The 57,485-nt window shown below is 75.4% G+C and carries 50 protein-coding genes and 1 tRNA gene (1 of these 51 running past the window's edge); 37 read left to right on the top strand and 14 right to left on the bottom strand.

All coding sequences use genetic code 11. The features are described 5' to 3' along the window. The 4 genes from cobN to ACWIX6_RS21265 all read left to right on the top strand — a co-directional run. A protein-coding gene (cobN, locus tag ACWIX6_RS21280; protein ID WP_448614435.1) for a cobaltochelatase subunit CobN crosses the window boundary here: on the top strand, positions 1–178 show its 3' portion. 3,461 nt of this gene lie to the left of the window's left edge; only the last 178 of its 3,639 coding nucleotides appear in the window; the start codon falls outside the window, past its left edge; its stop codon occupies positions 176–178. A 161-nt stretch (positions 179–339) separates the two neighbouring features. Then, positions 340–1,422, top strand: a complete 1,083-nt coding sequence (locus ACWIX6_RS21275; RefSeq protein WP_448614434.1) for a WD40/YVTN/BNR-like repeat-containing protein — start codon at positions 340–342, stop codon at positions 1,420–1,422. Continuing rightward, positions 1,419–1,700, top strand: coding sequence for a MoaD/ThiS family protein (locus ACWIX6_RS21270; RefSeq protein WP_448614433.1), 282 nt, complete (start codon positions 1,419–1,421; stop codon positions 1,698–1,700). Before ACWIX6_RS21275 ends, ACWIX6_RS21270 begins: the two co-directional genes overlap by 4 nt. Before the next feature lie 78 nt (positions 1,701–1,778). Beyond that, positions 1,779–2,030: a hypothetical protein gene (locus ACWIX6_RS21265; protein ID WP_448614432.1), complete on the top strand. Its 252-nt coding sequence runs from the start codon at positions 1,779–1,781 to the stop codon at positions 2,028–2,030. 84 nt (positions 2,031–2,114) lie between these two features. Here the strand turns inward: ACWIX6_RS21265 and ACWIX6_RS21260 are convergent, their stop codons facing one another. The 3 genes from ACWIX6_RS21260 to ACWIX6_RS21250 are packed head-to-tail and all read right to left on the bottom strand — an operon-like array spanning position 2,115 to position 4,022. Continuing rightward, positions 2,115–2,918, bottom strand: coding sequence for an adenosylcobinamide-GDP ribazoletransferase (locus ACWIX6_RS21260; protein WP_448614431.1), 804 nt, complete (start codon positions 2,916–2,918; stop codon positions 2,115–2,117). Continuing rightward, the gene (gene cobU, locus ACWIX6_RS21255) at positions 2,915–3,439 is read right to left on the bottom strand and encodes a bifunctional adenosylcobinamide kinase/adenosylcobinamide-phosphate guanylyltransferase (RefSeq protein ID WP_448614430.1); all 525 of its coding nucleotides are present in this window, start codon (positions 3,437–3,439) and stop codon (positions 2,915–2,917) included. Before cobU ends, ACWIX6_RS21260 begins: the two co-directional genes overlap by 4 nt. Before the next feature lie 7 nt (positions 3,440–3,446). Next, complete coding sequence (locus ACWIX6_RS21250) at positions 3,447–4,022, bottom strand: histidine phosphatase family protein (protein ID WP_448614429.1); 576 nt, start codon at positions 4,020–4,022, stop codon at positions 3,447–3,449. A 96-nt stretch (positions 4,023–4,118) separates the two neighbouring features. Between ACWIX6_RS21250 and ACWIX6_RS21245 the strand changes: the two genes are divergently transcribed. Together ACWIX6_RS21245 and ACWIX6_RS21240 are read left to right on the top strand one after the other, a co-directional pair. Then, positions 4,119–4,919 (top strand): oxidoreductase, encoded by an 801-nt coding sequence (locus ACWIX6_RS21245; RefSeq protein ID WP_448614428.1) that lies wholly within the window; start codon positions 4,119–4,121, stop codon positions 4,917–4,919. 99 nt (positions 4,920–5,018) lie between these two features. Beyond that, a complete protein-coding gene (locus tag ACWIX6_RS21240) occupies positions 5,019–5,987 on the top strand; it encodes an aldo/keto reductase (protein WP_448614427.1) in 969 nt (322 codons plus the stop codon). An 8-nt stretch (positions 5,988–5,995) separates the two neighbouring features. Here ACWIX6_RS21240 and ACWIX6_RS21235 read toward each other — a convergent pair whose 3' ends face one another. Together ACWIX6_RS21235 and ACWIX6_RS21230 are read right to left on the bottom strand one after the other, a co-directional pair. Beyond that, a complete protein-coding gene (locus ACWIX6_RS21235) occupies positions 5,996–6,262 on the bottom strand; it encodes a hypothetical protein (RefSeq protein WP_448614426.1) in 267 nt (88 codons plus the stop codon). 84 nt (positions 6,263–6,346) lie between these two features. Next, the gene (locus tag ACWIX6_RS21230) at positions 6,347–7,225 is read right to left on the bottom strand and encodes an HAD family hydrolase (RefSeq protein WP_448614425.1); all 879 of its coding nucleotides are present in this window, start codon (positions 7,223–7,225) and stop codon (positions 6,347–6,349) included. 126 nt (positions 7,226–7,351) lie between these two features. On the opposite strand from ACWIX6_RS21230, the gene ssd reads away from it, so the two are divergent. From ssd to ACWIX6_RS21190, 8 genes are all read left to right on the top strand, one after another. Next, entirely contained in the window at positions 7,352–8,458 is a 1,107-nt protein-coding gene (ssd, locus tag ACWIX6_RS21225; protein WP_448614424.1) for a septum site-determining protein Ssd, read from the top strand. Beyond that, positions 8,455–9,615 carry a TadA family conjugal transfer-associated ATPase gene (locus tag ACWIX6_RS21220; protein ID WP_448614423.1) on the top strand — a complete coding sequence of 387 codons (1,161 nt, stop codon included), beginning with the start codon at positions 8,455–8,457 and terminating at the stop codon, positions 9,613–9,615. Before ssd ends, ACWIX6_RS21220 begins: the two co-directional genes overlap by 4 nt. Next, a complete protein-coding gene (locus ACWIX6_RS21215) occupies positions 9,612–10,424 on the top strand; it encodes a type II secretion system F family protein (RefSeq protein ID WP_448614422.1) in 813 nt (270 codons plus the stop codon). Before ACWIX6_RS21220 ends, ACWIX6_RS21215 begins: the two co-directional genes overlap by 4 nt. Continuing rightward, entirely contained in the window at positions 10,421–11,152 is a 732-nt protein-coding gene (locus tag ACWIX6_RS21210) for a type II secretion system F family protein (protein ID WP_448614421.1), read from the top strand. Before ACWIX6_RS21215 ends, ACWIX6_RS21210 begins: the two co-directional genes overlap by 4 nt. Positions 11,153–11,329: 177 nt before the next feature. Further along, entirely contained in the window at positions 11,330–11,602 is a 273-nt protein-coding gene (locus ACWIX6_RS21205) for a DUF4244 domain-containing protein (RefSeq protein ID WP_448614420.1), read from the top strand. Between the two features lie 2 nt (positions 11,603–11,604). After that, on the top strand, positions 11,605–11,976 hold the full coding sequence (locus tag ACWIX6_RS21200) for a TadE family type IV pilus minor pilin (RefSeq protein ID WP_448614419.1): 372 nt from the start codon (positions 11,605–11,607) through the stop codon (positions 11,974–11,976). After that, positions 11,973–12,581 carry an Rv3654c family TadE-like protein gene (locus ACWIX6_RS21195; protein ID WP_448614418.1) on the top strand — a complete coding sequence of 203 codons (609 nt, stop codon included), beginning with the start codon at positions 11,973–11,975 and terminating at the stop codon, positions 12,579–12,581. The genes ACWIX6_RS21200 and ACWIX6_RS21195 overlap by 4 nt, the downstream gene beginning before the upstream one ends. A 1-nt stretch (position 12,582) precedes the next feature. Next, positions 12,583–13,992: a hypothetical protein gene (locus ACWIX6_RS21190; protein WP_448614417.1), complete on the top strand. Its 1,410-nt coding sequence runs from the start codon at positions 12,583–12,585 to the stop codon at positions 13,990–13,992. Positions 13,993–14,058: 66 nt separating this feature from the next. Here ACWIX6_RS21190 and ACWIX6_RS21185 read toward each other — a convergent pair whose 3' ends face one another. Next, the gene (locus ACWIX6_RS21185) at positions 14,059–16,776 is read right to left on the bottom strand and encodes a DEAD/DEAH box helicase (protein ID WP_448614416.1); all 2,718 of its coding nucleotides are present in this window, start codon (positions 16,774–16,776) and stop codon (positions 14,059–14,061) included. A gap of 197 nt (positions 16,777–16,973) precedes the next feature. On the opposite strand from ACWIX6_RS21185, the gene ACWIX6_RS21180 reads away from it, so the two are divergent. The 5 genes from ACWIX6_RS21180 to ACWIX6_RS21160 all read left to right on the top strand — a co-directional run bounded on the left by ACWIX6_RS21180 (position 16,974) and on the right by ACWIX6_RS21160 (position 25,088). Next, positions 16,974–19,235, top strand: a complete 2,262-nt coding sequence (locus ACWIX6_RS21180) for a sodium-translocating pyrophosphatase (protein WP_448614415.1) — start codon at positions 16,974–16,976, stop codon at positions 19,233–19,235. 130 nt (positions 19,236–19,365) lie between these two features. After that, positions 19,366–19,689, top strand: coding sequence for a hypothetical protein (locus ACWIX6_RS21175; RefSeq protein WP_448614414.1), 324 nt, complete (start codon positions 19,366–19,368; stop codon positions 19,687–19,689). After that, positions 19,686–21,227, top strand: coding sequence for an alpha/beta hydrolase (locus ACWIX6_RS21170; protein WP_448614413.1), 1,542 nt, complete (start codon positions 19,686–19,688; stop codon positions 21,225–21,227). The genes ACWIX6_RS21175 and ACWIX6_RS21170 overlap by 4 nt, the downstream gene beginning before the upstream one ends. A gap of 242 nt (positions 21,228–21,469) precedes the next feature. Next, positions 21,470–24,316, top strand: coding sequence for a type I DNA topoisomerase (gene topA / locus ACWIX6_RS21165; RefSeq protein WP_448614412.1), 2,847 nt, complete (start codon positions 21,470–21,472; stop codon positions 24,314–24,316). A 10-nt stretch (positions 24,317–24,326) separates the two neighbouring features. Next, positions 24,327–25,088: a class I SAM-dependent methyltransferase gene (locus tag ACWIX6_RS21160; RefSeq protein ID WP_448614411.1), complete on the top strand. Its 762-nt coding sequence runs from the start codon at positions 24,327–24,329 to the stop codon at positions 25,086–25,088. 10 nt (positions 25,089–25,098) lie between these two features. On the opposite strand, the gene ACWIX6_RS21155 is transcribed toward ACWIX6_RS21160, so the two are convergent. Then, positions 25,099–25,893, bottom strand: a complete 795-nt coding sequence (locus tag ACWIX6_RS21155) for a trans-aconitate 2-methyltransferase (protein WP_448614410.1) — start codon at positions 25,891–25,893, stop codon at positions 25,099–25,101. A gap of 231 nt (positions 25,894–26,124) precedes the next feature. Between ACWIX6_RS21155 and tmk the strand changes: the two genes are divergently transcribed. The 3 genes from tmk to ACWIX6_RS21140 all read left to right on the top strand — a co-directional run bounded on the left by tmk (position 26,125) and on the right by ACWIX6_RS21140 (position 29,784). After that, a complete protein-coding gene (gene tmk, locus ACWIX6_RS21150) occupies positions 26,125–28,434 on the top strand; it encodes a dTMP kinase (protein ID WP_448614409.1) in 2,310 nt (769 codons plus the stop codon). Further along, on the top strand, positions 28,431–29,642 hold the full coding sequence (locus tag ACWIX6_RS21145) for a DNA polymerase III subunit delta' (protein ID WP_448614408.1): 1,212 nt from the start codon (positions 28,431–28,433) through the stop codon (positions 29,640–29,642). Before tmk ends, ACWIX6_RS21145 begins: the two co-directional genes overlap by 4 nt. A 69-nt stretch (positions 29,643–29,711) precedes the next feature. Further along, positions 29,712–29,784 (top strand) — tRNA-Thr (locus tag ACWIX6_RS21140). Between the two features lie 455 nt (positions 29,785–30,239). Here the strand turns inward: ACWIX6_RS21140 and ACWIX6_RS21135 are convergent. Next, the gene (locus ACWIX6_RS21135) at positions 30,240–30,512 is read right to left on the bottom strand and encodes a hypothetical protein (protein ID WP_448614407.1); all 273 of its coding nucleotides are present in this window, start codon (positions 30,510–30,512) and stop codon (positions 30,240–30,242) included. Positions 30,513–30,949: 437 nt separating this feature from the next. Further along, positions 30,950–31,357, bottom strand: coding sequence for a nuclear transport factor 2 family protein (locus ACWIX6_RS21130; protein ID WP_448614406.1), 408 nt, complete (start codon positions 31,355–31,357; stop codon positions 30,950–30,952). A gap of 611 nt (positions 31,358–31,968) precedes the next feature. Between ACWIX6_RS21130 and ACWIX6_RS21125 the strand changes: the two genes are divergently transcribed. The 7 genes from ACWIX6_RS21125 to ACWIX6_RS21095 all read left to right on the top strand — a co-directional run bounded on the left by ACWIX6_RS21125 (position 31,969) and on the right by ACWIX6_RS21095 (position 41,773). Next, positions 31,969–34,353, top strand: coding sequence for an ATP-binding cassette domain-containing protein (locus ACWIX6_RS21125; RefSeq protein WP_448614405.1), 2,385 nt, complete (start codon positions 31,969–31,971; stop codon positions 34,351–34,353). A 190-nt stretch (positions 34,354–34,543) separates the two neighbouring features. Beyond that, positions 34,544–35,380 carry a glycosyltransferase family 2 protein gene (locus ACWIX6_RS21120; RefSeq protein ID WP_448614404.1) on the top strand — a complete coding sequence of 279 codons (837 nt, stop codon included), beginning with the start codon at positions 34,544–34,546 and terminating at the stop codon, positions 35,378–35,380. Next, positions 35,380–36,711, top strand: coding sequence for an NAD(P)/FAD-dependent oxidoreductase (locus tag ACWIX6_RS21115; protein WP_448614403.1), 1,332 nt, complete (start codon positions 35,380–35,382; stop codon positions 36,709–36,711). The genes ACWIX6_RS21120 and ACWIX6_RS21115 overlap by 1 nt, the downstream gene beginning before the upstream one ends. After that, positions 36,708–37,715, top strand: a complete 1,008-nt coding sequence (locus tag ACWIX6_RS21110) for a polysaccharide deacetylase family protein (RefSeq protein ID WP_448614402.1) — start codon at positions 36,708–36,710, stop codon at positions 37,713–37,715. The genes ACWIX6_RS21115 and ACWIX6_RS21110 overlap by 4 nt, the downstream gene beginning before the upstream one ends. A gap of 1 nt (position 37,716) precedes the next feature. Then, the gene (locus tag ACWIX6_RS21105) at positions 37,717–39,099 is read left to right on the top strand and encodes a lipopolysaccharide biosynthesis protein (RefSeq protein ID WP_448614401.1); all 1,383 of its coding nucleotides are present in this window, start codon (positions 37,717–37,719) and stop codon (positions 39,097–39,099) included. Positions 39,100–39,131: 32 nt separating this feature from the next. Next, positions 39,132–40,199, top strand: a complete 1,068-nt coding sequence (wecB, locus tag ACWIX6_RS21100; RefSeq protein ID WP_448614400.1) for a non-hydrolyzing UDP-N-acetylglucosamine 2-epimerase — start codon at positions 39,132–39,134, stop codon at positions 40,197–40,199. Beyond that, positions 40,196–41,773, top strand: coding sequence for a hypothetical protein (locus ACWIX6_RS21095; RefSeq protein ID WP_448614399.1), 1,578 nt, complete (start codon positions 40,196–40,198; stop codon positions 41,771–41,773). The genes wecB and ACWIX6_RS21095 overlap by 4 nt, the downstream gene beginning before the upstream one ends. Here ACWIX6_RS21095 and ACWIX6_RS21090 read toward each other — a convergent pair. Next, entirely contained in the window at positions 41,756–42,796 is a 1,041-nt protein-coding gene (locus ACWIX6_RS21090; RefSeq protein ID WP_448614398.1) for an NlpC/P60 family protein, read from the bottom strand. The two genes, ACWIX6_RS21095 and ACWIX6_RS21090, sit on opposite strands and share 18 nt — an antisense overlap. A 182-nt stretch (positions 42,797–42,978) precedes the next feature. Further along, positions 42,979–43,824, bottom strand: a complete 846-nt coding sequence (locus ACWIX6_RS21085) for a hypothetical protein (protein ID WP_448614397.1) — start codon at positions 43,822–43,824, stop codon at positions 42,979–42,981. A gap of 109 nt (positions 43,825–43,933) precedes the next feature. Here ACWIX6_RS21085 and ACWIX6_RS21080 point away from each other — a divergent pair, with 109 nt between their 5' ends. The 4 genes from ACWIX6_RS21080 to ACWIX6_RS21065 are packed head-to-tail and all read left to right on the top strand — an operon-like array spanning position 43,934 to position 47,312. Next, positions 43,934–44,077, top strand: coding sequence for a hypothetical protein (locus ACWIX6_RS21080; protein WP_448614396.1), 144 nt, complete (start codon positions 43,934–43,936; stop codon positions 44,075–44,077). After that, positions 44,049–44,927: a hypothetical protein gene (locus tag ACWIX6_RS21075; RefSeq protein WP_448614395.1), complete on the top strand. Its 879-nt coding sequence runs from the start codon at positions 44,049–44,051 to the stop codon at positions 44,925–44,927. Before ACWIX6_RS21080 ends, ACWIX6_RS21075 begins: the two co-directional genes overlap by 29 nt. Continuing rightward, complete coding sequence (pgsB, locus tag ACWIX6_RS21070; RefSeq protein WP_448614394.1) at positions 44,924–46,303, top strand: poly-gamma-glutamate synthase PgsB; 1,380 nt, start codon at positions 44,924–44,926, stop codon at positions 46,301–46,303. The genes ACWIX6_RS21075 and pgsB overlap by 4 nt, the downstream gene beginning before the upstream one ends. After that, a complete protein-coding gene (locus tag ACWIX6_RS21065; protein WP_448614393.1) occupies positions 46,296–47,312 on the top strand; it encodes a poly-gamma-glutamate biosynthesis protein PgsC/CapC in 1,017 nt (338 codons plus the stop codon). Before pgsB ends, ACWIX6_RS21065 begins: the two co-directional genes overlap by 8 nt. Here the strand turns inward: ACWIX6_RS21065 and ACWIX6_RS21060 are convergent. From ACWIX6_RS21060 to ACWIX6_RS21050, 3 genes are all read right to left on the bottom strand, one after another. After that, positions 47,299–48,567 carry a GAF domain-containing protein gene (locus ACWIX6_RS21060; RefSeq protein ID WP_448614392.1) on the bottom strand — a complete coding sequence of 423 codons (1,269 nt, stop codon included), beginning with the start codon at positions 48,565–48,567 and terminating at the stop codon, positions 47,299–47,301. The genes ACWIX6_RS21065 and ACWIX6_RS21060 overlap by 14 nt on opposite strands. 159 nt (positions 48,568–48,726) lie before the next feature. Beyond that, positions 48,727–50,814: a CapA family protein gene (locus ACWIX6_RS21055; protein ID WP_448614391.1), complete on the bottom strand. Its 2,088-nt coding sequence runs from the start codon at positions 50,812–50,814 to the stop codon at positions 48,727–48,729. 178 nt (positions 50,815–50,992) lie between these two features. Beyond that, positions 50,993–51,487, bottom strand: coding sequence for an inorganic diphosphatase (locus tag ACWIX6_RS21050; RefSeq protein WP_448614390.1), 495 nt, complete (start codon positions 51,485–51,487; stop codon positions 50,993–50,995). A gap of 202 nt (positions 51,488–51,689) precedes the next feature. Here ACWIX6_RS21050 and dacB point away from each other — a divergent pair, with 202 nt between their 5' ends. From dacB to hpt, 4 genes are all read left to right on the top strand, one after another. Next, entirely contained in the window at positions 51,690–54,416 is a 2,727-nt protein-coding gene (dacB, locus tag ACWIX6_RS21045; RefSeq protein WP_448614389.1) for a D-alanyl-D-alanine carboxypeptidase/D-alanyl-D-alanine endopeptidase, read from the top strand. Positions 54,417–54,585: 169 nt separating this feature from the next. Beyond that, complete coding sequence (locus ACWIX6_RS21040) at positions 54,586–55,683, top strand: zinc-dependent metalloprotease (RefSeq protein ID WP_448614388.1); 1,098 nt, start codon at positions 54,586–54,588, stop codon at positions 55,681–55,683. A 6-nt stretch (positions 55,684–55,689) separates the two neighbouring features. Beyond that, positions 55,690–56,715, top strand: a complete 1,026-nt coding sequence (gene tilS / locus ACWIX6_RS21035) for a tRNA lysidine(34) synthetase TilS (RefSeq protein WP_448614387.1) — start codon at positions 55,690–55,692, stop codon at positions 56,713–56,715. Beyond that, the gene (gene hpt, locus ACWIX6_RS21030) at positions 56,712–57,308 is read left to right on the top strand and encodes a hypoxanthine phosphoribosyltransferase (RefSeq protein WP_448614386.1); all 597 of its coding nucleotides are present in this window, start codon (positions 56,712–56,714) and stop codon (positions 57,306–57,308) included. The genes tilS and hpt overlap by 4 nt, the downstream gene beginning before the upstream one ends. The last annotated feature ends 177 nt before the right edge of the window (positions 57,309–57,485 follow it).

The raw sequence follows: 57,485 nt of genomic DNA, 5'->3' as shown, positions 1-57,485 counted from the left end.
GGAGCGGTCCAACCCGTGGGCGCTGCACGGCATCGCCGAGCGGCTGCTGGAGGCCGTCGACCGGCAGATGTGGGCCGAGCCGGACCCCGCGCTGCTGGCCGAGCTGCAGCAGGCCTACCTCGACACCGAGGGCGACCTCGAGGGCGGCGACACCCCCGCGCAGACCGCTTCTCGCTGACGAAGGACCCCGTTCCCCCCACTGGCCCCGTCTAGAGGCTCGTCCCGAGCCTGCGAGGGATGAGCCGGCCCCGTCCAGAGGCTCGTCCCGAGCCTGCGAGGGACGAGGGGGACGGGGTCCTTCATCGATGAGTTCGTCGGTCCCCGGCGGTCTACTGGTGCATGGACACCACGCTGCTGGCGATCGGCACCCGCAAGGGGCTCTGGCTCGCGACGAGCGAGGACCGGCGCACCTGGACCCTCTCACCGCCGCACTTCCTGATGACCGAGGTGCCGAGCATCGGCATCGACACCCGCGGCGGACGCACCCGGCTGATGATCGGCGTCCGCTCGGAGCACTTCGGGCCGACGGTGGTCCACTCCGACGACCTGGGGCGGACCTGGACCGAGCCGGACGGCGGCGCCATCCGCTTCCCGGCCGACACCGGGGCCGCGGTCGAGCGGATCTGGCAGCTTCGGCCGGACTCCACCGACCGGCCCGGGGTCGTCTGGGCCGGCTGCGAGCCGATCTCGGTGTGGCGGTCCGAGGACGGCGGAGAGCACTTCGAGCTCTGCCGGGGGCTGTGGGACCACCCGCACCGGCCCGACTGGGGCGCCGGCGCCGGCGGGTCGGCGGCGCACAGCGTCGTCCCGGGGCCCGGTGGCACGGTGCACGTCGCGATGAGCACCGGCGGGGTCTACCGGACGACGGACGCCGGGGCCTCCTGGCAGCCGCGCAACTCCGGCATCTCGGCCTACTTCCTGCCCGGGCCGGCGCCGGAGTTCGGCCAGTGCGTGCACAAGATCGCTCGGGACGCCGCCGTCCCGACCCGGCTGTACGCGCAGAACCACCACGGCGTCTACCGCTCCGACGACGACGGGGACTCGTGGACGTCGATCGCCGACGGGCTGCCGTCGGACTTCGGCTTCGTCATGCTGGCCCACCCGGCCCGCGCCGGGACGGCCTGGGTGGTGCCGCTGGTCGCCGACGGCGAGCGGATCCCGCCCGGCGGTGAGCTGGCCGTGCACCGCACCGACGACGCCGGGTCGACCTGGCGGCGGCTGGCCGACGGGCTGCCGTCCCGTGACTACAACGCGGTGCTGCGCGACGCGGCGGCGGTGGACGACGCCGACCCGGTCGGGGTCTACGTCGGCACCCGGGGCGGGGACGTCTACGCCAGCGCCGACGAGGGGGAGACCTTCCGCCAGGTCGCCGACCACCTGCCCGACGTGCTCTGCGTCCGTGCCGCGGTGGTGGCGCGGTGATCCGGGTGCTGCTGCCGCGGCTGCTCGCCGAGTGCACCGGCGGGCTGCGCGAACTGGTGCTCGCCGAGGCGACGGCCGGCACCGCCGGTGCGGTCCTGGACCGGGTCGCCGCCGACCACCCGGTGTTCGACCGGCGGGTCCGGGACGAGACCGGCGCGCTGCGCCGGCACGTGAACGTCTACGTCGACGGCGAGGACGTCCGGCGGCTGCAGGGTCTGGACACGCCTGTTCCCCCGGACGCGGAGGTCATGGTCATCCAGTCCGTGGCCGGTGGCTGAGCGCGACGGCACGCGGACCTGGGGACGGCCGGGAACGGGGGGCGCATCACCGGGAGGCGACAGGGGAACCCTGAGCAGATGAGCATCCTGAGCAAGCTGATGGGGACTGCGCAGAACACCGCCGCCCGGGGCGGCCGTACCGCGGGTCGCACCGCCGGCCGTCCGGCCACCGGAGGCCGCGGCATGGGCACGGGTCGCGGCGGCATGAACGCCGGCCGCGCCGCCGGACGGGCCGCGGGCCGAGCGACGTCAGGTCGGGGACGGGCGGGCACCCCCGCCGCGTCGGGCGGGCTGGGCAGGCTGATCGGCAGCCTCACCGGCCGCCGCTGAGGTCCACCCCGGGTGGTCACTCCAGCTCCACGCTGAGCTCGGGAGCCGACCGCCCGGGGCCCGCCGGCCCGCGCTCCGGCCCGTTCAGGTCGACAGGGCGGCCACGAGCAGGGTGGCGGTGGCCGTCACCTCGCCCATCGCTCCCATCACGTCCCCGTTCACGCCGCCCAGGCGCCGGGCGGCCCGGCGGCGCAGCAGCTCGGCGGACAGCCAGCCGGCGACCATCGCTCCGGCCAGCGCCAGGGCCCGGGCCGCCCCGGTGCCCTCGCCGTGACCGGCGAGCAGCGCGACCGCCGCGGTTCCGGCCACGGCGGCCAGTGCGCCGGCCGCCAGCGTCGTCCGGGAGACGGTGCCGGCGACCGCCTGACCGAGGGAGGACCCCTCGGCGACCGGGACGCCGGCCAAGCCGGTGCGCGCCATCGCCACCCGGGCGGCGACCACCCCGGCGGACAGCGCGAGCCACCCACCGTCGACGGCCAGCAGGTGGGCGAGGCAGGCGACCTGGAGAAGCAGCGTCAGCACGAGCGTGACGACCCCGAACGGGCCGACGTCCCCGCTCCGCATGACCTGCAGCGCGCGTTCCCGGCCGCGCAGCGGCCCCAGCCCGTCGGCGGTGTCGGCCAGCCCGTCCAGGTGCAGGCCCCGGGTCAGCGTGGCGAGCACGGCGATGCCGAGCACCGCGCCCACCAGCGGACCCGCCGCGCGCCCGGCCGCCCAGGCGACCGCCGTGGCCACGGCCCCCAGGACCAGGCCGACCAGGGGTGCCCAGGGCAGCACGCCGCGCGCCGAGGAGGCCGCCGGCACGCGCACCGCGGTCAGCAGGGCGAAGGACTCCGCGGGCCCCGCCCACCAGGCGCGGCCGTGATGCCCGCTCGGAGACCGACTCACCGGAGCCGCTGCGGCAGGCCGGCCACCACGAACCACACCTCGTCCGCCGTCGCGGCCAGCCGCTGGTTGACCGTGCCGAGGGTGTCCCGGAACAGCCGGCCGGCGCGGGTCTCGGGGACCACGCCGAGGCCCACCTCGTCGCTGACGGCCACCACGTGCGCCGGCGTCATCACCCAGCTGTCGACCAGCGCGTCGCAGCGGCGCGCCAGCCGGGTCGGAGCGTCCGGGTCGGCCGCGTCCCACACGCCGGTCTCGTCCATCAGCGCCGCCACCCAGGTGGTCACGCTGTCCACCAGCACCGTGCCCCGGCGCAGCAGGTCCGAGGGGGCGGTCGTCTCCAGCGTCGTCCAGCCGGCCGGGCGGCGGGCCCGGTGCGCCGCGACCCGCGCGGTCCACTCGGGATCGGCCGGGTCGCCCCGGGACGTGGCCAGGTAGAGCACGTCCGCGGTGCCGGCCACCAGCTGCTCGGCGTGCGCGGACTTCCCCGACCGGGACCCGCCGAGCACGAGCACCCTGCTCACGCCGTGCTCACCTCGTGCTGATCCCGGAGCCGCACCGGGCCAGCTCCAGTGCCGTCACGGTGCCGTTGTGCGGGGTCACCGCCGGCATCGCGTCCGGCCCCAGCCCCGCGGCGACCGCCTGCGCGGCGCGGATCGTGTCGCCGTGCGTGACTAGCGCGACGACGTCCGCCGGGGGCTCGGCGCACAGCTGCCCGAGGTAGGTGCCCACCCGGGAGTGCAGCGCGGCCAGGCTCTCCCCGCCCGGCGCGGCCCAGTGCGGGTCGGTCCAGTCGACGACGTCCCACAGCTCCCGGGAGGGCCGGCCCTCGAGCACCCCGTAGCCCTGCTCGCGCAGCGCGGGCGTGGTCCGCACCGGCAGGCCGGTGGCCGCCGCGCAGTGCTCGGCGGTCTGCACCGCACGACGCAGGTCGCTGGAAATCAGCACCCCCGGCCGCAGCGCCGCGAGCTCGCGCGCGGCCCCGGCGGCCTGCGCGTGCCCGAGGTCGGTCAGCGGCACATGCGCGGTCTGACCCTGCAGGAGGCCCGCGGCGTTCCACGCGCTCTGCCCGTGGCGGACGAGGAGCACGGTCAACGGGCGGGACATGGTGGTCGCAGCGTAGGCCGCGACCGGCCGGTGACCGCCTCCGGCGCCGGTCGGGTGCCTGGAGGGCGTCGACCGGTGCCTCGTACCGTCGTCCCCGTGACCATCCCGCTGCGCCCCGGTGCCGCCCGCACCGCCGGCCGCCCGGCTCCCCGGCCCACCGGCCCGGACCCGCTCGCCCCGCTGCTGGACCTGCCCGGCGTCCGGGACGCCGCCGAGGAGGCGCGCGCCGCGGTCGACCGGCTGCTCGGGCACCGGGTGCTCCGCCGCGAGTCCGCCGGGGTCAGCGCGGAGTCGGCGCTGCGCGGCGCCCGCGCCTCGGCGGCGCTGGAGGGCGTCGACCGGCCGCTGGCCGACGTCCGTGCCGGCGCCGTCCAGGACCCGGTCGTGCAGGGGGCGCTGCGGGTGTCGGTCGGCCTGGGCTCGATGGTGGACACCTGGGACCGGGCGCCGGGGCAGGTGCTCGCCCGGCTGCACGTGCTCGCCGCCGCCGACCTCGCCGACCGCGCCGACCTCGGCCGCCCCTCCGGCGAGGCCGGGCCCCGGCTGGCCGGGCTGTTCTCCGTGGTGACCGCCACGACCGCCGTGCCGGCCGTCGTGCTGGCGGCGGTGGTGCACGGGGAGCTGGCGGCGCTGGCGCCCTTCGGCACGGCCGACGGCGTCGTCGCCCGCGCGGCCGGCCGGCTCACCGGCATCACCCGCGGCCTGGACCCCAAGGCGGTCTCGGTCCCCGAGGTGGGCTTCGTCGAGCTCGGTGCCCCGGCCTACGCCGCGGCCCTCGACGGGTACCGCTCCGGGGACCCCGACGGGGTGGCCGGCTGGCTGGTGCACTGCGCCCGGGCCACCGCGCACGGCGCACTGGAGGGCCTGGCCGTCTGCGAGAGCCTGCTCCGCGGCTGAGGGGTGCACCCCGTCGTCCTCCCGGACGGCACCGCGGCCGGCGATGGCCGCGTCGCGGCGGTGCGGCGGGTCGGTCGAGGGGGTGGCACTGTCGTCGTCATGCGCTTCCTCGAGGTCGACGGTCTGGGCCCGGTCAGCCGGGTCGGGTTGGGCACCTGGCAGTTCGGGTCCAAGGAGTGGGGTTACGGCGACGACTACGCCAGCGGACCCGCGCGGGACATCGTCCGCCGTGCCCGGGAGCTGGGCGTCACCCTCTTCGACACCGCCGAGGTCTACGGGTTCGGCCGCAGCGAGAAGATCCTCGGCGAGGCGCTGGGCGGCGACCGGAGCTCGGTCGTCGTGGCCAGCAAGCTCTTCCCGGTCGCGCCGTTCCCGGCCGTCGTCCGCAACCGCCACGAGGGCAGCGCCCGGCGGCTGCAGCTGGACCGCATCCCGCTCTACCAGGTGCACCAGCCCAACCCCGTCGTCCCGGACTCGGTCACCATGACCGGGATGGGCGAGCTGCTGCGCGAGGGTCGGATCGGCGCGGTCGGCGTCTCCAACTACTCCCTCCAGCGGTGGCAGGCCGCCGACTCGGCCCTCGGGCGGCCGGTGGTCAGCAACCAGGTGCACTTCTCCCTCGCCCAGCCCGGTCCGCTCGCCGACCTGGTCCCCTTCGCCGAGCGCGAGGACCGGATGGTGATGGCCTACAGCCCGCTGGCCCAGGGGCTGCTCGGCGGCCGGTACTCCACGGCGCACCGGCCCGGTGGCGTGCGGGCGCTGAACCCGCTGTTCGGGACGGAGAACCTGCGCCGGATCGAGCCGCTGCTGGCCCTCCTCCGCGAGGTCGCCGCCGCGCACGACGCCACGCCCGCCCAGGCGGCGCTGGCCTGGCTGCTCGGGCTGCCCCGGGTGGTCGTGATCCCGGGGGCCTCCAGCGTGGCCCAGCTCGAGTCCAACGTGGCCGCCGCCGACCTGGACCTGACCGCCGGCGAGCAGGCCGACCTCACCGCGGCCGCGCGGGACTTCCAGCCGCAGTCCGCGGCCCGCACGATCGTCGACCAGGTGCGGGCTCGACTGGGCGTCTGACCGCCCGCTCAGCGGGGGGCGAGCAGCAGCCCGAGCAGCGTCACCACGAGGACGCCGGCCAGCGCAACGGCCGCAGCCACCAGCCACTCGCCGGTCAGCGCCCCGCCCGCGACGGCGAGCAGCACCGCCAGCCAGGGCCCGCTCATCGACAGCACCATGCCGATCCGCCGGCCGGGGGAGCCGCGGCGGGCCGACGAGGTGCGCGCGGTCTGCCCGAACAGCGCGGCCGCGACGCAGACCGCGGCCACGGCGAGCCAGGCCAGCACCGTGGTCATGTCCGGCAGGATCGCCGATCGGCCGTGCTCCCGGCAGGGGGCACGCCGGTGCGCCGGCCCTCGCGCGGCGGGTGGGTGCGGGACTCAGGCGCCCCGGCGACGCCGGCGGCCGGCGCCCAGGTCCGCCGGCACCGCCGCGGCGGCCAGCGGCAGCGGCGTCCCGGGCAGGGCACCGGCGAGCCGCAGGGCCCGCCGGCGGGCGTACCAGGTCAGGCAGGCGACCGCCGCCCCGACGCCCATCGCCGCACCGGTGACCATCGGCGTCCGCTGCCCGGAGAACCGGGAGCGCAGGGCCACCGGGCGGGAGAAGACCAGGACCGGCCAGCCCCGCTCGGCCGCCACCCTGCGCAGCGGCCGGTCGGGGTTGACGGCCGTCGGGTGGCCGACCGCGTCGAGCATCGGCAGGTCGGTGACCGAGTCGCTGTAGGCCCAGCAGTCGGCCAGGTCGTACCCCATCTCCTCGGCGACCTGCCGGACCGCGACGGCCTTGTTCTCCCCGTAGGCGTAGAAGTCGATCTCGCCGGTGTACTTCCCGTCCCGGGTGACCATGCGGGTGGCCACCACCCGGTCCACCCCGAGCATCTCGCCGATCGGCTCGACCATGTCCGCCCCGCTGGTCGAGACGATCACGATCTCCCGCCCGGCCGCCCGGTGCTCCTCGATCAGGTCCGCGGCCTCGGCGTACACCAGCGGGTCGACGATCTCGTGCAGCGTCTCCCGGACGATGTCGTGGACGACGGCGACGTCCCAGCCGGTGGTCATCGCGGTGATCTGGCTGCGCAGCCGCTCCATCTGGTCGGCGTCGGCGCCGGCCAAGGAGAACACGAACTGGGCATAGGCGCCCTTGAGCACGGCGCGCCGGTTGATCAGCCCGCCCTGGAAGAACGGCCGTCCGAACGCCAGGGTGCTGGACTTGGCGATGACGGTCTTGTCCAGGTCGAAGAACGCAGCGGCGCGCGTCATGATCCACGAGGTTAAGCGCAGCAGGACGCCCCGCAGGTGGGCGCGCCGCCGTCCACACCCGTTCGGGTCGTCCACAGATCCCGGGACGCCCTTCCGCCCGCTCCCGGACCGGACTGCGCTGGCCCCGTGCCCACCACCTCCCGCGCTCCGCGTCCGCCGGCCGGCGCCGTCCTCCGCCCGCTGGTCGTCAGCGCCGACGAGACCCTCCTCGACGACCTGCTGCGGCTGCTGGCCGCGGCCGGCAGCACGCCGGAGCTCACCTCCGGGGGCGGCGCGCTGCGCCGCGCGCACCGCGAGGCCCCCGTCGTGCTGCTCGGCGCGGACGCGCTCGCCACCGCACCCGTGCGCGCGCTGCCCCGCCGTCCGGGCGTGCTCGTGGTGCTGACCCGCGACCCGGAGGCGGAGGTCTGGTCGGCGGCGGTGGAGGTGGGTGCCGAGCGGGTGGTCGTGCTGCCCCGGGACGAGACCTGGCTGGTCGAGCGGGTGGCGTCGGCCGTCCGCGGACCGAGCCGTCCCGGCTGGGTGGCCGCGGTGGGGAGCTGCTGCGGCGGCGCCGGCGCCAGCACCGTGGCCACCGCCCTGGCCCTCGCCGCGGCGCCCGACGCCTCCTGCGGGGTGCTGCTCGTGGACGGCGACGGGTGGGGCGGCGGGCTGGACCTGCTGCTGGGGGCCGAGCGGTCGCCGGGGGTGCGCTGGCCGGAGCTGGCCGGCGTCCGTGGCCGGGTGTCCGGTCCGGCGCTGGTCGCCGCGCTGCCCGAGGCCCACGGGATCCCGGTGCTGGCCGCCTCCCGGGAGGCACCCGGTGAGGTCGCCCCCGATGCCCTGGCGGCCGTCGTGGCCGCCGGCCGGGACAGCGGCCACGGTGTGGTCGTCGACCTGCCCACGCGGGACCGGGAGGCCGCGGCGGTGCTCGACACGGCCGACCTGGCGGTGCTGCTAGTCCCGGCCCGGCTGCGTGCGGCCGCGGCCGCCCGGGCCCTGGTGGGTGGTCCGGACGGTCCACCGCGGCCCTGGGCGGCGGCGCGGGTGGTCACCCGCCCGGTGCCCGGCGGGCTGTCCCGGGCCGAGGTGGCCGACGTCGTCGGACGGCCGGTCCTCGCCGAGCTCCCGCACGACCGGTCCGCCGTCCCCCGGGGCGAGCGCGGCGAGCCGCCGTCGGTCGCCGCCCGGTCGCCGCTGGGCGTGCTCAGCCGGTTGCTGCTCACCGAGCTGCGACCCGGCGGGCGACCGTGACCGCCGCCGGGACGGCCGGTCCGCTGGTGGAGCGGGTCCGGGCACGGCTGGCCGCCGGACCCGGCGCAGCGGCGCCCGCGGTCGTCGCCGCGCTGGTCCGCGAGGAGTCCGGCGGGCTACTCGGGGACCGGGCCGTCCTGGAGGCGGCGCGGGTGGCCAGCGACGAGCTCTCCGGCGCCGGCCCGCTGGAACCGCTGCTCCGGGCACCGGGTGTCACCGACGTGCTGGTCAACGGGCCGGACGAGGTGTGGGTCGACCGCGGCCGCGGGCTCCAGCCGGTCGACGTCCGGTTCCCCGACGAGGAGGCGGTGCGGCGCCTGGCGGTGCGCCTGGCCGCCGCGGCCGGTCGCCGGCTGGACGACGCGTCGCCGTGGGTGGACGCCGCCCTGCCCGACGGCACCCGGCTGCACGCCGTGCTGCCCCCGGTGTCCGGCGGGGGCACGTGCCTGTCGCTGCGGGTGCTGCGCCGGGCCCGGCTGACCTTCGCCGACCTGGCCGCCTGCGGTGCGCTGCCCGGTGCGGCAGCGGACCTGCTGCGCGCCGCGGTGCACCGCCGTGCGGCGTTCCTGGTCACCGGCGGCACCGGCAGCGGCAAGACCACGGTGCTCTCCGCCCTCCTCGGCGTGGTCCCGGCCGGTGAGCGGCTGCTGCTCTGCGAGGACGCCCCCGAGCTGTGGCCCGACCACCCGCACGTCGTGCGGCTGCTCACCCGGCCGCCCAACGTGGAGGCGGTCGGGGCGGTGACGCTGCGGGACCTGGTCCGCCAGGCGCTGCGGATGCGGCCGGACCGGCTCGTCGTCGGGGAGGTCCGCGGCGGCGAGGTCGTGGACCTGCTGGCCGCGCTGAACACCGGCCACGACGGCGGCTGCGGGACGCTGCACGTCAACCGGGCCGCCGAGGTGCCCGCCCGGCTGGAGGCCCTCGGCGTCGCCGCCGGGCTGGACCGGGCGGCGGTGCACAGCCAGGCGGCCGCGGCGCTGTCCCTGGTCGTGCACCTGCACCGTGGGCCCGCCGGCCGCCGGGTGGTGGCCGAGATCGCGGTCGTCCGGCGCCGGGGGGAGCTCGTCGAGGTGGTCCCCGGCTGGCGGGCGGACGGCGGGAGCTCTCCGGGCCGCGCCGACCTGGCGCAGGTGCTGGACTGCCGGGTCCCCGGATGACCGGCGTACTGTGCTGCCTGGCGGCAGCCGCGGTGTGCTGGCCGCCGGGCGGGCGGGTCGGCCGGCCCGCCCGGCTCCGGCCCGCACGGCCGCTGCCTGGCCCGGGGGAGGTCTCCGCCGGCGTCGCCGCGCTGCTGGACCATCGTCGCGCCGCGGCCGCCTGCGGCGTCGTGGTCGCCGTCGCGGTCGTCCTGGTCAGCACCCCCGTCGTCGCCGGTCTGGCCGGGGTGTGCGCGGCGGGAACCGCCCGGGCGCTGCGCACCGCCCGCCGTGCGGCCGCCGAGCGGCGGCGGGTCCAGGCGGTCGCCGAGGGGCTGGGGGTGCTCGCCGCGGAGCTGCGGGCCGGCCGGTCGGTCGAGGAGTCGGCCGGCGCCGCCGCGGCCGGGTGCCCGGACGCGCTCGCCGGCGCGGCTCTCGGGTTGGTGCTCCGATCAGGGGTCCCGCCGCCGGGAGAGGGACCCGACGCCGTGCAGCAGGTCCTGGCCCGGGTCGCCGCCGCGGTCCGGCTGAGCGCCCGGACCGGCTGCTCCCTGGCGGGGGTGGCCACCGCGGTGGAGGACGACCTGCGTGCCCGGGCCCGCGCGGAGACCGAGCTGCGGGCGGCGGTCGCCGGACCGCGGGCGAGCGCGGCGGTGCTGGCCGGGCTGCCGGTCGTCGGGCTGCTGATGGGCAGCGGGGTGGGCGCGGACCCGTGGCGGGTGCTGACCACGACCGGCACCGGGACGGCGCTGCTCGTCGTCGGCGTCGCCCTCGAACTGGCCGGGGTGACCTGGTCCGCGCGGCTGGTCCGCAGGGCGGTGACCCGGTGAGCGGTGCCGGGCCGGCCGCTCCGCTCCTGCTGCTCGGCGTCGCGGTGCTGCTGTGGCTCCCCCCGGGTGCCACCCGGCGCGCCCGGGTCCGCGGCCTCGTCGCCGCGGCGCCACCGGAGGACGACGAGCAGCCGGAGCACCCACCCGGTGTCCTGCGCCGATGGGCCTGGGCCGGCGCGGCCGGGACCGCCGTCGCGCTGCTGGGCGGCGGCGGGCCGGTCGCCGTGCTGGCCGGTGCCGGGGTGGCGGTCCTGGCCGAGCGGCTGCTGCGCCGGTCCGGGGCCCCTCCCGAGGTCGACGTCGGCCGCGACCTGCCGGTGGCCTGCGACCTGCTGGCCGTCTGCCTGGCCGCCGGCACCCCGATCGGAGCGGCGGTCGCGGCCGTCGCCGCGTCGGTGCCCGGGCCGCTCGGCAGCCGGCTGGCGCACGTGGGTGCCCTGTACCGGCTGGGCGCGGCGCCGCGGCAGGCGTGGTCGGGCGCGCCACCACCGGTCGAGCCGCTGGCACGGGTGCTGGTGCGGGCGGGGGAGTCCGGGTCAGGAGTGGTCCCGGCGCTGCAGCGGCTGGCCACGGACCTGCGCACCGCCCAGCGGGGCGCGGTCGAGGCGTCGGTGCGTCGCGCCGGGGTGTGGGTGCTGGCGCCGCTGGGACTCTGCTTCCTGCCGGCGTTCCTCTGCCTGGGGGTCGTGCCGATGGTGCTGGGCATCGCCGCGGACGTCTTCGGCTGACGTGCCCACAGCACACCTCCCCGGCACGCCACCCGTGCACAGCACCGCCGCTCCCGCTGGTGGCCGTCCCCAGTCCGGTGACCGGTCCACAGGTGCGCTCCGGCGCTGGGCCCGGCCGCCCGCCGGCCGCAGCCTCGACGGTGACGGGTCCGCACGTGGCCCGCGGGAGGAGCAGCCATGACGACCACCAGCACCGCCCAGGACCCGCCGCCGGAGCCGGACGCCGGCCGGGCCGCTCCACGCGGACCGCGGCTGTTGCGCGAGCAGCTCGCCCGGCGCTGGACCCGGGTCCAGGACACCGCCGAGGCCGGGATGAGCACCGCCGAGTACGCCGTGGGCACGGTCGCCGCCTGTGCGTTCGCCGCGGTGCTGTACCAGGTCGTCACCGGGGGGTCGGTGGTCGCCGCGCTCGGCGAGCTGGTGCAGTCCGCCCTGTCCACGCTGTCCTGACGGTGCCGGTACGCCGCGGCCGCGAGGCCGGGATGGTGACCGCGGAGACCGCGGTGGTCCTGCCGGTGCTGCTGGTCGTGCTGGCCGCCGCGGTGGCGGCGGTCGTCGTGGTGGGCGGCCAGCTGCGCTGCGTGGACGCCGCGCGGGAGGGCGCCCGGGCGGCGGCGCGCGGGGAGCCGGTGGCCGTGGTCACCGCACTGGCCGGTAGGGCGGCGCCCGCAGGGGCCCGGATCGAGGTCGCGTTCGCCGGGGAGACGGTGACCGTCACCGTGACGGCCACGGCCCGGCCGCTGGGGCCGGTCCCCCTGCGGCTGCCGCTGAGCGCGACCGCCACCGGGGTGCGCGAGCCCGGCGCCGCGCAGGCGGAGCCGTGACCCGGCGGGGAGCCGACCCGGCGGTCGCCGCGGGGGAGCGGGGGTCGGCGACGGTGTGGGTGGTCGCCCTGGCCGGGCTGCTCGCGGCGGTGGGGATGGCCACGGTGCTGGTGGGGGCGGCCGTCGTCGGCCGCCACCGGGCGGGAGCGGCCGCCGACCTGGCGGCGCTCGCCGGGGCCGGCCGGGCCGTGCTGGGCGACCCGGCCGCCTGCGCGGTCGCGACAGCGGTGGCCGTCGCCAACGGCGCCGCGATGGACAGCTGCCGGGTCGGGGCCGACGCGGTGGTCGAGGTGCACGTCCGGGTGCCGGTCCGGCTCGGCCCGCTCGGGACGGTGTCAGCAGGGGGTAGGGCGCGCGCCGGCCCGGCGGCGCCGGTGGCCCACGGGGGGACGCCGACCGGGATCCGCCTCGACCCGACGCCGACGACCGCTGCGGCACGAACGCCCAGGACCAGCGCCGGAGACCTTGGCAGTGGACCAGTCCGTCACTACCGTGCCACACCCAGCGGCGCACGCCGACCTGGCGCGCCGGACGACCGACCGAGCCACCCGGCTCCCGCATCAGCGTGGACGTCCAGCGCGCCCACGTGCGACAGGAGTAGTTGACGTGAAGGTCCTCCAGATCGAGTTCAACGAGCTCTCGCCGCAGCTGCTGGACGAGTTCATGGCCGCCGGCGAGCTGCCCAACTTCCGCCGGCTGTACGAGTCCTCGCAGGTCTTCACGACGGACGCCGACGCTGCGCCGCCCCGCCTGGAGCCATGGGTGCAGTGGCCGACGGTCCACCTGGGCGTCTCCCACCGCGAGCACGGGCTGCGCCACCTGGGGGCGACCCGGTCGGACGACGACCTCGCGCAGGGACGCCCGCCGCGCCCGCCGGTCGCCCAGGTCGCCTCCGACGCCGGACTGCGGGTCGGCGTCTTCGGTGCGATGAACGTCCCGTACGGGGACCTCAACGGCTTCTACGTGCCGGATCCGTGGAACTCGAAGGCGACCGCCAAGCCCGCCACCCTCGGGCCGTACCTGCGGACGATCGGCACGATGGTGCGGGACTCCTCCAGAGTGGAGGGGGTCGCCCCGGGTGCCGGCCTGGTGCCCTTCGCCGCGTTCATGCTCCGGCACGGGTTGACCCCCGCCACCGTGTCGGTGCTGGTGCGGCAGCTCGCGGCGGAGCGCCGGGACCCAGGTGTCCGCTGGCGGAGGGCGAGCGCCCTCGACTGGATACAGTACGACGTCTTCCGCACGCTCGCCCGCCGCGAGCGCGTGGACTTCGCGACGTTCTTCAGCAACAGCACCGCGCACTACCAGCACTACTTCTGGCGGCACATGAACCCCGAGAGCTTCGACACGCCGCCCGAGCCGTCCGACCACCCGTCCTACGCCGGCGCGATCCTGTTCGGCTACCGGTCGATGGACCGCATCCTCGGCCGGATGCTCGCCGACCACCCGGAGGCCACGCTGGTCCTCTGCACGGCCCTGAGCCAGCAGCCGTGGACGGACGCAACCAAGCAGACCTATCGACCCAAGAGCTGGGAAGCGGCTCTGCAGCTGGCGGGCTACACCACCCGCGACGTCGACGTGCGGTCGATCATGGCCGAGCAGTTCGTGGCCAGGTTCGCGTCCGAGGAGGCCGCCGTGACAGCCCGCGAGCGCTTCGGCGAGCTCGAGCTGGACGGGCAGCGGCTCATGCGGTTCACCCGTGACGGGGCCGCGTTGATCGGGGGCTGCGCCATCGACCACGGCGGGGCCCTCACGAGCCGCATCCGGGGCACGGCCGACGGCAGCGAGCCGCTCATGGGCGACGTCTTCACGCCGATCCACACGGTCCGCAGCGGCCGCCACAGCAGCGAAGGTGCCCTGTGGATCGGCACGGGACGGCACGCCGTGCACGACCAGCCGGTGGCACTCGAGGACGTCGCGCCCACGGTGCTGGACCTGCTGGGCGTGGCTGCACCGCCACAGATGACCGGTCGTCGTCTGCAGCTGGACGGCGTCCGCGCCGACCGAGGCGGCCGGTAGCTGCTCCCGCAGCGCCCGGCGGGACGCCGCGGCCGGGTCGCTCGCCCCCCGCGGACGGGGGCGAGGTCAGAAGACCAGGTCGTCGGCGAGGTCGTCCGGAGGGGCGTCGGGGAGGTCCTGGCCGGACCCGGCGGGAGCGGCGTCCTCCTCGTCGGCCAGGCACTCGCCGGGCACGCGCCCTCTCCTGCCGGGTCGGGCGGCCGGCGGGTCGGGCAGCCGGCCGGTCCGGCGCTCACCGCGCCGGGTCAGCGCCCGACCGGTGGCCGACCGGGCCTCCGCGCCGCCGTCCGGGTCCGGGTGGGCGGCGTCAGCCGGCGGGTCCGGTTGGGCGGCGTCAGCCGGCGTGCCGGAGTCGTCGGGGACGTCGGCGGCCAGGTCCCGTCCGTCGTCGGTCCGCGCGTCCAGGTCCCGGTCCGCCGCGACCGCCAGCTCGTCGAGCACCACGTCGAGCACCCGGACGGCGCCGGCCTTGTCCAGTGGTTCGTTGCCGTTGCCGCACTTGGGCGACTGCACGCAGGACGGGCAGCCGGCCTCGCACTCGCAGCTGGCCACGGTGGCCCGGGTGGCCTGCAGCCACTGCCGCAGCACCGCGTAGCCGCGCTCGGCGAACCCGGCGCCGCCGGGGTGCCCGTCGTAGACCACGATCGTTGCGGCACCGGTGTCCGGGTGCAGCGCGGTGGACACCCCGCCGATGTCCCACCGGTCGCAGGTCGCCATCAGCGGCAGCAGCCCGATGGCGGCGTGCTCCGCCGCGTGCAGGGAGCCGGGCAGCTCGGACTCCGCGACCTCGGCCCGGGCGATCGCCCGCTCGTCGAAGGTCAGCCACACCGCGCGGGTGCGGAGCTGGCGGGAGGGCAGGTCCAGCGGGAACTCGGCGAGGACCTCGCCGGTGCCCAGCCGGCGGCGCTGGTAGGCCACCACCTGGTTGGTCACGTCGACCACGCCGGTGTGCGCGGTGACCGAGCCGAGCCGGCGGGTGCGGTCGACCGAGACGATGGCGTAGTCGGTCACGTCCCGGGAGACCGTCGTCCACTCCGGGCTCTCCGGGTGCACCACCGCGCAGGCGTCCTCGACGTCGAACTCGTCGACGACGTAGCTCTCCCCGCGGTGCACGTAGAGCGCGCCGGTGTGCACCGCCGAGTGCGCGGCGCCGCCGTCCACGGTGCCCAGCAGCCGGCCGGTGGCGCCCTCGATGATCGACACCGGTGGGGCGCCGTCCCCGCGGATGTCCACGTCGGGACGGCCGCGGCCGGCCCAGTACCAGCCGCTGGGCCGCTTGCGGAGCTGGCCGGACGCGACCAGCTCGGCGATCCGCTCCTCCGCCGCCGCGCCGCCGAAGCCGGCCAGCTCCTCGGCGGTCAGCGGCAGCTCGGCCGCCGCGCAGCACAGCTGCGGACCGAGCACGTACGGGTTGGTCGGGTCGGTGACGGTGGCCTCCACCGGCCGGCCGAACACCGCCTGGGGGTGGTGGGCCAGGTAGTGGTCCAGCGGGTCGTCCCGGGCGACGAACACCACCAGCGACTCGCGCTGCGCCCGGCCCGCCCGGCCGGCCTGCTGCCACAGCGACGCGAGCGTCCCCGGGTAGCCGGCCAGCACGACGGCGTCCAGCCCGGCGATGTCGATGCCGAGCTCGAGGGCGTTGGTGGTCGCCACGCCCAGCAGCGCGCCGGTGGACAGCGCCCGCTCCAGCTCCCGGCGCTCCTCGGGCAGGTAGCCCCCGCGGTAGGAGTCCACCCGCGGGACCAGGTCCGTCCGGCCGCGGTCGGCGAGCACCCGGCGGGCCTGGTCGGCGACGGACTCGGCGCTGCGCCGGGACCGGACGAACGCCAGCGTCCGGGCGCCCTGCTCCACCAGGTCGGCGAGCAGCCCGGCGGCGTCCGAGGCGGCCGAGCGGCGCAGCGGCGCCCCGTGCTCGCCGGTGCGCTCGGTCAGCGGTGGCTCCCACAGCGCGAAGGTGGCCCCGGGCCGGGGCGAGCCGTCCTCGGTCACCGCGGTGACCGGGGCGCCCACCAGCCGGGTGGCGGCCGCCGCCGGGTCGGCGACGGTGGCCGAGGCCAGCACGAACACCGGGTCGGCGCCGTAGCGCCGGCAGATGCGGCGCAGCCGGCGCAGCACGTGGCCGACGTGGGACCCGAAGACCCCGCGGTAGGCGTGGCACTCGTCGACCACCACGTAGGCGACCCGGCGCAGGGTGCCCGACCACTTCTGGTGGGCCGGCAGCACCCCGCGGTGCAGCATGTCCGGGTTGGTCACGATCCACCGCGCGTGCCGGCGCACCCACTCCCGCTCCTCCATCGGGGTGTCGCCGTCGTAGGCGGCCGGCCGCACGGAGGGGTCGGCCAGCGCGGAGACCGCGGCCAGCTGGTCCCGGGCGAGGGCCTTGGTGGGCGCCAGGTACAGCACGCACGCCCGGGGGTCCTCGGCCAGCGCGGTCAGCGCGGGCAGCTGGTAGGCCAGAGACTTGCCCGACGCCGTCCCGGTGGCCACCACGACGTGCCGGCCGTCGCGGGCGAGCTCCGCGGCGGCGACCTGGTGGCTGAACGGCGCGAGGACCCCGCGCCCGGCCAGCCGTTCGCGCAGCTCCGGCGCCACCCAGGCCGGCCACGGGGCCACCCGGGCGGCGCGGGCGGGGAGCCGGTGCACGTGCGTGACGGGGTCGTGCTCGGGGTCGGTGTCGGTGAGCAGCGCCTCGAGCAGGTCAGCGCCGGGCAGCACCCGCAGCGGGGCGCCGGCGGTCGGGTCCGGCTCGTCGGTCGCGACCGGGGAAGGGTGCAGCGACGTCACCACTCCACTGTCACACCCCCGCGCAAGGCGCGGCGCGGCGTCCCGGGAATCACCGTCCGTGTGAGCTGCCTCACGGAAGGGGCTGGTGGTGGGCCCGCCGCTGCGGCACAGTGCAGCCCACGCCGCGACCACCCCGGGGCGAGTGCCCCGGAGCAGGTCCCGACCGCTGCGTGCCCGTATCGCCGTGGAGGACCCGAATGCCAGACACCGAACTGTCCGGAGGTCATCTCGCCCTGGTGGCGGTCGCCCTCCTCGTCTCCCTCGCCGCCCTCGGCTTCGCCGCCTACCTGTCCCGCGCGGTCATGGCCGCCGATCAGGGGACGGTCAAGATGCAGGAGATCGCCAAGGCGGTCCAGGAGGGAGCCGGGGCGTTCCTCCGGCGGCAGTTCCGGACGTTGGGGGTCTTCGCCGTCATCGTCTTCCTGTTGCTGCTCCTGCTGCCGGTCACCGACGGCGGCTGGGGCACCCGGTTGGGCCGGGCGGTGTTCTTCCTGATCGGCGCGCTGTTCTCGGCCCTGGTCGGCTTCATCGGCATGACGCTGGCCACCCGCGGCAACGTGCGGGTCGCCGCGGCGGCCGCGGCCGGCGGGCACCGTCCCGCCTTCCGCATCGCGTTCCGCACCGGCGGCGTCTGCGGGATGATCACCGTCGGGCTGGGCCTGTTCGGCGCCTCGCTGGCCCTGCTGCTGTTCCGGGACACCGCTCCGGTGGTCCTGGAGGGCTTCGGGTTCGGCGGCGCGCTGCTGGCCATGTTCATGCGCGTCGGCGGTGGCATCTTCACCAAGGCCGCCGACGTCGGCGCGGACCTGGTCGGCAAGGTCGAGGCGGGCATCCCCGAGGACGACCCGCGCAACGCCGCCACCATCGCCGACAACGTCGGGGACAACGTCGGTGACTGTGCGGGCATGGCCGCCGACCTCTTCGAGTCCTACGCCGTCACGCTGGTCGCCGCGCTCATCCTCGGGCAGGTCTTCTTCGGCGCCGTGGGCATGGTGTTCCCGCTGGTCGTCGCCACGATCGGGATCATCGCCTCGGTCGTGGGCATCCTGGCCAGCAACCCGACCGCCGGCGACACGTCCTGGATGGCGCCGATCAACCGCGGCTTCTTCGCCTCCGCCGCGGTCTCCCTCGTGCTCGTCGCCGTGGCGTCGTTCACGGTGCTGCCGGCGGTCTCCGACGGACTGGACGTCTCGGTCAGCCCGCAGGTGCTCGGCTTCGTCTCGGTGCTGATCGGCATCGTGCTGGCCGCAGCCATCCAGCAGCTCACCGGTTACTTCACCGAGACGTCGCGTCGTCCGGTGAAGGACGTCACCCGCAGCTCGCTCACCGGGCCGGCCACGGTGATCCTCTCGGGCATCTCGCTGGGCCTGGAGTCGGCGGTCTACGCGGCGCTGCTGATCGGCGCGGCCGTCTACGGCGCCTTCCTGATCGGCGGGGCCGTGGCGCTCTACGCCGTGGCGCTGGCCGGCTGCGGGCTGCTCACCACCGCCGGCGTCATCGTCTCGATGGACACCTTCGGGCCGGTCAGCGACAACGCCCAGGGCATCGCGGAGATGTCGGGGGACATCGACGAGGAAGGCGCCCAGGTGCTCACCGACCTCGACGCCGTGGGCAACACCACCAAGGCCATCACCAAGGGCATCGCGATCGCCACCGCCGTCCTGGCGGCGACGGCACTGTTCGGCTCCTACAACGCCAGCATCGACGTCGCCCTGGAGGTCTCCGGCGCCTCCCTGGAGGACGCCCTCAGCCTCGTGTCGCCCAACAACGTGGTGGGCGCGATCATCGGTTCCGCCGTGGTCTTCTTCTTCTCCGGGCTGGCCATCAGCGCCGTCTCCCGGGCCGCGGGCCGGGTGGTCTTCGAGGTGCGCGAGCAGTTCCGCACCCGGCCCGGGATCATGGACTACACCGAGCGGCCCGACTACGCCGCCGTGGTCGACATCTGCACCAAGGACTCGCTGCGGGAGCTGGCCACCCCCGGGCTGATGGCCGTCCTCGCCCCGGTGGCCGTCGGCTTCGGCCTGGGCTTCGGCCCGCTGGCGGCCTACCTGGTCGGCGCGATCGCCACCGGCACCCTGATGGCGGTCTTCCTCGCCAACTCCGGCGGCGCCTGGGACAACGCCAAGAAGATGGTCGAGGACGGCGCGTACGGCGGGAAGGGCAGCGAGTCCCACTCCGCGACGGTCATCGGCGACACCGTCGGCGACCCCTTCAAGGACACCGCCGGACCGGCGATCAACCCGCTGATCAAGGTGATGAACCTGGTGGCGCTGCTGATCGCGCCCGCGGTGGTGAGCCTGTCCGTGGGCGAGGACGCGAACACCCTCGTCCGGGTGCTGATCGCCGTGGTGGCGTTGCTGGTGATCGTCGCCGCGGTCGTGGTGAGCAAGCGCCGCTCGGTGGTGGTCGGCGGGGAGAGCGACACGACCGCCTCGTCGGTGACCAGCCGGGCGGCGTGACCGGAGGCGGCCGCGCCCCGCTGTGGACAGCCCGCAGGGGTGTGGACGACGGGGTCCGGACCGTCGCCGCGCGTTCCTAGCGTCGTGACGTCGGCTCCACCCGGGGGCCGACGGAGCGCCGGGAGGCCCCGTGTCCCACCTCATCTCCGTCCAGCTCGACGTGCTGGAGGTGCTGCTGGGTGAGCTGACGTCACTGGGCGCCGAGCTGGCAGGGGAGGGCGAGCTCAGCGCCGCGTGCGGGCGGTCGCTGTCCACCGCGCTGGACGGGGCGGTGGCCGAGGCGGCCGGCGGGACCGGGGCCGGGTGGGCGGCCGCGGTCACCGCGCTGGCCGCCCGGACGCTGGCCGTGGCCGCCACCCTGGGGACGGCGGTCGACGCGTACCGGCTGGCCGACGCCGGGCTGGCCGGCCGGATCGCCGCCCCCGCCGACCGGTGGACGGCGGTGCCCCGGTGACCGGCCCGGCCGGCCTCGCCGGCTGGGACGTCCCGCGGCTGCGCGGTGCGGTCGGCACGCTCACCCAGGTGGGCGAGCGGCTCGGGCCGTGGCGGACCCGGCTGGACGCCGTGGGCCGCCGGCTCGGCACGGCCGAGTGCTGGTCCGGGCCGGCCGGGACGGCGGCCGGTGCGGCCCTGCTGGAGGTGTCCACGGTGAGCAGTGGCCTGCAGGCCGCCCTCGACGAGTCCGCCGGGCACCTCGCCGCGCTGGTCGCGGCGGCGGACGAGGCGCAGGACCTGGCGGCCGCGGCGCTGCGGACGGCGGAGGCCGCCGGTGCGCCGCTGGACGGGGAGGGCGTCCCGGCGGTGGCCGGCCGGCCGCTGGACGCCGACACCGCCGACCTGGCGGCCGTGCGGGCGGGAGTGCTGGCCGCGGCTGCGTCCGCGGCGGCCGCCCGGGCGCTCGCCGCCGCCGTCGAGGCCGGTGCCCCGCTGGGCGCCCTGCGTGCCTGGTCCGGGGGCAGCTCCGCGCAGGGCGGGACCACTCCGGGAGGTGCCCTGGTGGCCGACCCGCTGGCCCGGCTCGACCCGACCGGGCCGGTGCGGCCGCCGCCCGTCCCGTTCGGCACGGGGGAGGACCCGGCCCGGGTGGCCGGCTGGTGGACCGGGCTGACCGCCGTCGAGCAGCTCGCCGTGCTGCGCGGGGAGCCCGACCTGGTGGGGAGCCTGGACGGGCTGCCGGCCTGGGCACGGGACCGGGCCAACCGGCTGCTGCTGGACCGGGCGCTGGGAGAGCTCCCGGCCGGGGACGGCGGGCACGCGACGGCCCTCGCGGTGGCCGGGGAGATCGACCGCCGGGAGGCCGCCGGGGAAGCGGTCCAGCTGCTGCAGTTCCGGCCCGGGGACGACCTGGTGGCCCTGGCGCTGGGGGACCTGGACACGGCGGCGTCGGTCGCCGTCCTGGTGCCCGGGATCCTCACCCACCCCGCCGACGACCTGACCGGCCTGGTGGACGGCGCCGCCGACGTGGCCGCCGCCGCCCGGGCCGCCGGCCCCGGCCTGGCCGTCGCCGCGGTGGCCTGGCTGGGCTACCGGACGCCGGCCACCGTCCTCGCCGCGCCGTCCAGCCAGGTCGCCCAGCGCGGCGGCCCGGCCCTGGACCGGGCGCTGGACGGCTGGGCGGCCGCGCGCACCGCGCCCGGCGCGACGCCGGCGCGCACCACCGTGGTGGCGCACAGCTACGGGACGCTGGTGGCCAGCCGGGCCGCGCAGGCGCCGGGGGACCTGGCCGCCGACGCGCTGGTGCTGCTGGGCAGTCCGGGCACCGAGGCGCTCACCGCCGCGGACCTGGAGGCCGCCGAGGTGCACGGCGCGTGGTCGCTGGCCGACCCCGTCTCGTGGTCGGGCTGGTACGGGCGGGGTCCGGTGTCCGCACTGTTCGGCGACACCCCGCTGCCCACCGAGGCCACCCAGGGGCACACCCAGTACCTCGACCGCGACCGGCCGACCCTCGCCGCGATCGGCGAGGTCGTGGCCGGCACCCGGGGCCGGCCGTGAGCCGCGGGGGAGCGGGCCCGCCCCCGGTCGCGACCGGCCCTTCCGGCACCGCCCGGGCGCCCGCGGACGGCCCTCGCGGCCGGTCGCCAAGCCGGCTGCGGCACGCCCGTGACGGGTCGCTGCCCGGCCTCCCCCTGGGCACGTGGCCTACCGTGGCCTCGCCGAGCGGGTACACGTCCAGTGACCCCGCGTGCGTCCGGGGCCTCCCCGGCGCCTGCAGTCAGCACCTCGACAGGAGCACCGTGCCGCCGACCAAGACCACGCCCGCACCCTCAGCCGACTCCGGAGCAGCGTCGCGCACCCCGCGCAAGCGTGCCGCCGCTCGCGGTGGCAAGCCGCTGGTCATCGTGGAGTCCCCGGCCAAGGCGAAGACCATCGCGGGGTACCTGGGCAGCGACTACGTCGTCGAGGCCAGCATCGGCCACATCCGAGACCTGCCGCGGAACGCCGCCGACGTGCCCGCCGCGCACAAGGGCGAGTCCTGGGCCCGGCTGGGTGTCGACGTCGACCACGGGTTCTCGCCGCTGTACGTGGTGAGCCCGGACCGCAAGCAGCAGGTCACCCGGCTGCGGCAACTGGTCAAGGAGGCCAGCGAGGTCTACCTCGCCACCGATGAGGACCGGGAGGGCGAGGCCATCGCCTGGCACCTGGTGGACACCCTCAAGCCGACCGTCCCGGTCCGCCGGATGGTCTTCCACGAGATCACCCGGGAGGCGATCGCCCGGGCGGTGTCCAGCCCACGGGAGCTGGACACCGCGCTGGTGGACGCCCAGGAGACCCGCCGCATCCTCGACCGGCTCTACGGCTACGAGGTCTCCCCGGTGCTGTGGAAGAAGGTGCTGCCCAAGCTCTCCGCCGGCCGGGTGCAGTCCGTGGCGACCCGCATCGTCGTCGAGCGGGAGCGGGCCCGTATGCGGTTCACCGCCGCCGGCTACTGGGGTCTCGAGGGGACCTTCGACGTCGTCGAGAAGAAGGACGCCGACGCCGGCGAGCCCACCAGGCTGAACGCCACGCTGGTCACCCTCGACGACCGCCGGGTGGCCACCGGCCGGGACTTCGACCCGGACACCGGCACGGTGACCAGCGACGTCGTGCACCTCGACGAGGCCGGCGCGCGCGGGCTCGCCGCCCGCCTCGAGGGCAGCCGCGTCAGCGTCAGCCGGGTCGACGAGCGCCCCTACCGCCGCCGTCCCTACGCGCCGTTCATGACCTCGACGCTGCAGCAGGAGGCCGGCCGGAAGCTGGGCTGGTCCTCCCAGGTGACGATGCGCACCGCGCAGCGGCTGTACGAGAACGGCTACATCACCTACATGCGCACCGACTCGACGAACCTGTCCGAGACGGCGCTGAGCGCGGCCCGCAGCCAGGCCCGTGAGCTCTACGGCGACGCCTACGTCCCTGCCGAGCCGCGCCGCTACGCGACCAAGAACAAGGGCGCGCAGGAGGCGCACGAGGCCATCCGGCCCGCCGGTGACGCCTTCCGCACCCCGGGGCAGCTGGCCGGGCAGCTCGCCCGCGACGAGTTCCGGCTCTACGAGCTGATCTGGCAGCGCACGGTCGCGTCGCAGATGGCCGACGCGGTCGGGCAGACGGTGTCGGTGCGGCTCGCCGGGCGGTCGAGCACCGACGAGGCGGTGGAGTTCTCCACCAGCGGCCGGACGATCACCTTCCCGGGCTTCCTGCGCGCCTACGTCGAGAGCCGGGACGAGGACCACGCCTCCGACGACGCCGAGGCCGACGACGCCGAGCGCCGGCTACCTCGGCTGGAGCGCGGCCAGCAGCTGGACACCGCCGCGCTGGAGCCCAAGGGGCACACGACCACCCCGCCGTCCCGGTACACCGAGCCGAGCCTGGTCAAGGCGCTGGAGGAGCTCGGCATCGGCCGGCCCTCGACCTACGCCTCGATCATGCAGACCATCCAGGACCGCGGGTACGTGTGGAAGAAAGGCTCGGCGCTGGTGCCGACCTTCATCGCCTTCGCCGTGGTGAACCTGCTGGAGCAGCACTTCGCGGCGCTGATCGACTACGACTTCACCGCCTCGCTGGAGGCCGAGCTCGACGAGATCGCCGCCGGGGACCTGCGGCGGGTCGACTGGCTGACCGAGTTCTACTTCGGCGGCGAGGGAGGCCATGCCGGGGGCATCGCGGCCTCCGGAGGGCTCAAGTCGGTCATCGGCCAGCGGCTGGAGGAGATCGACGCGCGCGGCGTCAACTCGATCCCGCTGCGCGCCACCGCGCCCAACGGCGAGCCGGTCGTGGTCCGGGTCGGCCGGTACGGGCCCTACCTGCAGGCCGGTGGTGAGGAGGGCGCGCGGGTGAGCATCCCCGAGGACATCGCGCCCGACGAGCTCACCAGCGAGAAGGTCGCCGAGCTGCTGGACGCGCCGTCCAGCGACCGGGAGCTGGGCGCCGACCCGGAGACCGGGCACCCCGTGGCGGTCAAGGCCGGCCGGTACGGCCCCTACGTCACCACCGTCGTCCCCGAGGGGAGCAAGGACGCCCCGCGGACGGCCAGCCTCTTCAAGACCATGTCCCCGGAGACGGTGACCCTGGAGCAGGCGCTGCAGCTGCTCACCCTGCCGCGCACGGTGGGCGCCGCGCCGGACGGCGAGGAGATCCAGGCGCTCAACGGCCGCTACGGGCCCTACATCAAGAAGGGCACCGACTCGCGCTCGCTGGAGAGCGAGGAGCGGCTGTTCACGGTGACCCTGGACGAGGCGCTGGCGATCTTCGCCCAGCCCAAGCAGCGGGGCCGCAAGGCAGCCGCCGCCCCGCTCAAGGAGCTCGGCGCGGACCCGGTGAGCCAGGGCCAGGTGACGGTCCGCGAGGGCCGTTTCGGCCCCTACGTCACCGACGGCGAGGTCAACGCCAGCCTGCGCAAGGGCGACGACGTCGAGTCGATCACCCTGGAGCGGGCCGCCGAGCTGCTGGCCGACCGCCGCGAGCGGGCGCCGGTGAAGAAGAAGGCGACCAAGAAGGCCGCCGCGAAGAAGACGACGGCGGCGAAGAAGGCCCCGGCGAAGAAGGCGGCGAAGGCGACCGCGAAGAAGGCGGACGCCCCGGCCGGCGATCCCCTCCCGGCCGGCTGATCGGTCGGCCGTGGGCGGCCCGCGCGGGACCGGGAGCTGGGAGGAGCTGCGGACCGCCTTCGGTTCCGTGGCGACGGACTACGCGGCGCTCCGGCCGGGCTACCCGGCCGAGGTCGTGCCGTTCTTGCTCGGCGACCGGCCGCGGCGGGTGCTCGACCTCGGCGCGGGCACCGGCCTGCTGACCGACGTGCTGGTCGCGGCCGGCCACGAGGTCGTGGCGGTCGACGTCGCCGCCCCGATGCTGGACCAGCTGCGGCGCCGGCACCCCCGGGTGCGCACCGAGGTGGGCGCGGCCGAGGCCATCCCCTTGGCGGACGCCGCGGTCCACGCCGTCGTCGCCGGCCAGGCCGCGCACTGGTTCCGCCCGGAGCCGGCGGCGGCCGAGCTGCGCCGGGTGCTGCGACCCGGTGGTGTCGTCGGGTTCGTCTGGAACACCCGCGACGAGCGGGTCCCGTGGGTACGCGCCCTGGGGGCCGCGCTCGAGGCAGAGGCCCGCGGTCACGAGGCCGACCAGGGCGTGGTCGACGCCTTCGCGACGGCGCTGCCCGCTGACGTCACCGTCCTGGACTCCGCCGTGGTCCAGGTGCTGACGCCCGAGCAGGTCGTGGCCGGCATCGGTACCCGCAGCTACGTCGCGGTGATGGACGCCGCGGGCCGGGCGGCGTTCCTCGGCGGGATCCGCGAACTGCTGGCCGGCCACCCCGACACCGGCGGTCGGGAGCTGCTCGACCTGCCGTACACGACCCGCGCGTACCGGCTGACGCCCCGCTGAGGCGCCCGGTTCAGGACGCCCGCCGGCCCACCGCGAACACCCGGCGGAACGGCAGCACCGTCGTCCCGTCGCCGCGCCGCGGATAGGCGGCGCGCAGCGCGGCGGCGTACTCGGCGGTGAGGTCGGCGACCGCCTCGTCGTCCAGCAGCTCGAGCACCGGCCGGAGCACCGTCCCGGAGACCCAGCGCAGCACCGGGTCCTCCCCGGTCAGCACGTGCAGGTAGGTGGTCTCCCACACGTCGGCGGCCAGACCCGCGGCGGTGAGCACGTCCAGGTACCCCGACGGGTCCAGGACGGCGTCCGCGGCGGGCGCGGCGGCGGCCAGCCGCCCGGCCCAGCGCGGTGACCGGCACAGGTCGGCCAGCAGCGCGTGGGTGGGTGCCGCCTGGTTGCCCGGCACCTGCACGGCCAGCCAGCCGCCGGGGGCCAGCTCCCGCGCCCACCGGTCCAGCAGCCGGTCGTGGCCGGGCACCCAGTGCAGCACCGCGTTGCTGACCAGCACGTCCACCGGCACGGCGGGCTGCCAGATCCGCACGTCCCCGGCGGCGAAGGTCAGCGCCCCGGGGACCGTGTGCGCCTGCGCGGCGGCGAGCATGTCGGGGGAGGAGTCGACGCCGGTGACCCGCGCGGTGGGCCACCGCCGGCGGAGGAGCGCGGTCGTCGACCCGTCCCCGCAGCCCAGGTCGACCACCTCGGCGGGGGCCTCGGCGTCGACCCGGCTCACCAGGTCGACGAACGGGCGACCCCGCTCGCCGGCGAAACCGAGGTAGGTGGCGGGGTCCCACGTCTGCGGTCCGGTGCCCATGGGCGCAGGCTAGCCGTGCCGCAGTGTCGCCAAAGGGCGGATCGCGTCACCTCCGGCCGGTACCGTTGCCCCGCCGGGCCCGACCGACCGCCGAGCCCGACCGCACCCAGCGCCGCCTTCTCCCTGGGGGTCCCGATCAGCTCCGACCCGACGGCCGGCCCGTCGCCGCGACGTCCCGACCCGGACACCCCGTCCGCGGACGGGGCCGCGGGCGCGTCTGCCGGCGCCGACGTGTCCGCCGGGACGGCCGGGCCCGCGGGCGCCACCGCCGCGCCGGCGGACGCGGCTGCCGGCCCGGAGGAACCGCTGGTCGGTAGCGCCGCGGCCGACGGTCTCCCGCCGGCCGGCGTCCCCACGCCTGCGGACGGCGAGCCCGCTGCCCTGGCCGGGCTGCACGTGGGGTCCGGCGCGGACGAGGGCGCCGCCACCCCCGCGCCGTCCGGCGCGGACGAGGACGAGCTCGGGGCACCGTCGGCGGTCTCGCTGGCCGCGAAGATCCGCGCCGTCCTGCGGGTCCGCGACTTCCGCAAGCTGTGGCTGTCGATGTCGCTGTCCAGCTTCGGGGACTGGCTGGGCCTGCTCGCGATCACCGCCACGGCGACGTCGCTGGTGGACAGCTTCGCCGGGCAGAACTTCGCGCTGGGCGCCGTGCTGCTGTTCCGGCTGCTGCCCGCCATCGTGCTGGGCCCACTCGCCGGGGCCTTCGCCGACCGGTTCGACCGGCGCAAGACGATGGTCGTGACCGACGTCCTGCGGTTCGGGCTGTTCGCCTCCATCCCCCTGGTCGACGAGCTGATCTGGCTGTTCATCGCCCAGTTCGTGATCGAGGCGCTGAGCCTGTTCTGGATCCCGGCGAAGGACGCCGCGGTGCCCAACATGCTCCGCAAGGACCAGATGGAGCCGGCCAACCAGCTGTCGCTGGTGACCACCTACGGGCTCACCCCGGTGCTGGCCGCCGTCGTCTTCGCGCTGCTGGCCTACCTGGGTGGCCGCACCTCCGTCCTGATCCCCGGGGTCAACGAGGTCGACCTGGCGCTGTACGCCAACGCGCTGACCTTCCTGGTCGCCGCGGTCGTCATCTGGAACCTGCCCTCCATCAGTGGGCGCCGGGCCGGCCGCCCGCAGGACAGCGGGGAGAGCTTCTTCGGGTCCCTGCGGCAGGGGTTCTCCTTCGCCGGGCACACCCCGCTGGTCCGCGGCCTGGTCGTCGGCATCACCGGCGCGTTCGCCGCCGCCGGCGTGGTCATCGCCACCGGCCAGGCCTTCGCCAACGCCCTCGGGGGCGGTCAGGCGGCCTACGGGCTGCTGTTCGGCTCGGTCTTCATCGGGCTGGGGCTGGGCATCGCACTGGGCCCGAGCGTGGCCAAGGACCTGTCCCGGGAGCGGCTGTTCGGCGTGGCGATCGTCGGCGCGGGCGTCACCGTCGTGCTGCTGGCGTCGACCTTCACGTTGTGGATCGCGCTGCTGCTGGTCGTGCTCATGGGCTTCTTCGCCGGCATCGCCTACCTCGCGGGGTTCACCCTGCTGGGCACCGAGATCGACGACGCCATCCGCGGGCGCACCTTCGCCCTCGTGCAGTCGCTGGTCCGCGCCGCGCTGATCCTCTCCCTCGCGCTGGTGCCCTTCGGCGTCGGCCTGATCGGCCAGCACCCGGTCGACGTCGGGGCCTTCGTCGTCCCGGTCACCGGGGAACGGGTCATGCTGCTGGTGGCGGGGGTGCTGGCCGTCGGCGTCGGCGTGGTCGCCTACCGGCAGATGGACGACGGCCGGCCGGTCCCGCTGGTCGCCGACGTGGTCACCGCACTGCGCCGGGACACCACCGCCCGCCGCCGGCTCGCCGGGGGCGGGGTGCTCATCGCCTTCGAGGGCGGCGAGGGTGCCGGGAAGTCCACCCAGGTCAAGCGTCTGCAGGACTGGCTGGCGCAGGAGGGCTACGTCGCACGGGCGACGTTCGAGCCCGGCGCGACCCCCTCCGGCGCCGGCATCCGGTCCATCGTGCTCGACCCGGCCAGCGCCGGGCTGTCGCCGCGCTCGGAGGCGCTGCTCTACGCCGCGGACCGGGCGCAGCACGTGCACGACGTGCTGCGGCCGGCCCTCGACGCCGGCGAGGTGGTTATCACCGACCGCTTCGTGGACAGCTCGCTGGCCTACCAGGGCGCCGGCCGGACCATCCCGATGGACGACGTGCGGTCGATCTCCCGCTGGGCCACCCAGGGGCTGCGCCCCGACCTCACCGTGCTGCTCGACCTGCCGCCGGAGGTGGGCCTGGCCCGGGCCCGCGGGCGGGCGACCGCCGACCGGCTGGAGGCCGAGTCGCTGGACTTCCACCAGCGCGTCCGGCGCACCTTCCTGGCGCTGGCCGAGGCCGAGCCCGACCGGTACCTGGTGCTCGACGCCACCGGCACCCCCGACCGGCTCGCCGCGGCCATCCGGGACCGGGTCGCCGGCCTGCTGGCCGGCCTGCCGCAGCTGACCCGGCCGGAGGACGCCCGGACCGACGCCGGCCCCCGGGCGGACGCGGCCGCCCCGCTGCGCCGGTGAGCGCCCCGGTCGCCCAGGCCCGCACGCAGGCCGCCGGGGCCGGCGTGTGGGCCGACGTCATCGGTCAGCCCGACGTGGTGGCCGAGCTGCAGGCCGCGATCGCCCAGCCGGCGTCGATGACGCACGCCTGGCTGTTCACCGGGCCACCCGGGTCCGGGAGGTCGGTCGCCGCCCGGGCCTTCGCCGCCGCCCTGCAGTGCCCGGCCGGTGGCGACGGCACCTGCCACGCCTGCCGCACCGCGCTGGCCGGCACCCACGCCGACGTGCACCGCATCGTGCCCGAGGGGCTGTCCATCGGGGTGCTTGAGGTGCGCGAGATCGTCCGCACCGCGGCCCGGGCGCCGTCCCAGGGGCGGTGGCAGATCGTCGTCGTCGAGGACGCCGACCGGATGACCGAGCAGGCCGGCAACGCCGTGCTCAAGATGCTCGAGGAGCCGCCGCCGCGCACGGTGATCCTGCTGTGCGCGCCCTCGCTGCACCCCGACGACGTGCCGGTCACCATCCGGTCGCGGTGCCGGGTCGTCGGGCTCCGGACGCCGCCGGTCGCCGCGGTCGCCGAGGTGCTCGTCCGCCGGGACGGCATCGACCCGGCGCTGGCCGCCTGGTCCGCCGCCGCGGCCGGTGGGCACGTCGGGCGGGCCCGGCACCTGGCCCGGGACGAGGCGGCCCGGCTGGCCCGCAAGGCCGTGCTGGACATCCCGCTGTCCCTGGTCTCCCTGGCCGCCTGCCTCAACGCCGCCGACGACTTGGTCGGCTCGGCGAAGGAGGAGTCGGACAAGGCGGTGGCCGAGGTCGACGGCGCGGAGACCGACGCGGTCAAGGCCAGCCTGGGCGTGGGCGCGCGGGGGCCGGGGGTCGCCGCCGCCAGCCGGGGCGCCGGGGTGCTCAAGGAGCTGGAGAAGCGGCAGAAGTCCCGGGCCACCCGGCTGGGCCGGGACTCCCTGGACCGGGCGCTGGTCGACCTGGCCGCCCTGTACCGGGACGCGCTGGTGGTCAGCGCCGTGGAGTCGGTCGCCGGGGCGGAGGCGGTGCCGCTGGCCCATCCGGACCGCCGGGCCGACGCCACCGAGCTGGCCCGGCGGGTCGGGGCCGAGGGCGCGCTGCGGCGGATCGACGCGGTGCTCGCGGCCCGCACCGCGCTGGAGCAGAACGTGAAGCCGCAGATCGCCATCGAGGCGCTCACCGTGGCGCTGCGGCTGCCCGCCTGAGGGCGGCGGCACGTCCGGGGGTGTGCCGGGCCGCGCCGGACGGTGCCGTAAGCTCAGCGCCGCACGTCCGCCGCCTTAGCTCAGTCGGTAGAGCATCTCACTCGTAATGAGAAGGTCGTCGGTTCGATTCCGACAGGCGGCTCTCGCCTCATGACGTTGCGCGACCTGGGCTCTCGGTCCGGCTCGCCGGGACCACGACGCGACGACGAGGCATCACCGTCGGCCTCGTGGTCGCATCGTGGTCGCATCCCGCCGGGGCCGTCCTCCCGGTAGACGCGCCCAGGACGCGTCGAGGCCCCCGGGACTGTCCGCCGCTTCGTGCGTCAGGTGCCCGTACAGGTCCACGGTGGTCCCCACCTGCGAATGCCGCAGCGTCTTGCTCACCAGCGCCAGGGGTACCTCAGCCGAGATCCTGAGGGTTGCTGCCGCTGGTCGGTGGTCGTGAGTGATGACGCCCGGTCGATCGCCGCGCGCCGACCGACCGGCGACGTCTGCCAGGGCGCGCGGCCGGAGACCTCCGAGATCGGTCTCGGCGCGCTGCGCCGGGGTACCTGAGGTGACGAGAAGGCCTGCGGGCTCGTGATCCGACGAAGAGGCCTACGCCTCCGCGGTCACCTCGTAGACCTTGACGTCCTCGACCTGGACCGGATCGTCAGGGGAATCCGTCACCATGCGCGCCATCTGCTGAGCTTGTTCCTCGGACTCGAAGAGTGTGACGCCGTATCCCGTCGTGGTGTCGCCGAACCACGTTCCCCTCACGAAGCCGGGCGCGCCCTTGACGTTCGGGACGACACTCTCGCGAAGGTGGGTGTTGATGGCCTCTTCGTGCCGCGCGGGATCGATCCGAACACTGATGAAGACTGCATGCACCTTGATCCCCCAGAGGCTCGTGTCCCGACGTTCGAGACGCGGAGTGGTCCAGCACTCGCAGCCTGGCGGATGGCACGCCCCACGGGGGCGCTTCGCTGCGCGGCTTCTGCATGGCTTCGGAGTCGTGGTCCTTGGCGCTCGTGGGGGATCCATGATCATGGAGCCGGGAGCTCCGTCGCACGGACGGCCGGGTGCCAGACGTGATGCCTCATCGGATCCACCCCTGGAGCCCCAGGGTCTCGTCCACCGTCACCGCCCCTGAGCTGACTCAGAAGCAGGTGCAGCGCGTCCTCGTCAAGCCGCTGGAAGCCGCCTCGGTCTCCATCGCCGCCGGCTCCCGCATCTTCGACGTCGACCGCCGCCGGTGTCGTCCGCATCCCCGCGCTCGTCGCATGAACGCGCTCGCGTGGCACGGCCCGAGAACGAGTCTCGGGTTGTCACGCGGGTGGCTCACCGCCGACGTGCGCGAAGGTCTTGTTGACGATCTTCCAGCTGCCCTCGATGCGGCACAGGGAGAGGAAGTCCACGAAGGAGACCGTGCCCCAGTAGCCCTCCTCGGCGACCGTCGCGGTCGCCACGTCGCCGAGCTGGGTGACCGAGAGGATCCGGCTCTTGTAGTTCCCGGTGTCGGCGGGGTCCTGGGCTGCCATGTCGAAGAGCTTCTGTATGGGCACGTCATAGCGGGTGCCGGCGAGGTCACCGAACATCCGGGCGTCCTGGTGGAACGCCTCATGCAGCTTGGCGACGTCTCCGGTTGCCTCACCGTCGAGGCACAGCTGGACTACGGCGCAGATGGCGTCATGGTCATCAATCGACGACTTCAGGGCTTTGTCCAGCGTCGACATGGCGGCCGCCCTTTCGCACTGTCCGGATCGTGGCGTCAACTTAGACCCGCCCCAACTCCGGGAACAGCCATCCAGTTCGGCCCCTCATCCGGAGTACGGATCCGTGACCGTGGCCTCCGCCTGGCCAAGCCCCTGGACACTCCCACTCAGGCAGCCGACGGTGTCGGCCTCCGGCTGGACCGCGCCGGCCACCTGCAGCGCGGAAGCGATCGTCGACCCGAGCACCCGATGCCCCTCGGTGTTCGGGTGGGTCCCGTCTTGGGCGATGGCTCCGTTCTGGCCGTCAACTGGGTCGGGCAGGGGCACACCCTGCAGCTTCCGTCCATCGCCTGGTCCGGGCGTTCGCTCACTGTCGGCCCCGTCATGTCGCGGGGGACGCTCAGCTGTCGGCACCTGCCCCGACGGTCCGCCGGGGTCAGCGCGCTGCCGCCAGGGGTCGGTCCGCCGTCGCCGTCGACAGCGCATCCCCGCGGGCGCCGCAGATCGGGTAGACAGCGGGGCGTTGCCGCGAGCGGGCCATGGGCCGCCTCGCCCGCACCGGCCGGCCAGCCGTGCACAGGCGACGCGACGGAGCACGCGGCGGCGGACCCGCCCGAACAGGTGGAGGCACGATGAGCATGGCCACGAGCACCGGCGACGGGTCGCACGCCGCTGACAGCCACGACCTGATCCGCGTGCACGGCGCGCGGGAGAACAACCTCAAGGACGTGAGCGTCGAGCTCCCGAAGCGCCGGCTGACGGTGTTCACCGGCGTCTCCGGATCGGGCAAGAGCTCGCTGGTGTTCGGCACCATCGCCGCCGAGTCGCAGCGGCTCATCAACGAGACCTACAGCGCCTTCGTGCAGGGCTTCATGCCGACGCTGTCCCGGCCGGAGGTTGACCTCCTCGAGGGCCTCACCACGGCGATCGTCGTCGACCAGGAGCGGATGGGCGCCAACCCCCGCTCCACCGTCGGCACCGCCACCGACGCCAACGCGATGCTGCGCATCCTGTTCAGCCGGCTCGGCCGGCCGCGCATCGGTCCACCCACGGCGTTCTCGTTCAACGTCCCCACGCGCAAGGCGAGCGGGGTGATGAGCACCGAGAAGGCCGGCGGCCGGGTGGAGAAGGCCGTTGTCCGCGACGTCGTCTACCTGGGCGGCATGTGCCCGCGCTGCGAGGGCATGGGCTCGGTCTCCGACTTCGACCTCACGGCGTTGTACGACGGGTCGAAGTCGTTGAACGAGGGCGGCCTGATGGCGCCCGGCTACAGCATGGACGGGTGGTACGGCCGCCTCTTCCAGGGCATCGGCCTCGACCTGGACAAGCCGATCGGCGAGTACACCAAGAAAGAGCTGGACACCCTCCTCTACAAGGAGCCGACCAAGATCAAGGTCGAGGGCATCAACCTCACCTACGAGGGCGTGATCCCCAAGGTGCAGAAGTCGATGCTCTCCAAGGACGTCGACTCGCTGCAGCCGCACGTCCGGCGCTTCGTCGAGCGGGTGATCACGTTCCAGACCTGCCCCGAGTGCGACGGGACGCGGCTCACGGCAGAGGCCCGGTCGTCCAGGATCGAGGGCAGGAACATCGCCGAGCTCTGCGCGATGCAGATCAGCGACCTCGCCGGCTGGGTCCGCGCGCTGGACGAGCCGTCCGTCGCCCCGCTGCTGGCCGGTCTGCGGCACCTCCTCGACTCGTTCACCGGGATCGGGCTGGGCTACCTGTCCCTCGACCGGGCGGCGGGGACGCTGTCCGGCGGGGAGGCCCAGCGCACCAAGATGATCCGGCACCTGGGGTCGTCGCTCACCGACGTCACCTACGTCTTCGACGAGCCCACCATCGGTCTACACCCGCACGACATCGAGCGGATGAACGAGCTGCTGGTCCAGCTGCGGGACAAGGGCAACACCGTGCTCGTCGTCGAGCACAAACCCGAGACGATCGCGATCGCCGACCACGTGGTCGACCTGGGGCCGGGGGCCGGCTCCGGCGGCGGCGAGGTCGTGTACGAGGGCACGGTCGACGGGCTGCGGACCAGCGGCACGCTGACCGGCCGGCACCTCGACCACCGGGTGTCGCTCAAGCCCTCGGTGCGCACCCCCACCGGAGCCCTGCAGGTGCGCGGCGCGAACACCCACAACCTGCGGGACGTCGACGTGGACATCCCGCTCGGCGTGCTGGTGGTGCTCACCGGCGTGGCCGGGTCGGGGAAGAGCTCGCTGGTGCACGGCTCCGTCGCCGCCCGGGACGGCGTGGTGGTCGTTGACCAGGGTGCGATCCGCGGCTCGCGGCGCAGCAACCCCGCGACGTACACCGGGCTGCTCGAGCCCGTCCGGAAGGCGTTCGCCAAGGCCAACGGGGTGAAGCCGGCGCTCTTCAGCTCGAACTCCGAGGGCGCCTGCCCCACCTGCAACGGAGCCGGCGTCATCTTCACCGAGCTCGGCGTCATGGCCACCGTCGAGTCCCCCTGCGAGGACTGCGAGGGCAGGCGGTTCCAGGCATCGGTGCTGGAGTACACGCTGGGCGGCCGCAACATCGCCGAGGTGCTCGCGATGCCGGTCGCCGAGGCCGAGAAGTTCTTCGGCGACGGCGCGGCGCGCACGCCGGCCGCCCACGCGGTCCTGGACCGGCTGGCCGACGTCGGGCTGGGCTACCTCACCCTCGGCCAGCCGCTCACCACGCTGTCCGGCGGCGAGCGGCAGCGGCTCAAGCTCGCCGTCCAGATGGCCGAGAAGGGCGACGTCTACGTCCTCGACGAGCCGACGACGGGCCTGCACCTCGCCGACGTCGGAAACCTGCTCGGCCTGCTCGACCGGCTGGTGGACGCCGGCAGGTCGGTCGTCGTCATCGAGCACCACCAGGCGGTGATGGCGCACGCCGACTGGATCATCGACCTGGGCCCCGGCGCCGGACACGAGGGCGGGCGGATCGTCTTCGAGGGCACGCCGGCCGACCTGGTCGCCGCCCGCTCCACCCTCACCGGCGAGCACCTCGCGGCCTACGTCGCCGGTTGAGCGGGCCGGCGCGGCCACCCCCGGTACGGACCCGCCCAGGCGTCCGGTGTTCGGCGCGGGTTCGGCTGCCGGTCGCCGCCCCGGTCTTCCGCCGGTGAGCCGTCTGGCCCTAGGCTCTCACGGACGGTAGCCAAAGCACGTGAACCGTTACGGACGGTGACACGCGCTGTCATCCAGAGGAGGACCGGCGATGGTCAGCGTCAACCCGTCTGCTCAGACCGGACCGCACATGCCGGAGCAGCCGGCCGCCGGCACCGGCACCCGGACCGTGCCGACCACGCACGTGGTGCTCCCCGCGTACAACGAGGCCGCCTCGTTGCCGCCGCTGCTCGAGCGACTGGGTGGGCTGGCCGCCGGCTGGGGCGAGCGCATGACGGTCTGGGTGGTCGACGACGGGTCCACGGACGGCACCGCGGAGATCGCCCGGCAGGGCTCCGAGGGGCTGGACGTCAGGGTCGTCTCGCACCCGGTCAACCTCGGCCTGGGCCAGGCGGTGCACTCCGGCCTGCGGGCGGCGATCGCCGCGGCCGACGACGACGACGCGGTCGTGGTGATGGACGCCGACGACACCCACGACGTCGGGCTCGTCCCCGTCCTGCAACGCGCGCTGCAGGACGGTGCCGACCTGGCCATCGCCTCCCGGTTCGTCGGCGGCGGCGACGACTCCACCGCACCGCCGTTCCGCAGGCTGCTCTCGCGGGGTGCCGCCGTGCTCTTCCGGTCGGCGCTGCCGCTTGACGGGGTGCGGGACTTCACCAGCGGCTACCGGGCCTACCGGGTGGCCCTCCTCCGGCGGGCGTCGGGCCACTACGGGGAACGGCTCATCGAGGAGCAGGGCTTCGCCTGCATGGTGGAGCTGCTGCTCAAGCTCCGGCACTGCCATCCCGTGGTCGTCGAGGTCCCCCTCGTCCTGCGCTACGACCGCAAGCAGGGCGCCAGCAAGCTGCGGCTGGGGCGGACCGTGCTCCAGTACCTCGAGCTCCTGGTGAGGGACCGGCTCGCGCCGCCGCCGTTCCGGGGCCTGTGATGGCGGACCGGCCCCGGGTCGTCGTGATCGGCGGCGGCATCGCCGGGCTCACCGCCGCGCACCGGCTCGGCAAGGGGGGCGCGGACGTCGTCCTGGTGGAGTCCAGCGCCCAGCTCGGCGGCCTGGGCACGTTCTTCCGCTCGGGGGACGCCTGGGTGGAGCGGTTCTACCACTGCGTCATGCCGACCGACGACGCCCTGCTCCCGCTGCTCGACGAGCTCGGTCTCGGCGACCAGGTGCAGTGGCGGCGGACCACCATGGGGATGGCCGTCGCCGGCACCCGCTACCCGTTCAACACCGCGCTCGACCTGCTCAGGTTCCGGCCCCTGCCGTTCCTGGACCGCATCCGGCTCGGTGCGGTGTCGCTGCTGCTGCGACGGCTGGGCAGGGGTGAGGACCTCGACGACGTCCGGACCGAGGACTGGCTGCGGGGCCTGTACGGCGACCGCATCTGGGAACGGGTCTGGGAGCCGCTGTTCCGCTCCAAGTTCGGTCCGGCCGTCGGCGACGTGCCCGCGCTGTACCTCTGGCAGCGGCTCGGCCGGGAGAGCAACGTGGCCGTCCGCGGCTACCCCCGCGGCGGGTACCGGTCGATCATCGACGCCCTGCGGGCGGCCATCGAGTCGGCTGGCGGCGAGGTCCGCACCTCCGCGCCCGTGGCGGGCCTGCGTCAGCGGGGCGACGAGGTCCGGGTGGAGCTCGCCGACGGGGAGGTCCTGTCGGCGGACTGGGTCGTGTCCACCGCACCGCTGCCGCTGCTCCGGCAGATCACCGCCGACGCCCCCGAGCTGGCCGACGCGCTGCCCGACGTCCGGCTGCAGTACCAGGGCGTGGTCAACGCCGTCTTCTTCCTGCGCCGGCCGCTGGACGACCGCTACTGGATGCCGGTCATCGGGTCCGGCACCGAGTTCGACGGCGTCGTGGAGATGTCCAGCCTGTCGGGGCCGGAGACCTACGGCGGCCGGCACCTCGCGTACACGATGAAGTACACCGACCGCACGTCCGAGCTGTTCCTCGACGACGACGAGGCGATCGCCGCGAGGTGGACCGACCAGCTCCTGGAGCTCTTCCGCGACCTGCCGCTGCGCCGGGAGGACGTGCTCGAGGTGTCGGTGTTCAAGGCGCCGTTCGTGGAGCCGGCCTACCCGCTGGGCTACGGGCGGATGAAGCCGGGGATCGCGGTGGGGGACACCCGGCTGCTGCTGGCCACGACCAGCCAGGTCTACCCCCGGGTCACCGCCTGGAACTCGAGCGTGGCGCTGGCGGACCAGGTGGTCGGCCACCTCTGGGAGCGCATCGGTGCGCGGACCCCGCTGGCCGGGCCGCGGTGACGTCCCTCGCCACCTCGACCCGCCCGCTCGCCACCCTCTCCCTCGACCTGGACGACGTCTGGGCCTACCTCCGCACCCGGGGCGACCGGGACTGGGCCGGCGCGCCCAGCGTGCTGCCCCTCGCCGTCGAGCGGCTGCTCCCGGTGCTGTCCGCCCTGGACGTGCGCATCACCGTGTTCGTGGTGGGCCGGGACGCCGAGCGGCCGGAGGGCCGGGAGGCGGTGCAGGCGCTGGCCGGCGCGGGGCACGAGATCGCCAGCCACAGCCTGCTGCACCGTGGGGAGCTGGCGTCGCTGCCGGAGAGCGGCATCGCCGACGACCTCCGGCGCGCCGCCGACGCCATCGGGGACGTGACCGGCCGGCGTCCCGCCGGCTTCCGCTGCCCGTCGTTCGGCAGCAGCCCGGCGCTGCTGCGGACCCTGGTGGACGACGGCTACAGCTACGACGCCTCGGTGCTCCCCACCTCCCTCGCTCCGCTGCTCAAGCTCTACTACCGGGCGCGGGTGCGCCTGGCCGAGGCCGGCCGGCCCCCGCAGGACCTGTTCGGTCCGGCCTCCTCCGCCCTGCTGCCGCTCACCCCCTTCCGCTGGGGAGGGGCCGGGGCCGGCCTGCTGGAGCTGCCCGTCTCCACCGTCCCGCTGCTGCGCACACCGGTGCACATGAGCTACCTGCAGGCGCTGGGAGCCACCAGTCCCCAGGTCGCCCACGGCTACCTGCGCTTCGCGCTGGCGGCCCTGCGCGCCCGCGGCGTCCCGCCGTCGTTCCTGCTGCACCCGACCGACCTGCTGGACGCGCGGGACGCGCCCCGGCTCGACTTCTTCCCGGGCATGGCGCGGGTCTCGGCGGAGAAGCTGGAGCAGCTGCGCCGGGCGCTCACCTCGCTGGCCGGTGCCTTCGACGTCGTGCCGCTGGGGGAGGCGGCACGTCGGCTGCAGGGCGTGCACCTCCCGGTGCGCCGGCCCGCTGGGACCTCCCCCGGTCGTGCACCGCAGAGGGAGGCCTGACATGGACCGCTCGCAGCCGGACCTGGCGGACGGGGTCGCCGCACCCGCCGCCCCGGTGACCGCCGTCCCCGTTCCCGACGCGGTCGAGAGCACCCGGTCCCGGGTGGGGCGGCTGCTCGGCAGCGGGACGACGGTGATGCTCGCCGGCACGGTGGTGGCCACCGTGGGCGCCTACCTCTTCCAGCTGCTCGGTGGACGGGTGCTGGGGCCCGCCGCCTTCGCGCCGGTCACCGTGCTGTGGTCGGTCCAGTTCCTGGTCATGACCGTGGTCATGGTCCCGGTCGAGCAGCTGGTCATCCGGCGGATGGAGCTCACCGGGGGCCGGTCGTCCGGGCTGCGGGACGGCGTCGTCGTGCTGGGTGCGCTGCTGCTGGGGACCACCGTGTGCGTCGTGTCGGCGATGGCGGTCCTCGGCGGCGGGGCCTACGCGCTCATGGCCGGGCTCCTGGTGGCCGGCTACACCGTCTTCGCCGCCGCCCGCGGCCACCTGGCCGGCCGCCACCGGTACCGGGACTACGGGATCGCCACCGCCGCCGAGGCGGTGGGGCGGCTGCTGCTCGCGGCGGCCGTGCTGCTGGTGACCAGGGACGGCCTCGGGCTGGCCGCGGCCATGGTCCTCGCGCCGCTGTGCGTGCTCGTGGCCCGGCCGTTCGTCCGCGCCGCCCGTGCCGAGCAGGCCGGCGACGACCGCGACGGCGACGACGGACCGGCCGGGGACGTGCTGGTGGGGAGCGCGGGTCGGTTCCTCCTCCCGCTCGTGCTGGCCAACGGCGCGGCGCAGACGGTCCTCGGTGGCGGCCCGATCGTGGTCGCCGCGATCGGCGCCGGCCCGCTCGTCGTCAGCGCCGTCTTCGTCACCTTCACGCTCTTCCGCGGCCCGCTCTGGATCATCCAGAGCGTCCTGGCCCGCGTGCTGCCGCCCTTCACCGCCCTCGCCCTCCGCGGCGAGCACGCCACCCTGCGGCGCTGGGCGCTCCGGCTGGCGGCGATGGGAGCCGTCCTCGGGACGCTGGCCGGCCCGGTCGGCTGGTGGCTGGGCCCCGGCCTGGTGGGGACGCTGTTCGGCGCCCAGTTCACCCCGTCCGCGCCGCTCGCGGCGCTCGTGGCCGCGGGCACGGCGCTGGCGGCGACGACGGCGCTCTCCGCGCAGGTCCTGGTCGCCGTGGGCGCGACCTGGCGCGTCGCGCTGGCCTGGACGGTCGCGCTGGTGGTCGCCGCCCTGGCGCTCGTGCCGGCCGGCCCGCCCGACGTCCGGGTCGCGCTGGCGTTCCTCGCCGGAGAGGTCACTGCCCTCGTCGTCATGACCGTGCTCGCGGTGACCCCGCTCGGTCGGCCGCCGTCCCCGCCGGACCACCCGGCGACGGACCCGGGGGCGCGACGGTGACCCGCCGGCCGGAGCCGGGCAGTGTCGCGGTCGTGCTGGGCACCCGCCCGGAGATCATCAAGCTCGCCGAGCTGATCCGGCTGCTCGGACCGGCGGCCCGGGTCGTCTACACGGGTCAGCACTACGACGACCGGCTCGGGCCGGCCTTCTTCCGCGAGCTGGAGCTGCCGCCCCCGCACGTCGAGCTCTCCGTCGGCGGCATCCCCCGCGGTCAGCAGATCGGCACCGCCGTCTCCGCCCTGGACGTCCACTTCGCCGAGCAGCCGCCCACCGCCGTGGTGGTGCAGGGGGACACCAACTCGGCCGTGGCGGGCGCGCTGTCCGCCAACGCCCGCGACATCCCCCTCGTCCACGTGGAAGCGGGGCTGCGCAGCTACGACCGGGCCATGCCCGAGGAGCACAACCGGGTCACCGCCGACCACCTCGCGGACCTGTGCTGCACGCCCACCGAGGTCACCCGGGACAACCTGGCCCGGGAGGGCATCGTCGGCGACCGGGTCGCCGTCACCGGCAACACCGTGGTCGAGGCCCTGCTGCGGCTGGTCCCGGCACCGCCGGAGCGACGGCGGCTGCTGGACCGGTTGCACCTGGTGCCTGCCGGCTTCGTGCTGGCCACCCTGCACCGACCCGAGAACGTCGACGACCCGCACCGCCTGGAGGTGCTGCTGCGGGAGCTCGCCGGGCTGCCGCTGCCGGTCTTCCTCCCGCTGCACCCCCGGACAGCGGCCCGCATCGACGCCTTCGGGCTCGGGGGACTGCTCGAGGGCATGACCGTCGTCGAGCCGCTGGCCTACGGCGACTTCCTCGCCCTCGCCGGCGAGTGCGCCTTCCTGGTGTCGGACTCGGGAGGCGTGCAGGAGGAGGTGAGCGTCGTGAAGCGGCCGGTCATCGTGGTGCGCAACTCGACCGAACGCCCCGAGGTGCTGGGCACCTTCGCGCGGTTGGTGCGGCCGGGGGAGTCGATCGCCGGGCACGCCGAGGAGTGGTGTGCCCGGCTCCCCGCGCTGCACGCGGAGCTGGCCCGCACGGCCAGTCCCTACGGCGACGGCTCCGCCTCGAAGCGGTGCGTCGAGGCACTCGCCGGCCTGGTGGCCCGGTGAGGCCGCAGGGGGACACGGCGCGGGCCACCGCTCCGCCCGCCCGCGGGGACGGGACGGCGGGCAGGTCCGACGGCGGCCCAGCACCGGCCGGCCCGCTCCGCCGGACGCTGCGGCGGGCGGGAACCGCGCTCCGGGTGGCCGAGGACCGGTTGCCGGTGCTGCTGTGGGCGCTGGGCGCCGTCCTGCTGCTCACCGTGGTCTGCACCTCTGTCGTGCTGCCGCTCACGCGCTCGCGGATGGCGCTGGCGAGCGCGGGCCTGATCGACGGACTCCCCGTGTGGTCCTGGCTGGCCGGTCTGCCCTGGCCGGTGCCGGAGGGCATGGCGCTCGCCGTGGCCCTGCCCGCCGTCGCGGGGTGCGCCTTCGCCGCCTACGCGCTGGCCGTCGTGGCCTGCTGGGACCGGCCGAGCACCCGGGGGGCCCTGGTCGCGGTGCTGGTGTCGGCGGTGGCCTTCCTGGCCGTGTCGGCCTTCGCGCTGCCCACCCAGAGCAGCGACATGGTCGACTACCTGCTCTCCGGCCGGGTCGCCGCGGAGTACGGGGCCAGCCCCTACGAGGTCGCGCCCGACGCCTTCCCGGACGACCCGCTGCTGCCGTACGCCAGCGGCACCTACACCGCCGACGCCGAGCAGAAACCACCGATCTGGATCGCCGGGGCGGTCGCCGTGGCAGCCGTCGCCGGGGACGACCCGGCCACCGCCGTCCTGGTCGTCCGGCTGGCGTTCCTCGCCGTGACCCTGGTCAACACGGCCCTGGTCGCCGCCGTGCTGCAGCGCTGGCGGCCCCGCCACCTGCTGGCCGGAGTGGTCCTCTACGCGTGGAGCCCGGTGGTCGCCCTGCACGGGCAGGCCAAGTTCGACACGCTCATGGCCACCTTCGTGCTCCTCGCCGCGCTGCTCCTGGTGACCGGACGCCGGTGGGCCGTTCTGCCGCTGCTCTGGGCGTCGGTGCTGGTCAAGGTGCTGACGCTGCCGCTTCTCGGGGCGTTCGTCCTCGCCGAGGCCGCCGCCCGGAGGTGGCGCCGGCTCGTGGTCGGCACCGCGCTCGTCGCCGTCCTCACCCTGGTGGCGTACGCGCCCTTCGGCGGGCGGGTGACGCTCCTCGTCCAGCACCTGGGCTTCGTGGAGCGGGGCGGCTCGTCACTGCCCGGGATGGCCGGCCTGGTGGTGGCCGGGGTGGTGGCCGGCGTCGTGGCCTGGGTCGGGATCCGGAGCAGGGACGACACCGAGCGCATGCTGCAGGGCTGGGCCCTCGTGTCGCTGGGCGTCGTCCTGCTCACGCCCATCGGCTGGGCGTGGTACCTGATCACGCCCCTGGCCGTGGTCAGCCTGAGCGGGGAGCGCCGGCGGACCGCCGCCGTGATCGGGCTGTCCGGCCTTGCCTACGCGACCGACCTCTGGACCCGCAGCTCGGGCGCGCTGTCGACCCTGCCGGAGGTCAGCGTCTCGCGGGCCGCGGTCTACTCGCTCGCCCTCGTGGCCATGGGGCTGGTCGCGATCGTGCTGGTGGGGGCACAGCGCCGCCGGCTCGGGCGGGCGGACCGTGCCCCCACCGGTTCAGAGGCGACGCGCTGAGCGGAACGACGTGGCGTACAGGCCGGTACCCGACAGGGTCGACCGGCCACGGATGTCCCCCATGGTGGGGCCGTCGGCCGACTTGCGGCTCGAGAGGAACCGGGGAGCGCCGGCGGAGTCCAGGCCGAGGTGGATGCCTACGTGGTCCACGAGCGTCCCGTCGTCGGCGCTGGCGTCGAAGAACACCAGGTCCCCGGCCTGCAAGGTGGCCGACGACGTGGGTCGGGTACCGGTGTTCGGGATGACCATGACGCCGGGTGCCGAGGCGTTCATCTGCACGGCGCGACGAGGGAGGCCGATCCCGTCCGACTGCAGCGTCATGGGCAGCCCCGCCCGGTAGCCGAACACGGTGCGGACGTAGCCGGAGCAGTCCATGGCCCCGTGCTGCGGGACCTCGGGCTCGTCGACCTGAGTGCCGTAGGTCCACGGCACGCCGAGGTAGTCGTTGAAGTCCGAACCCTCCTCCCGGGTGCCGTCGGCGAGGAGCGGCCCGTAGGACGCGTCACCCGCGAACCGGAGTCCCGAGGCGTCGGTCCGGGCCGGTGCTCCCGTCACGTACTGCGTGGCCAGTGCCAGGACGTCGTCGCTGGAGTCCGACAGGCGGGCGGACAACCAGTTCCAGTCGACGGTCCCCGGGAACGGCTGCGCCAGCAGACGCACCCAGGCAGTGGTGGTCACCGTGGCCGTGGTCGTCGACTCGACGAACGTCCGTTGCGGCCCACGGAGCAGCACGCTGCGCGAGCCGACGGTGAACGTCGCTACCGGCCCGCGCTCGTCGTGGACGACGACCCGGGCGGGGTCGGTCAGTCGCTCCTCCCGGAAGGTACCGGTGGTGGTCGGGCTGGTCGTGGTGCTGGCGGTGGGCGTCGTGGGCTTCTTGGCCCCGGCCTCCGCCAGCTCCGCGCCGGGGAGAGCCGTCGCTGCCCCGTCCAGCACCACCTGGGCCCCGAGCACCATGCCCAGCGACAACGTCGTCGCCAGCAGCCGCCGCTTCAGCGGTGCGCCTCGTTCGATCGTGCTCATCAGCTGATCCCCGCTCCTGGCGCCGGTGGCGCCGGCCATCGACCCGTCGGGAGCGGATCGGTGCGGGGGCGCGGGGGATTGAGGGCGGGCGGGGGTGGTCCACCCGTTCGGAGGACAACAGTGCACCCGGGTGGGGGAGCTCCCGGGAGTCCCCGCATCCCTGAGTGGACGACTTCAAGGGGTCAGCGGGCCAGGACCCGCTCCAAGACCTCGACCAGCCGGGCCCGGTCGACGCCCTCCTCGCGCAAGGTGGACGCCAGCTCGAGGTGCACGAAGACGGCGCCGACGCCCCGCGCGTGCGCGGCCTGGACGTTCCGCGAGCCGGCCAGGGCCGCGCAGCGCTTGCCGTCGTAGACGCAGGTGTCGAAGCCGGTGCCCTCGAGCGCCTCGGCCAACTCCTCCACCAGGGGGCCGGCGGGGGCCCGGGCGCTGGACAGCACGACCTCGGCGGAGCCCTCGTGCCGGGACTCGTCGAACCCGTGCACCTGCAGGACGACGGTCCCCGGGCCGACTACGGCGCGGTCCACGGCGGCGAAGGCGCTGTCCGGCCGGTGCGCGACGTCGGCCGTTCCCTCCCCCGCCGTGCGGTGCGCGCCGGCCACCAGCAGCGCGTCCGCGGAGAGGGCGGTGAAGAGCTGGGAGCCGAGCTGTTCGGTCCGGCGGTCCGCGCGAGGGTGGGGTACCTCGACCACCAGCCCGGCGGGTGCCCCCACCCCTGGTCGGGCGGCGTAGACGCCCAGCCCGCGGACCGTTCCGCTCTCCAGGTCCTCGGTGAGCAGCCGCACCGTCCGGCCGTCGGCGTCCACCGCCTCCTGGACCGCGGTGCCCGCGGGGGCCGACACGTCCTCGGTCCCGCTCAGCACTGCCAGTAGCGCACCGGCGAGCTCGTGGGCCTCGAGCGGGTCGGGGGCACGGTAGGTCGCGGAGTCCCGCCCCGGACCTGCGTCCAGGGTCTGCTCGACGGCTTCGCGAAGACCGACGGGGCCGGCGCACGCCGAGAGGGACAGCACCACCACGGTGGCCACCATCGCGCACCGGGGGTGGGACCGCCGCGTCACCGGCGGGTAGCTGTCAGCATCGCGCGCCTACCTGGGCGGGCATCGAATGGAACTGGTCCGACAGGGTAGAGGAGGCGCGGTGTCCGACGTGTTGACGTGGCCCGAGCCCTTCTTCCGGGGACTGGCGGGGGCGATCGCCTTCATCGTCCTCTTCGTCGCGGCGCGCTGGCGGTGGAAGGGGCGGGGACGCGGCGATGAGCAAGCTGATGTCGGGCTGGACTGAGCAGCACGCCCTGGTGGCCCTGGCCCTGGTCGTCGCCGTACTCGGTGGGGCGGTCGCCGCGGTGGAACCGGGCCCCCACTCGCTGGTGGGCGTCGGCGCCGTCGTCGCAACAGCGCTGGGTGCACTCTTCTTCGACGCCTTCGGCGGTCTGGTCGTCGGCCTGCTGGCTGCGGCAGCCGTCGTGGGGAGCCGGCAGCTCGCCGACCGGTGGACGGCGGAGTCGTTCGCTGTGGCGCTCACCCTGGTCGTCACCCTGGTGACCCTCGGGTGGCTCGTCGGGATGGTCGGCGCGGGCATCCACCGCAGGCGCGGCCGGGGGGACGGCGGTGAGGGCGCCGCCTCCCCGGCCTACGGCTCCCTGGGGCTGTTGACACCCGAGGTCGCGGCGGTCCGCCTCGAGGAGGAGGTCGCCCGGGCCCGCCGTCACCACCGGCCGCTCACCGCCGTCGTGATCCGGGTGTCGGTGACCGAGCAGACACTCGACCCCGCGACGCGCGGTGCGGCACAACGCGCCGTGGCCCGGCTGGTGGAGACGCTGCTCCGTGACACGGACGTGCCCTTCGCCCTCGGTCCGGGCGAGCTCGGGGCCATCCTCCCCGAGACGGATGCTACGACGGCCTGGGACGTCGTGGGTGACGTCCTCGATGCGGCGACGAAGGCGGCGTTCACCGTGCGTGAGCAGGACGAGCGACGGGCGCTGGTCGACTGCGCCGAGCTGCACGCAGGACTTGCTTCCCTGAGCGACGACCTGGCCGAGCCCGGCCCGCTCCTCGAGGCTGCGCGGCGAGCCGCCGGAGCTGACGAGCTGCAGTCGTCCCGTGCACACGCCGCACCGGAGGAGGCGGCGTGACCGCTGGACTCGTCAGCCTGGCCTTCCTAGTCGCAGTCGGGTTGGCCCTCATGGCCTACTGGCGGGTGTCCGTCTCCGGGCACCAGGCCCGGCTCGACCAGTTGGACGTCCGGGTGCACGTCAACGGCATCCGCGGCAAGTCGACGGTCACCCGGCTGGTGGCCGGCGTGCTCCGGGAGGGCGGCTACGTCACCGTGGCCAAGACGACCGGCAGCGCGGCCCGGGTGATCGAGCGCCGGGGCGAGGAGACGCCCATCTTCCGCCGGGGCGCGGCCACCATCAACGAGCAGATCGACGTCGTCTCCCGCCACGTCGACCCGGAGGTAGAGGCGCTGGTCATCGAGTGCATGGCCGTGCGCCCGCTGTACCAGCAGTACTCCCAGGACTACATGGTGCGCTCGGACATCACCGTGATCACGAACGTCCGCGAGGACCACCAGGAGGAGATGGGGGAGACGCTCGAGAAGATCGCCGACTCGCTGGCGCTGACCACTCCCCGGAACGGCATCCTGATCACCGCCGAGGACCGTCCCCACCTCAGGGATCGGCTCCGCGAGCGGGCCGAGCAGCGGGGGAGCCGACTGGTGTACGCCGACCCGCGGTCCGTCGGGGACGAGGACATGCGCGGGTTCGACTACCTGCAGTTCCGGGAGAACGTCGCCATCGGCCTGACCATCGCGCGGATGCTGGGCATCCGCCGTCAGGTCGCACTGCAGGGGATGTGGAAGTCCGTCCCCGACGTCGGCGTCGTCCGCCTGCGCTGGTACGACGTCCAGGGCAAGCGCGTCCTCTGGGTGCCCATGTTCGCGGCCAACGACCGCGAGAGCGTGGTCCTCACCTTCGAGACGCTGCAGGCCCAGTTCCCACCGGGAGCCCCGGTCGTCGGGATCCTGAACAACCGTCGCGACCGGGGTCGCCGGGCCGAGCTGTTCGCCCAGATGGTGCCCACAGACCTGTCGTCCTACCTGGACCACGTCGTCACCTTCGGTGCCTATGAGGAGCAGGTCAGCCGCACCATCGCTGAGCTGGGCTACCCGGCTGAGCGGGTCCACCTGCTCGGTGAGACGGTGCAGCCCAGCCTCGACCAGATCCTCTCGACCATCGCCGGGCTCATCGACGGCCCGGAGGGCGTGCTCGTCGGCATGGTGAACATCCACACGGACCAGGCCGAACTGTTGATCGAGCACTTCGAGCACCTGCAGGGCGACGACCACCGCAGCGAGCTGGAGGAGTCCCGGCTGCCCGCCCGGATGCCGGCGGGCACCACGCGCATCCGGCGCGCACGTGCGCACCACCGGCGCGCGCGAGCCGACGTGGCGGACGGCCCCGGACCCGACAGAGGCACGCACGGGGCGGAGCAACCCGGGAGTGCATGAGTACTTCTTCCGGCCCGAGGTCGTCCGCGTCGCCCTCGTTGTCGGGGTCATCATCAGCATGTTGTTCTACGAGCGCGTGCAGCTCACCACCGGCGGTGCCATCGTGCCGGCCTACCTGGCTCTCCACCTGGCGCAACCGCTGTTCATCGTTACGACCATCGTCGCCGGGTGTCTCACCTACCTCCTCGTGAGCGTGGTGCTGGCACGTCGGGTGATCCTCTACGGTCGCCGCAAGTTCGAGGTCGAGATGCTGGTCGGGCTGACGATCGTCATGGTCCTCACCCTCATCGCCGGTCAGCTCGCCACCGTGGACCCGGTGCTGCTGGGGCTGGCGGGCATCGGGTACCTGGTGCCGGGCATCCTCGCCCACGACATGGCACGCCAACGGCCCGGGCGGACGGTCATGGCCGTCCTGGGGACGACCGCGATCCTCGGCGTGTTCGTCTTCGTCTACACATCCTTGCTCGAGATCGCGCCCTTGGAGCCAGGTGAGACGGCCGGGCTCGCGTCGGTGACGGGCTTCCCACGGGAACTGCTGATCGTCGCCGCGGCAGTCAGCGTGGGCATCGGCATGCTGGTGTTCGCCCGGCTCGGGCTGCGGTCCGGCGGGTTCATCTCCGGCGCGTACGTCGCCCTGGTCGCCCCCCGGTGGCTGGACCTCGTCTTCGCCGTCGTGGTCGCCGTCGCGACCTGGTTCGTGGTGACCCACCTCCTGATGCCGCGTCTGCTGCTCTTCGGGCGACGGAAGCTCAGCACCATGGTGCTGATCGGGGCGATCCTCGGCTGGTCGGCCGAACTGGCCGTGGTCGCCTGGACTGGCGGCGACTACGTCCCCTGGCGCGGCCTCACCATCATCACGATCATGGTGCCGGCCCTGCTCGCCAACGACGCCCAACGGCAGGGCTGGGAGAAGACCGCCTGGGGTGCCACCCTCACCGCGCTGGGAACGTTCTCCGTCATGAACCTCGCCGCTGCCGCACTCACCGCGGCGGGCTTCACGACGAGCTGACGACCTCGGGTGCGCCGTCCAGCTGCCAGCTCGCCTCGAGGCGCAGCTCCCCGTCGCGCGAGCACTGGCCCCGGACGGATCCGGTCTCGGCGGTGACCGTGCCGCGGACGACGCGGATGGCCGCACGCTCCTCCCGGTCACGGGCCGACCCGGCCGCGCAGCTGACCTGCTGGAAGCGCGAGACGATCCGGGCGAGCTCGGACGTGGGCACACGACAGTCGTCCGCCCGCACCGTCAGCGTCCCCACGCCCGTGCCCCCGCGTCCCGACGCGCCATGGGCTCCGCCCGCAGTGGGGCCGGCGAGCTGGAGGACCACCGGCGCAGTGCCCCGGGAGTGGTGCAGGGCCGTCACGATCACGTGCGTGAAGGACCGTTCGAGGTCCAGACCGTCGCAGCGCACGAGGAGTGGCGCGTTCCCGAGGTCGAGCCGGATGGTGTCGCTGCCGGTGGCCGCGCGAGCACTGCGGACCGAGTTCGAGGCGATGGCCCGGAGGTCGACGTGGCCGGGGTCCGTCCTCACCTGGTGCGCCGGTTCGGAGGAGGCCGCCTCGAGTTCGCCGGTCAGCGACAGCACGGGCTCCATGCGGGAGCGGGTCAGCGCGGAGTAGCGCTGCAACCGGGGCTCGTCGTGCTCGTCGGCGATGGCCACCAGGCTGGCAACGGCGTCGGCGAGCAGTGGCACCTGCTGGGCCATCTGGTGGACGACTCGCCGGAGGCGCTCCCCTTGAGCCAGGGTGAGTCGCTGTTCCACCTCCTGGGCGGCCAGCGCGGTCAGGTCCTCCAACAGGGACAGCCGGGCCGTGTCCCATGAGCGGGGACTTCCGTCGACCACGCACAACGTGCCGAAGACGTGTCCGCGGCCGGTGCGCAGGGGCACGCCGGCGTATGCACCGATCTCGCCCCGGCGCACCGGCGGCAGGTTCTGGACCAGGCGGTCCTCGGAACCGTCCGGGATCACCAGCACGTCATCCGTGGCGATGGCGAACTGGCACATCGAGTCGCTGAGGGGCGTCACCCGGGAGGTGTCGGCAGGAGCGTCGTGGCGCACCATGCCGGGGAGGTGCTGCTGATCCGGCGTGACCAGGGTGACGAAGGCGCGCGGGGCGTCGAGCAGCGCGGAGGCCAGTCGTGCCAGCCTGTCCATGGTGGGGTCGCCACCGGACTGCAGCCCGGAGTCCCGCAGGGCGGCCAGCCGCTCAGGATCCGAGAGAGCGGGCAGGACCACGTCGACGGTCGAGTTCATGGCGACGCTCATCGGGGATCGACTCCTGGTTTCCGGTACCGACTGTGTCGGAGGGGGGACGACCAGCCCGCCGCGAAGCGGTCAGGTCGACGAGTGTTCGAGAGCTCGGGTGCGGCGGTTCAACGGCCGGCCGACGGCTACGGCGGGGCGTGACGCTGAGTCGCCACTGGTTCAACCTCCGAAGTGGCCGGTCAGCGGTTCGCCCCCGGACCCGGCGTCGTCGGTGAACGACACCGTGGCGTCCTCGCGGGCTTCCAGGACGTCGAAGCGGCGGCCGTACTCGCCCAGGCCCGCCCAGGCCACGAGCCGCACGTCGTCGACCGCCACGTGGGCACCGAACTGCACGTCGCCCGGGGGTGGGAGGCGCAGCATCGGCTGGACGGCGACGATCCCCTCGGGCACGGTCGCGTCGATCCGGACCAGCCGGCAGGAGCCGTTGCCGTACTCGCCGGCGGGTATCGGGACGCTGACGGCAGATGTGCTCTCCCCGCGGGTGTCGCCGTACCAACGGAGTTCGAGCGCCGCACCGGCCGAGGCGTCCCGGACGTCGGCGAGCAACGACAGCTCGGTGCCTGGCGTGACCAGTTGCCGGTGCGCAGGCGTGGCCACGACGTCCAGCCGACTCACCGGACTCCGGGTCAGTTCCACCCCGGCGGTGCCGTTGCAGGCTGCCGTCGAGGTGACCGTGGCCGTCGGGCTGAGCGACCAGCCGTGCGCACCCCGGGTCCCCGGATCGGTGTCCATGTCCTCGAAGGACCCGGTCCACAGCAGGTCCTCCCCCACCCGGACCCGCGCGCGTCCCGCCGCCGTCCCCGGGTCCTCCAGCCACCAACCGGGCGCGAGGCGGGCAACGGTGCCTGCTCCCACGTCCCGCCGGACGGTGTCCGCCGACGGCGGATCGCCCGAGGTGAAGACCGCCCCGGGCGGCTGGAGCAGCCCGTGGGGCCCGGAGGTCAGGCCGGTCGCCCGGCGGGCTGCCGCATCGGCGAGGCGACCCACCGTGGGCCGGGGGACGTAGCCCTCGATGAAGAGCGGGTCGACGGTCGCCATGACCGGCCGGCCGGCGCGCACGTCGACCCGGAGCAGGTAGCTCAGGAACGTCGGCCACACCGTCTGGTCGAACAGCAGGTTGCCCATGGACTCGGCGACGACGGCCCCGCCGTCGATGCTCACGCCCCCGACCACGTGGGGGTGGCCGTTGACGACGACGGTCGCACCGGCCGCGGTCGCGACGGCGGACAACCGGCGCACGAGTTCGGTCTGCCGGACCTCGTACTCCTCGCCGCCGTGGATCATGACGACGACCGTGTCGGCCGCGGTGCGAGCCCTCCGGACCTCGTCCTCCAGCCGCTCGGCGCTGCACTGCGCAGCGCCGCCCTGGGCGGCCCCGGCGACGTACGGGATGGCGTGTTCCGTGCCGGTGATCGTGGTGCACCCGAGGAAGGCCAGCCGCTGCCCCTTGCGCTCGAGGACGGCCGGGGCCCAGGCCTCGTCGACCGTCCTGCCGGCGCCGAACCGGGGCAGGCCGGCGTCGTCGAGGGCCGTCAGCGTGGCGTCCAGCCCCCGAGCCAGGGCGTCGAAGACATGGTTGTTGCCGAGTGAGACGACGTCGACGCCGCTGTCCTGCAACGCCTGGACCGAAGCCGGCGAGCTGGCGAAGACGAACTCCTTCGTGGGGTGGAAGTCCGCCGGCCTCGGCCGGGTCGGGTCCACCCAGGGGTCGTCGGCCAGAGGCGTCTCCAGGTTGACCACGGTCAGGTCCGCCTCCTCGAGGAGCGGGCGGACCTGCTCGAGCAGTGCCGCGTGCTCGGCACTCGAGGCCCCCTCCCGGAGCAGTCCGTCGCTCCGGTCCCCGTCGTCGTCGGCGTCGTAGAACCGGCGGCCGAACATGACGTCGCCGCCGAAGCGGACCGACACGGTCGCCCCCGGGTCGGAGGTCAGCCGGAACTCGGTCGGCGTGCCGGGTTCCACCGCCTGTGTCCGGGGGAGGTGCCCGTCCGCGGTGGCCGTGATCAGGGAGGGCCCGTCCAGGAGTGGTGCACGGCCACGACCGTCCGCGTCCGTGGTCATCGAGACACCGGTGCTGAGACGGACCTCCGTCCGTGACAGCGGTCGACCGTCCTCGTCGAGGACCCGGGCGACCAGTTCGTGCGTCGAGGCCCGGGAGCCGGTGACCTCACCGCTCCTCGTGCTCAGCACCGCGGTGGCGGCCGACACGATCAGCAGGATCGCCGAGACAACGACCCACCGTAGCTTCATCGAGCTCCCCCAACACCGCCGACCACATCCTGCACGGTGGTGCACCGGTTGGCGTGCGGCGGCTTCTACCCGTCACCCGCCCGTGAATCGTCATCGTCGTCCGCCGCGGCGTGGCCGGCGGCGACCGTGCTCGCTCTCCGAGCCAGAGCCGGCAACGGGACCGTTGGACCCCGGGGGGTCAGTGCTCGGGGGGCATCTCCATGGCCCGCTTGCGGGAGGCCTCGATCTCGGCCTCGGCGGCCGCGCGGTCGACCCAGTCGGCGCCCTCGACGCTCTTACCGGGCTCGAGGTCCTTGTAGGTCTCGAAGAAGTGCTGGATCTCCAGCCGGTCGAACTCCGACACGTCGTGGATGTCCCGGAGGTGGGCCATCCGCGGGTCGGTCGCCGGGACGGTGAGGACCTTGTCGTCCCCGCCCTTCTCGTCTGTCATCCGGAACATGCCGATCGCCCGGCAGGTGATCAGGCACCCGGGGAAGGTCGGCTCCTCCAGCAGGACGAGGGCGTCGAGGGGGTCACCGTCCATCCCGAGCGTCTCCTCGATGTACCCGTAGTCGGCCGGGTACCGGGTCGAGGTGAACAGCATCCGGTCGAGCCGGATGCGCCCGGTGGCGTGATCCAGCTCGTACTTGTTCCGCTGGCCCTTGGGGATCTCTACCGTCACGTCGAACTGCACCCGGACAGTGTGGCGTACGGTGCGTCCGGACGCGTCATCGGAGGTCACCCTGGGGGGTGAGCGGCATCTCCCGCGGGGCAGGCGACAGGCACGGCGACCGGCTCGCCCGCCGGCCGGCGACCCCGCCGCAGCGCTCCCGCCCGACGCGCCGGTGCCCCCGCCGCTGCCCGGTCCCGCGCCGCTCCCGCACCACGATGAGCCGATGAGCCCGCACGACGAGCACGAGGACGACGCCGTCCCCGCCGAGGCGGCGGCTCCCCCGGCAGAGGACGCGCCGCCGCCCGCGGACGACGTGGCGGCGGCCGGCACCCCGGTGCCCGGGCCCGCTGAGCCGCCGGTCGCCGAGGACGTCCCTCCTGCCGCCGAGGGCGTGGACCCGGCCCCCGCCGCCGCCGACGAGGCCCCGGGGGACGTGCCGGCAGCCGTCGACGAGGGCGACAGGGACGCCTCCGCGGAGGACACGGTCCCCGGCGCGGACGGGTCGCCGGCACCGGCCGAGCCCGTCGCCGGGCCGTCGGGACCAGTCGAGCCGGTCGAGCAGGTCTCCGGGGACGACGAGGGCGCCGCCCAGGCGCCGGAGGACGCGGTCCCCACCGGGCCGGACGCGGCGCCCGGCCCGGTCACGGGCGCGGACGCCGCGCAGGAGTCGGCCGAGCCCGAGCCCGCGCCCTCCGCTGAGCCGGAGGTGGCGGCGGAGTTGGCGGCGGAGGCGGGGCCGCCGGCCGCGGCCGAGGTGCCCGACACGGCGCCGGAGCAGCCGGTGGAGGACCCCGCGCCGGCAGAGCCGGCAGGGGACCTGGCAACGGCGGAGCCCGTGGACGCGGTCCCGCTGGTGGACGCGGTCCAGGCGGTGGAGCCGGTGGACCAGGCGCCGGCCGTGGAGCCGGTGGTCGTGGTCCCGGCGGCGGAGCCTTTGGACGCCGTCCCGGCAGCGGAGCCTTTGGACGCGGTCCCGGCGGTGGAGCCGGTGGTCGTGGTCCCGGTGGTGGAGCCGGTGGTCGTGGTCTCGGCGGTGGAGCCGGTGGACCAGGCCCCGGCGGCGGAGCCGGTGGACGAGGTCCCGGCAGCGGCGGAACCGGCGCCGTGGGAGGACGCACAGCCGGTGGAGCCGGCCCCGTCGGCCGACTCGCTCTCGGGGGAGCCGGCCCCATGGGCGGTGGCGGCGACGCCGGTGGCGGAGCCCGGAGCCGGGGACGTCGTGCCGCCGGCGGACCCCGCCCCGGAGGACCGGACGGCGACCGGAGCGGCCGCACCGGACACCTGGTCACCGCCGGCCGAGCCGGCGTGGCCGGGCCTGGAGACCCCGCCCCCTCCGGTGACGCCGACCCCGGCTCCTCCCCGCCGTCCGCGTCCGGGCCCGGCTGCTCCCGTGGACCGGCCCGGCGAGGGTGCTTCCGGTACCGCGGCTCCCCGGCGCGCACCCGCCCCGCGTCCGTCCCCGCGTCCCCGGCCGGCAGCGCCGGTCGCCCCTGCCCGGTCAGCCGCCCGCCCGTCGCCGTCGCCGTCGGGTCAGGCTCCCCGGAGGCCGCCCCGCGGTGCCTCCGCGGCGGTCCCGGCGCGGCGCCGTCGGGTCTGGCCGGTGCTGCTCGCCGCCGTGCTGGCGGTCGCACTGCTGGCCGCCGGCGCTCTCTGGTTCCTCGAACGGCGCGCGGACCCGGGTGGGGCCGCCACCGCCGAGCAGGTCCCCGACGCGGTGCTGCCGGAACTGGCCGCACCCGCCCCCGCGTTGGCCGAGCTGTCCGCCGACGCCCCGGTTCCGAGCCCCGCCGTCCTCGACGCCGTGCTGAGCCCGCTGCTCGCGGCACCGGCCCTGGGCACCGGGCTGTCGGCGCAGGTGGTCGACGTCGCCACCGGCGACGTGCTGTTCGACCGGGCCTCGGCCGACCCGGGCACCCCGGCGTCGACCGCGAAGCTGCTGACCGCCCTCGCGGCGCTGACCACGCTGGACCCGGAGAGCACCCTCACCACCCGGGTGGTCAGTGGGAGCGCGCCGGGTGAGGTGGTGCTCGTCGGCGGCGGCGACCCGACGCTGTCCACCACCGACCCGTCGGTGGCCTATCCCGGCGCGGCGACCGTGGCCGAGCTCGCCGCGCAGGTGCAGGCGCAGGTGGGCGGCACCGCGGTCAGCCGGGTCGTGGTCGACGGGTCGCTGTTCAGCGGGCCGCTCACCGCTCCGGGCTGGGGCCCGGACGACGCGCCCTCCAGCTACGCCGCCCCGGTCACCGCCATCGCCGTCGACGGCGCCCGGGTCGACCCGCGCGGCACCCAGCGCAGCGGCCAGCCCGGGACCGACGCCGGGACGGCGCTGGCCGCCGCCCTCGGTGTCCCCACGGCCGAGGTGGTCCTCGGCACCGCACCGGCCGCGGCCCGCGAGCTGGGCAGCGTGGAGTCCGCGTCGGTCCAGCGGCTGGTCGAGGAGTCGCTCACCCAGTCGGACAACCTGCTGGCCGAGTCGCTGGCCCGGCACGTCGCACTCGCCCGCGGGCTGCCGGCCACCTTCGCCGGCAGCGCGCAGGCCGTGTCCGAGGCCGTCGCCGAGACCGGGGTGGACACCACCGGGCTGTCGCTGGTCGACGCCAGCGGGCTGTCCGAGCAGGACCGGGCGCCGGCCCGGCTGCTGGCGGACGTCGTCCGGGCCGTGTCCGACGGGACCATCCCGGAGGCGGCGGGGCTGCTGGCCGGGCTCCCGGTGGCCGGGTACACCGGGACGCTGGCCGAGCGGACCGCCGACGGCGCGGGCCCGGGCTCCGTGCGGGCCAAGACCGGCACGCTGCTCGCGGTGCACGACCTGGCCGGCACCGTGGTCACCGCCGACGGCCGGCTGCTCGCCTTCGCCGTCCTGGCCGACGCCACCGCGAGCAGCCCGGTGGCCAGCGAGACGGCGCTCGACGTCGTCGCGGCCGCCCTGGCCGCCTGCGGCTGCAGATGAAGGCCCCGTCCCGAGGCTCGCCCGAGCTCGCGAGGGATGACAAGGCCGGGGTCCTTCCTCTGCCCCCCACGCCTCGCACGCTCGGCGCGGGCCCCCGCAGCAGGGCCGGGCAGCTCGCGAGCGGTGGGGAGGACGGGGTCCTCCCGCTTTCCACGCGTACGGTGAGGCGATGGGTCGCCCCTCTTCTCTCGTCGACTGGGACCTCGCCGGCCGCACCGCGCGGCGGCTGACGGGCCCCGGGCCGTCCACCTCCCGCGCGGAGGCGCAGGCCGTGGTCGAGGAGCTGCACCGCTCGGCCGCCACGGCCGTCGCGCACGTGGAGGCCCTCACCGGCCTGCACCCGGTGGCCGGCGGCCCGGTGCCGATCGTCGCGGTGGTCGACCGGCCCGGCTGGGTCGACGCCAACACCGCGGGGATGTCCGCCCTGCTGGACCCGCTGACCGACGTGCTGGCCGAGGCCCAGGGCGGCAAGCGGCCGGGCCCGCTGGCGACTGCGGTCGGCTCCCGGGTCACCGGCGCCCAGGCCGGCGGGGTGCTGGCGTTCCTGTGCTCGCGGGTGCTCGGCCAGTACGAGGTGTTCGGCTCCGGCGGGCGGCTGCTGCTGGTCGCCCCGAACATCGTGGAGACCGAGCGCCGTCTCGGCGTCGACCCCAGCGACTTCCGGCTCTGGGTGTGCCTGCACGAGGTCACCCACCAGCTCCAGTTCACCGCCGTCCCCTGGCTGCGCGAGTACCTGGAGGAGCAGGTCACCGCCTTCGCCCGGGCGACCGACCTGAACCCCGACGTGCTGCGCGAGCGCCTGCAGGACGTCGTCCGCAGCCTGGCCGACGCCGTCCGCGGCGCGGAGGCCGACGACGACACCCCCCAGGGGCTGATGGCGCTGATCCAGGACCCGGAGCAGCGCGCCGTCCTGGACCGGGTGACCGCGGTGATGAGCCTGGTCGAGGGGCACGCCGAGTACGTCATGGACGGCGTGGGCCCGGACGTCGTCCCCTCCGTCCGCACCCTGCGCAAGCGGTTCGCGCAGCGGCGCAAGGGCCGGGGCCCGATCGACCGCGTGATGCGCCGCCTGCTCGGGCTCGAGCAGAAGATGCAGCAGTACGCCGACGGGCGGGTCTTCGTCGCCGGGGTGGTTGAGCTGGTCGGCATGGACGGCTTCAACGCGGTCTGGGCCGGGCCGCAGAACCTCCCGTACAAGGAGGAGCTCACCGAGCCGGCCCGCTGGATCGAACGCGTGCTGGGCAGCCGCCCGGCCATCCCCGCCTGAGCCGCGGTGGCCGGCCCGCCGCAGGCGGTCGCCACCGTCCGCAGCGCCGTCCGGCCCGGCCTGCGCGCGCGCCCGGAGCCGGTGTTGGTCGCCTGCAGCGGGGGAGCGGACTCGGTGGCGCTGGCCGCGGCGCTGGCCTTCGAGGCCCGCGCGGCCGGCGTCCGCGTGGGCGGCGCGACCGTCGACCACGGCCTGCAGGCGGGCTCGGGGGAGCGCGCGGCCGGCACCGCCGACCTGCTGCGCACCCTGGGCCTGGACCCGGTGCTCACCCTCCCCGTCACCGTGGGCCGGGACGGCGGCCCGGAGGGTGCCGCCCGCACCGCCCGGTACGCGGCGCTCGCCGGGGCGGCGCGGGAGCACGGCGCCCGGATCGCGCTGGGGCACACTCTCGACGACCAGGCCGAGACCGTGCTGCTGGGGCTGGGCCGGGGGTCCGGCCCCCGCTCCGTGGCCGGGATGGTCGCCGAGCGGGACGGCGCGGGCGCCACCTGGTGGCGCCCCCTGCTGGGGGTCCGCCGGGCCACCACCCGGCAGGCCTGCGCCGACCAGGGCCTCCCCGTCTGGGACGACCCCTGGAACGACGACCCGGCCTACACCCGGGTCCGGCTGCGCACCAAGGTGCTGCCGGTGCTGGAGGAGGTGCTCGGCGGGGGCGTGGCGCCGGCGCTGGCCCGCACCGCCGCGCTGCTGCGTGAGGACCTGGACACCCTCGACACCCTCGCCGACGCGGAACTGGCCCGGTGGTCCGTGGGCGGGGAGCTGCCGGCCGACCCGGTGGCCGAACTCCCGGACGCCCTGCGCCGGCGGGTGCTGCGCGGCTGGCTCACCGCGGCCGGCATCGCCGACCTGCAGGGGGTGCACCTGCGGGAGGTCGACGCCCTGCTGACCCGCTGGCGGGGTCAAGGGCCGGTGGACCTACCCGGCGGTGCGGGGGTGGTCCGGGCGTCTGGCAGGCTGCTTCTGCGGCCGCCCGGACCGACCCTCCGGCGTCCCGCTGCCGCAGCCGAACGCCCCGAGGAGACCCACCCGTGAGCGAGCCCGCCGTCCCGACCCCCGGCACCGGGTCCCTCGGCCCCGACCACGGCTACGGTCCGGACATCGACCACGTGCTGCTGTCCGAGGACGAGATCCAGCACAAGATCGGCGAACTGGCCGCGACCATCGCCGACGACTACGCCGGCCGCGAGGTGCTGCTCGTCGGCGTGCTCAAGGGCGCGGTGCTGTTCATGTCCGACTTCGCCCGGGCGCTGCAGCTGCCGACCCAGATGGAGTTCATGGCGGTCTCCTCCTACGGGTCCTCCACCAGCTCCTCAGGGGTGGTGCGCATCCTCAAGGACCTCGACCGGGACATCACCGGCCGGCACGTCCTGGTGCTCGAGGACATCATCGACTCGGGCCTGACGCTGTCCTGGCTGCTGAAGAACCTGGGCAGCCGGGGTCCGGCGTCCCTCGAGGTGTGCGCGCTGCTCCGCAAGCCCGACGCGATCAAGGTCGAGGTCCCGGTGCGCTACGTCGGCTTCGACATCCCCAACGAGTTCGTCGTCGGCTACGGCCTGGACTACGCCGAGCGGTACCGGGACCTGCCCTACATCGGGACGCTCAAGCCCGAGGTCTACTCCGCCTGAGTCATCCGCCCGGGTTGGGCAACGCGCAGGACGGCGGGTCCTGACAGGTCGCCGGTGTACCTTTCTCCTCAACGACGTCGCCCCCCGCGGCGGGGTGCCCACCGGGTCGCGCGGCGTCCCCGACGATCAGGAGGGTCGACGGGCGACCGGGTGAGAGTCCCGGAGGCCCGGCATCGG

It is taken from the genome of Modestobacter sp. URMC 112 (assembly GCF_053502575.1).
This window is presented reverse-complemented; position numbering and strand designations above follow the sequence as displayed.

Bases quoted from the DNA above. Each gene is read 5' to 3' on its own strand.
- ACWIX6_RS21275 (WP_448614434.1), top strand. From the start codon at position 340: ATGGACACCACGCTGCTGGCGATCGGCACCCGCAAGGGGCTCTGGCTC.
- ACWIX6_RS21265 (WP_448614432.1), top strand. From the start codon at position 1,779: ATGAGCATCCTGAGCAAGCTGATGGGGACTGCGCAGAACACCGCCGCC.
- ACWIX6_RS21250 (WP_448614429.1), bottom strand. From the start codon at position 4,022: ATGTCCCGCCCGTTGACCGTGCTCCTCGTCCGCCACGGGCAGAGCGCG.
- ACWIX6_RS21240 (WP_448614427.1), top strand. From the start codon at position 5,019: ATGCGCTTCCTCGAGGTCGACGGTCTGGGCCCGGTCAGCCGGGTCGGG.
- ACWIX6_RS21235 (WP_448614426.1), bottom strand. From the start codon at position 6,262: ATGACCACGGTGCTGGCCTGGCTCGCCGTGGCCGCGGTCTGCGTCGCG.
- ACWIX6_RS21230 (WP_448614425.1), bottom strand. From the start codon at position 7,225: ATGACGCGCGCCGCTGCGTTCTTCGACCTGGACAAGACCGTCATCGCC.
- ACWIX6_RS21215 (WP_448614422.1), top strand. From the start codon at position 9,612: ATGACCGGCGTACTGTGCTGCCTGGCGGCAGCCGCGGTGTGCTGGCCG.
- ACWIX6_RS21205 (WP_448614420.1), top strand. From the start codon at position 11,330: ATGACGACCACCAGCACCGCCCAGGACCCGCCGCCGGAGCCGGACGCC.
- ACWIX6_RS21180 (WP_448614415.1), top strand. From the start codon at position 16,974: ATGCCAGACACCGAACTGTCCGGAGGTCATCTCGCCCTGGTGGCGGTC.
- ACWIX6_RS21155 (WP_448614410.1), bottom strand. From the start codon at position 25,893: ATGGGCACCGGACCGCAGACGTGGGACCCCGCCACCTACCTCGGTTTC.
- ACWIX6_RS21130 (WP_448614406.1), bottom strand. From the start codon at position 31,357: ATGTCGACGCTGGACAAAGCCCTGAAGTCGTCGATTGATGACCATGAC.
- ACWIX6_RS21125 (WP_448614405.1), top strand. From the start codon at position 31,969: ATGAGCATGGCCACGAGCACCGGCGACGGGTCGCACGCCGCTGACAGC.
- ACWIX6_RS21120 (WP_448614404.1), top strand. From the start codon at position 34,544: ATGGTCAGCGTCAACCCGTCTGCTCAGACCGGACCGCACATGCCGGAG.
- ACWIX6_RS21115 (WP_448614403.1), top strand. From the start codon at position 35,380: ATGGCGGACCGGCCCCGGGTCGTCGTGATCGGCGGCGGCATCGCCGGG.
- ACWIX6_RS21105 (WP_448614401.1), top strand. From the start codon at position 37,717: ATGGACCGCTCGCAGCCGGACCTGGCGGACGGGGTCGCCGCACCCGCC.
- ACWIX6_RS21090 (WP_448614398.1), bottom strand. From the start codon at position 42,796: ATGAGCACGATCGAACGAGGCGCACCGCTGAAGCGGCGGCTGCTGGCG.
- ACWIX6_RS21085 (WP_448614397.1), bottom strand. From the start codon at position 43,824: ATGGTGGCCACCGTGGTGGTGCTGTCCCTCTCGGCGTGCGCCGGCCCC.
- ACWIX6_RS21075 (WP_448614395.1), top strand. From the start codon at position 44,049: ATGAGCAAGCTGATGTCGGGCTGGACTGAGCAGCACGCCCTGGTGGCC.
- ACWIX6_RS21060 (WP_448614392.1), bottom strand. From the start codon at position 48,567: ATGAGCGTCGCCATGAACTCGACCGTCGACGTGGTCCTGCCCGCTCTC.
- ACWIX6_RS21055 (WP_448614391.1), bottom strand. From the start codon at position 50,814: ATGAAGCTACGGTGGGTCGTTGTCTCGGCGATCCTGCTGATCGTGTCG.
- dacB (WP_448614389.1), top strand. From the start codon at position 51,690: ATGAGCCCGCACGACGAGCACGAGGACGACGCCGTCCCCGCCGAGGCG.
- ACWIX6_RS21040 (WP_448614388.1), top strand. From the start codon at position 54,586: ATGGGTCGCCCCTCTTCTCTCGTCGACTGGGACCTCGCCGGCCGCACC.